54 protein-coding genes (1 of these 54 running past the window's edge) are annotated in these 57671 nt (G+C 46.5%); 34 read left to right on the plus strand and 20 right to left on the minus strand.

Going from position 1 to position 57671, the window contains the following annotated elements; genetic code table 11:
• Positions 1–120: 120 nt before the first annotated feature.
• The 3 genes from hemG to R8O11_RS16280 are packed head-to-tail and all read right to left on the minus strand — an operon-like array spanning position 121 to position 2785.
• Positions 121–648: a menaquinone-dependent protoporphyrinogen IX dehydrogenase gene (gene hemG / locus R8O11_RS16270; protein WP_005378894.1), complete on the minus strand. Its 528-nt coding sequence runs from the start codon at positions 646–648 to the stop codon at positions 121–123.
• Positions 649–657: 9 nt separating this feature from the next.
• Positions 658–2115 (minus strand): TrkH family potassium uptake protein, encoded by a 1458-nt coding sequence (locus R8O11_RS16275; RefSeq protein WP_005378893.1) that lies wholly within the window; start codon positions 2113–2115, stop codon positions 658–660.
• 46 nt (positions 2116–2161) lie between these two features.
• Positions 2162–2785: a YigZ family protein gene (locus R8O11_RS16280; protein WP_005378891.1), complete on the minus strand. Its 624-nt coding sequence runs from the start codon at positions 2783–2785 to the stop codon at positions 2162–2164.
• A 261-nt stretch (positions 2786–3046) separates the two neighbouring features.
• Here R8O11_RS16280 and fadB point away from each other — a divergent pair, with 261 nt between their 5' ends.
• The 3 genes from fadB (at position 3047) to R8O11_RS16295 (ending at position 7641) form a co-directional block, all read left to right on the plus strand.
• On the plus strand, positions 3047–5218 hold the full coding sequence (fadB, locus tag R8O11_RS16285; protein ID WP_053304063.1) for a fatty acid oxidation complex subunit alpha FadB: 2172 nt from the start codon (positions 3047–3049) through the stop codon (positions 5216–5218).
• A gap of 14 nt (positions 5219–5232) precedes the next feature.
• Entirely contained in the window at positions 5233–6408 is a 1176-nt protein-coding gene (gene fadA / locus R8O11_RS16290) for an acetyl-CoA C-acyltransferase FadA (RefSeq protein WP_006743176.1), read from the plus strand.
• 252 nt (positions 6409–6660) lie between these two features.
• Positions 6661–7641, plus strand: a complete 981-nt coding sequence (locus tag R8O11_RS16295) for an MDR family oxidoreductase (RefSeq protein WP_054730021.1) — start codon at positions 6661–6663, stop codon at positions 7639–7641.
• Between the two features lie 52 nt (positions 7642–7693).
• Here R8O11_RS16295 and R8O11_RS16300 read toward each other — a convergent pair whose 3' ends face one another.
• Both R8O11_RS16300 and R8O11_RS16305 read right to left on the minus strand, forming a co-directional pair.
• Positions 7694–8638: a LysR family transcriptional regulator gene (locus R8O11_RS16300; RefSeq protein WP_318194280.1), complete on the minus strand. Its 945-nt coding sequence runs from the start codon at positions 8636–8638 to the stop codon at positions 7694–7696.
• A gap of 167 nt (positions 8639–8805) precedes the next feature.
• A complete protein-coding gene (locus tag R8O11_RS16305) occupies positions 8806–8988 on the minus strand; it encodes a hypothetical protein (RefSeq protein ID WP_005378880.1) in 183 nt (60 codons plus the stop codon).
• Between the two features lie 133 nt (positions 8989–9121).
• On the opposite strand from R8O11_RS16305, the gene tusA reads away from it, so the two are divergent.
• Entirely contained in the window at positions 9122–9370 is a 249-nt protein-coding gene (gene tusA, locus R8O11_RS16310; RefSeq protein ID WP_005378879.1) for a sulfurtransferase TusA, read from the plus strand.
• A gap of 44 nt (positions 9371–9414) precedes the next feature.
• Here the strand turns inward: tusA and R8O11_RS16315 are convergent, their stop codons facing one another.
• Together R8O11_RS16315 and R8O11_RS16320 are read right to left on the minus strand one after the other, a co-directional pair.
• Positions 9415–9675 carry a hypothetical protein gene (locus tag R8O11_RS16315; RefSeq protein WP_005378878.1) on the minus strand — a complete coding sequence of 87 codons (261 nt, stop codon included), beginning with the start codon at positions 9673–9675 and terminating at the stop codon, positions 9415–9417.
• Between the two features lie 160 nt (positions 9676–9835).
• The gene (locus tag R8O11_RS16320; protein WP_005378877.1) at positions 9836–10390 is read right to left on the minus strand and encodes a TMEM165/GDT1 family protein; all 555 of its coding nucleotides are present in this window, start codon (positions 10388–10390) and stop codon (positions 9836–9838) included.
• Between the two features lie 484 nt (positions 10391–10874).
• On the opposite strand from R8O11_RS16320, the gene glyQ reads away from it, so the two are divergent.
• The 4 genes from glyQ to R8O11_RS16340 all read left to right on the plus strand — a co-directional run bounded on the left by glyQ (position 10875) and on the right by R8O11_RS16340 (position 17657).
• Positions 10875–11792 (plus strand): glycine--tRNA ligase subunit alpha, encoded by a 918-nt coding sequence (gene glyQ / locus R8O11_RS16325; protein ID WP_005451074.1) that lies wholly within the window; start codon positions 10875–10877, stop codon positions 11790–11792.
• A 13-nt stretch (positions 11793–11805) separates the two neighbouring features.
• Positions 11806–13872, plus strand: coding sequence for a glycine--tRNA ligase subunit beta (glyS, locus tag R8O11_RS16330; RefSeq protein WP_005378875.1), 2067 nt, complete (start codon positions 11806–11808; stop codon positions 13870–13872).
• Positions 13873–14089: 217 nt separating this feature from the next.
• Entirely contained in the window at positions 14090–16174 is a 2085-nt protein-coding gene (locus R8O11_RS16335; protein ID WP_262592709.1) for an alpha-amylase, read from the plus strand.
• Between the two features lie 229 nt (positions 16175–16403).
• Positions 16404–17657, plus strand: a complete 1254-nt coding sequence (locus R8O11_RS16340; RefSeq protein WP_213986832.1) for a valine--pyruvate transaminase — start codon at positions 16404–16406, stop codon at positions 17655–17657.
• 127 nt (positions 17658–17784) lie between these two features.
• On the opposite strand, the gene R8O11_RS16345 is transcribed toward R8O11_RS16340, so the two are convergent.
• The 6 genes from R8O11_RS16345 to dnaA all read right to left on the minus strand — a co-directional run bounded on the left by R8O11_RS16345 (position 17785) and on the right by dnaA (position 25606).
• Positions 17785–18222, minus strand: a complete 438-nt coding sequence (locus tag R8O11_RS16345; RefSeq protein ID WP_005378857.1) for an Hsp20 family protein — start codon at positions 18220–18222, stop codon at positions 17785–17787.
• A 533-nt stretch (positions 18223–18755) separates the two neighbouring features.
• Complete coding sequence (locus R8O11_RS16350) at positions 18756–19172, minus strand: GreA/GreB family elongation factor (RefSeq protein WP_017635594.1); 417 nt, start codon at positions 19170–19172, stop codon at positions 18756–18758.
• A 343-nt stretch (positions 19173–19515) separates the two neighbouring features.
• Positions 19516–21933: a DNA topoisomerase (ATP-hydrolyzing) subunit B gene (gene gyrB, locus R8O11_RS16355; protein WP_005378841.1), complete on the minus strand. Its 2418-nt coding sequence runs from the start codon at positions 21931–21933 to the stop codon at positions 19516–19518.
• A gap of 13 nt (positions 21934–21946) precedes the next feature.
• Positions 21947–23026 (minus strand): DNA replication/repair protein RecF, encoded by a 1080-nt coding sequence (recF, locus tag R8O11_RS16360; protein ID WP_005378839.1) that lies wholly within the window; start codon positions 23024–23026, stop codon positions 21947–21949.
• Between the two features lie 9 nt (positions 23027–23035).
• The gene (gene dnaN / locus R8O11_RS16365) at positions 23036–24136 is read right to left on the minus strand and encodes a DNA polymerase III subunit beta (protein ID WP_005394106.1); all 1101 of its coding nucleotides are present in this window, start codon (positions 24134–24136) and stop codon (positions 23036–23038) included.
• Between the two features lie 63 nt (positions 24137–24199).
• Positions 24200–25606 carry a chromosomal replication initiator protein DnaA gene (gene dnaA / locus R8O11_RS16370; RefSeq protein ID WP_005378835.1) on the minus strand — a complete coding sequence of 469 codons (1407 nt, stop codon included), beginning with the start codon at positions 25604–25606 and terminating at the stop codon, positions 24200–24202.
• A 412-nt stretch (positions 25607–26018) separates the two neighbouring features.
• Between dnaA and R8O11_RS16375 the strand changes: the two genes are divergently transcribed.
• From R8O11_RS16375 to glmU, 23 genes are all read left to right on the plus strand, one after another.
• The gene (locus tag R8O11_RS16375; protein ID WP_005378831.1) at positions 26019–26765 is read left to right on the plus strand and encodes an amino acid ABC transporter substrate-binding protein; all 747 of its coding nucleotides are present in this window, start codon (positions 26019–26021) and stop codon (positions 26763–26765) included.
• A 114-nt stretch (positions 26766–26879) separates the two neighbouring features.
• Positions 26880–27551: an amino acid ABC transporter permease gene (locus R8O11_RS16380; protein WP_005378829.1), complete on the plus strand. Its 672-nt coding sequence runs from the start codon at positions 26880–26882 to the stop codon at positions 27549–27551.
• Positions 27548–28285, plus strand: coding sequence for an amino acid ABC transporter ATP-binding protein (locus R8O11_RS16385; RefSeq protein ID WP_005378827.1), 738 nt, complete (start codon positions 27548–27550; stop codon positions 28283–28285). The genes R8O11_RS16380 and R8O11_RS16385 overlap by 4 nt, the downstream gene beginning before the upstream one ends.
• 242 nt (positions 28286–28527) lie before the next feature.
• Positions 28528–28662 carry a 50S ribosomal protein L34 gene (gene rpmH / locus R8O11_RS16390; protein WP_005378825.1) on the plus strand — a complete coding sequence of 45 codons (135 nt, stop codon included), beginning with the start codon at positions 28528–28530 and terminating at the stop codon, positions 28660–28662.
• Between the two features lie 46 nt (positions 28663–28708).
• Entirely contained in the window at positions 28709–29032 is a 324-nt protein-coding gene (gene rnpA, locus R8O11_RS16395) for a ribonuclease P protein component (RefSeq protein ID WP_005394102.1), read from the plus strand.
• A complete protein-coding gene (gene yidD, locus R8O11_RS16400) occupies positions 28999–29256 on the plus strand; it encodes a membrane protein insertion efficiency factor YidD (RefSeq protein ID WP_005378822.1) in 258 nt (85 codons plus the stop codon). The genes rnpA and yidD overlap by 34 nt, the downstream gene beginning before the upstream one ends.
• Before the next feature lie 2 nt (positions 29257–29258).
• Positions 29259–30881, plus strand: coding sequence for a membrane protein insertase YidC (gene yidC / locus R8O11_RS16405; RefSeq protein WP_005383834.1), 1623 nt, complete (start codon positions 29259–29261; stop codon positions 30879–30881).
• 130 nt (positions 30882–31011) lie between these two features.
• Positions 31012–32373 carry a tRNA uridine-5-carboxymethylaminomethyl(34) synthesis GTPase MnmE gene (gene mnmE, locus R8O11_RS16410; RefSeq protein WP_005383836.1) on the plus strand — a complete coding sequence of 454 codons (1362 nt, stop codon included), beginning with the start codon at positions 31012–31014 and terminating at the stop codon, positions 32371–32373.
• Between the two features lie 100 nt (positions 32374–32473).
• Positions 32474–32908, plus strand: a complete 435-nt coding sequence (gene mioC / locus R8O11_RS16415; protein WP_005378900.1) for an FMN-binding protein MioC — start codon at positions 32474–32476, stop codon at positions 32906–32908.
• 477 nt (positions 32909–33385) lie between these two features.
• A complete protein-coding gene (mnmG, locus tag R8O11_RS16420) occupies positions 33386–35281 on the plus strand; it encodes a tRNA uridine-5-carboxymethylaminomethyl(34) synthesis enzyme MnmG (RefSeq protein ID WP_005378901.1) in 1896 nt (631 codons plus the stop codon).
• Positions 35281–35916 (plus strand): 16S rRNA (guanine(527)-N(7))-methyltransferase RsmG, encoded by a 636-nt coding sequence (gene rsmG / locus R8O11_RS16425; RefSeq protein WP_005378902.1) that lies wholly within the window; start codon positions 35281–35283, stop codon positions 35914–35916. Before mnmG ends, rsmG begins: the two co-directional genes overlap by 1 nt.
• A 10-nt stretch (positions 35917–35926) precedes the next feature.
• Complete coding sequence (locus R8O11_RS16430; protein ID WP_005383838.1) at positions 35927–36700, plus strand: ParA family protein; 774 nt, start codon at positions 35927–35929, stop codon at positions 36698–36700.
• Positions 36701–36724: 24 nt separating this feature from the next.
• A complete protein-coding gene (locus R8O11_RS16435; protein WP_005383840.1) occupies positions 36725–37606 on the plus strand; it encodes a ParB/RepB/Spo0J family partition protein in 882 nt (293 codons plus the stop codon).
• A 189-nt stretch (positions 37607–37795) separates the two neighbouring features.
• Positions 37796–38185, plus strand: coding sequence for a F0F1 ATP synthase subunit I (locus R8O11_RS16440; RefSeq protein WP_005378921.1), 390 nt, complete (start codon positions 37796–37798; stop codon positions 38183–38185).
• A gap of 8 nt (positions 38186–38193) precedes the next feature.
• Entirely contained in the window at positions 38194–39006 is an 813-nt protein-coding gene (gene atpB, locus R8O11_RS16445; RefSeq protein ID WP_005378922.1) for a F0F1 ATP synthase subunit A, read from the plus strand.
• Between the two features lie 57 nt (positions 39007–39063).
• Positions 39064–39321, plus strand: coding sequence for a F0F1 ATP synthase subunit C (gene atpE, locus R8O11_RS16450; protein WP_005372317.1), 258 nt, complete (start codon positions 39064–39066; stop codon positions 39319–39321).
• 56 nt (positions 39322–39377) lie between these two features.
• Positions 39378–39848: a F0F1 ATP synthase subunit B gene (atpF, locus tag R8O11_RS16455; protein WP_005378929.1), complete on the plus strand. Its 471-nt coding sequence runs from the start codon at positions 39378–39380 to the stop codon at positions 39846–39848.
• Positions 39849–39862: 14 nt separating this feature from the next.
• Entirely contained in the window at positions 39863–40396 is a 534-nt protein-coding gene (gene atpH / locus R8O11_RS16460; RefSeq protein ID WP_017635596.1) for a F0F1 ATP synthase subunit delta, read from the plus strand.
• Between the two features lie 13 nt (positions 40397–40409).
• Positions 40410–41951, plus strand: coding sequence for a F0F1 ATP synthase subunit alpha (gene atpA, locus R8O11_RS16465; RefSeq protein WP_005378931.1), 1542 nt, complete (start codon positions 40410–40412; stop codon positions 41949–41951).
• A gap of 44 nt (positions 41952–41995) precedes the next feature.
• Entirely contained in the window at positions 41996–42862 is an 867-nt protein-coding gene (gene atpG / locus R8O11_RS16470) for a F0F1 ATP synthase subunit gamma (protein WP_005378932.1), read from the plus strand.
• 35 nt (positions 42863–42897) lie between these two features.
• Complete coding sequence (gene atpD, locus R8O11_RS16475; RefSeq protein ID WP_005383849.1) at positions 42898–44301, plus strand: F0F1 ATP synthase subunit beta; 1404 nt, start codon at positions 42898–42900, stop codon at positions 44299–44301.
• Positions 44302–44319: 18 nt separating this feature from the next.
• Positions 44320–44742, plus strand: coding sequence for a F0F1 ATP synthase subunit epsilon (locus R8O11_RS16480; protein ID WP_005378937.1), 423 nt, complete (start codon positions 44320–44322; stop codon positions 44740–44742).
• A gap of 149 nt (positions 44743–44891) precedes the next feature.
• Positions 44892–46253, plus strand: a complete 1362-nt coding sequence (gene glmU, locus R8O11_RS16485; protein WP_318194281.1) for a bifunctional UDP-N-acetylglucosamine diphosphorylase/glucosamine-1-phosphate N-acetyltransferase GlmU — start codon at positions 44892–44894, stop codon at positions 46251–46253.
• 84 nt (positions 46254–46337) lie between these two features.
• Here the strand turns inward: glmU and R8O11_RS16490 are convergent, their stop codons facing one another.
• Positions 46338–47078, minus strand: coding sequence for an amino acid ABC transporter permease (locus R8O11_RS16490; protein WP_005383852.1), 741 nt, complete (start codon positions 47076–47078; stop codon positions 46338–46340).
• A 115-nt stretch (positions 47079–47193) separates the two neighbouring features.
• On the opposite strand from R8O11_RS16490, the gene R8O11_RS16495 reads away from it, so the two are divergent.
• On the plus strand, positions 47194–47970 hold the full coding sequence (locus R8O11_RS16495; protein WP_054579442.1) for a transporter substrate-binding domain-containing protein: 777 nt from the start codon (positions 47194–47196) through the stop codon (positions 47968–47970).
• A 44-nt stretch (positions 47971–48014) separates the two neighbouring features.
• On the opposite strand, the gene punC is transcribed toward R8O11_RS16495, so the two are convergent.
• On the minus strand, positions 48015–49220 hold the full coding sequence (gene punC / locus R8O11_RS16500) for a purine nucleoside transporter PunC (RefSeq protein ID WP_054579443.1): 1206 nt from the start codon (positions 49218–49220) through the stop codon (positions 48015–48017).
• 152 nt (positions 49221–49372) lie between these two features.
• On the opposite strand from punC, the gene punR reads away from it, so the two are divergent.
• Entirely contained in the window at positions 49373–50275 is a 903-nt protein-coding gene (gene punR, locus R8O11_RS16505) for a DNA-binding transcriptional activator PunR (RefSeq protein ID WP_213872076.1), read from the plus strand.
• Positions 50276–50329: 54 nt separating this feature from the next.
• Here punR and ilvA read toward each other — a convergent pair whose 3' ends face one another.
• From ilvA to ilvG, 5 genes are read right to left on the minus strand one after another with little or no spacing between them, the layout of a single operon-like run.
• The gene (gene ilvA / locus R8O11_RS16510) at positions 50330–51877 is read right to left on the minus strand and encodes a threonine ammonia-lyase, biosynthetic (RefSeq protein ID WP_318194282.1); all 1548 of its coding nucleotides are present in this window, start codon (positions 51875–51877) and stop codon (positions 50330–50332) included.
• Positions 51878–51879: 2 nt separating this feature from the next.
• Entirely contained in the window at positions 51880–53721 is a 1842-nt protein-coding gene (gene ilvD / locus R8O11_RS16515; protein ID WP_005383859.1) for a dihydroxy-acid dehydratase, read from the minus strand.
• A gap of 13 nt (positions 53722–53734) precedes the next feature.
• Entirely contained in the window at positions 53735–54673 is a 939-nt protein-coding gene (gene ilvE / locus R8O11_RS16520) for a branched-chain-amino-acid transaminase (protein ID WP_005378953.1), read from the minus strand.
• A 12-nt stretch (positions 54674–54685) separates the two neighbouring features.
• On the minus strand, positions 54686–54970 hold the full coding sequence (gene ilvM / locus R8O11_RS16525) for an acetolactate synthase 2 small subunit (protein WP_005378958.1): 285 nt from the start codon (positions 54968–54970) through the stop codon (positions 54686–54688).
• Positions 54971–54981: 11 nt separating this feature from the next.
• Entirely contained in the window at positions 54982–56628 is a 1647-nt protein-coding gene (ilvG, locus tag R8O11_RS16530) for an acetolactate synthase 2 catalytic subunit (RefSeq protein ID WP_005378960.1), read from the minus strand.
• A gap of 465 nt (positions 56629–57093) precedes the next feature.
• Here ilvG and R8O11_RS16535 point away from each other — a divergent pair, with 465 nt between their 5' ends.
• Positions 57094–57671, plus strand: partial view of a YifB family Mg chelatase-like AAA ATPase gene (locus tag R8O11_RS16535; protein ID WP_005383862.1) — the beginning only. It continues 946 nt past the right edge of the window; the window shows 578 of its 1524 coding nt (coding positions 1–578); its start codon is at positions 57094–57096; its stop codon lies off the right edge, out of view.

The following is a 57671-nucleotide window of genomic DNA, read 5'->3' on the forward strand; positions in this document are numbered from 1 at the left end:
TCAGCGAGGTGGCATTATAGAGATTGCGATCACATTGGCAAGCCCTTTTTCTCGTTTTTTTTGATTTTTTTATCGTTCGGATAAATTTGCATCAAAAGCGGTCAAAAGAGCACGTTATTTCTACAGTTCTCTAAATTTATCTGCGAAAAGAGCCACTTTTTCCCAATTGGTGTACTCCACCTCTTTGGTCGTATCGGTTTCGCCACCCGTCATCGACATAATGAACCTAATCATAGTTCTGTCGAACCAGCTATAACGTGGGTAATAAAGTGCACCAGCAAAAACACCGATTAGCGTTGGTTTCCAAGGCGACTTAATTAGGAACTTGCGAATGTAGGCACTACCTTCAGGTGTATCCTTTCCTTGGTCCTCTTTACGAGCGGTTAGGTTTACGCAGAAAAATGCCACTTTATTTTGCTCCAATTGATTGAGGTTTCGCTCAATAAACTGGTATAGCTTTTTATTAAGATGGCCATAGCGAATAGAGGCGCCTATCAATACTCTGTCGTATTGGCTGAAGTCAATCGTCTCGACATTATGTAAATCCACCAGCTCACAATCGAAATCTGGAAGTTGTTCATCTATATAGTGGAGAATTTTTTTAGTCTGCCCTTCGCGGGAAGAGTATAGAAATAATGCTTTTGCCACGATTTCCCCTTAGCTACGCCAAAACGTCGGCGTAAGTAGAATAAGTAAGGTAAAGATTTCCAAACGACCAAACAGCATAGAAACTATTAATACCCATTTTGCTTTGTCGTTAACATCACCAAAGTGAAGCGCCACTTCTCCCAAGCCAGGACCGAGGTTGTTCAGAGTCGCAGCCACCGCCGAGAACGCACTGAGCTCATCCATTCCTGTTGCAATCAACCCCAACATACAAACCACAAATACCAATGCGTATGCGGAGAAGAAACCCCAAACCGCATCGACAACACGTTGCGGTAGGGCACTGCCACCTACTTTGATGGTGTAAACCGCGCGTGGATGGACTAAACGTTTTAGTTCACGCGCACCTTGTAAGGTAAGAAGCAGGATACGGATCACTTTCATGCCGCCGCCTGTTGAACCAGCACAACCACCTATAAAGGAAGAGAACAATAACAGCACAGGTAAGAAGAGCGGCCAATCCGCAAAACCTGTTGTCGTAAAGCCCGCTGTTGTGGATATTGATACGGTTTGGAACAGAGCCTGATCGAAAGCATCGTATGTCGATGTGTAAGAGTGATGTTTCAGTAATAATAGAAAGCAAATGATAAATAGCAGCACTTGAATAAACAAGAAGGCACGAAACTCAGGATCTTTCCAGTAATACTTGGGATGTACGCCACCTGATGCAAATGCAGCAAAGTGCAGCGTGTAGTTACATGCAGATATAAGCAGAAAAACCACAGTAATCAGGTTAATCGCGTAACTATCAAAATATCCGATGCTGGCATCGTGGGTAGAGAAGCCGCCAATAGCAATGGTGGAAAAGCTGTGACTGATGGCGTCAAATGGCGTCATACCAGCTAACCAAAAAGCCGAAGCACAGGCGATAGTCAGGCTCAGATAGATGTACCAAAGCGCCTTAGCAGTTTCTGCTATGCGCGGCGTCACTTTAGTGTCCTTGACTGGACCAGGGATCTCGGCGCGGTAAAGCTGCATACCACCAATACCAAGTACTGGCAAAATCGCCACCGCTAATACGATGATTCCCATACCGCCGAACCACTGCAGTAACTGTCGATAGAATAGAATCGCTTTAGGTAACTCATCCAAACCAACAATAACGGTCGCCCCGGTCGTCGTGAGAGCAGAAAACGATTCAAAAAACGCATCTGTCACTGAGACGTTCGGGTTGTCAGCAATGAGAAAGGGGATCGAGCCTGCACTGCCAAGTACTGTCCAGAATAAGACGACAATAAGAAAGCCATCTCGAGCTTTAAGCTCGTGCTTATACCTGCGGTTTGGGTACCAACAAACGGCCCCACAAAACAGCAGAACAAAAAATGTCGTGACAAAAGGCACACCAGCACCATCTCGATAGATCAGCGCAACGAGTGCTGGCGCAAGCATAGTGACACTAAAGAGTGCGAGCAGTAGCCCGACGATTCGAATAATTGAACGAAATTGCATGGATAAATTGACTAGCGAAGCTGTCCCTGTTGCTTCCTGTTTTTCATTATTGTCCGTCTAGCGGAGTGACAATTGCCTTTGCCCCGCTTTTATTGATGATTGCTTGGGTAAACGCGCTCACTTCTCGAAGCTCAATTTCCACCACTAATACGACCTGATCGCTGTATTCAGCCTCGACTTCTATCGCACCAAATTGCGGCATGATTGATTGTGCGATAGGCATAAACCCATAGTCTAACGTTAGTCTGAGCTTTGTGGTTATTTTTTTCTCAATAGTTTGAAGCAGCTTGAGCGCTTGTTGAACCCCACCCCCATACGCTTTAACCAAGCCGCCTGTACCTAACTTGATTCCACCAGAGTATCGCGTGACCACAGCCGTGATCTCCCCCACCCCAGATCCAGACAGCTGCGCCAGGATTGGTTTGCCTGCCGTCCCTGAAGGTTCTCCATCATCACTAAAGCCCCACTTCATCGAATCTTCTGGTCGACCAGCAACAAAGCCCCAACAGTTATGTCTAGCATCAGCGTGTTTAGCTTTGATTTGATCAACAAATGCTTTTGCAGCTTCGATACTTGGCGTGTGTGCCAAATAAGTAATGAAGACGCTCTTTTTAATTTCTTCTTCAAATTGAGCGGGCTCTGCTGGAATCAGATAAGGCTTGTCATTCATAGGATTATGGATTCATGTCTATTTGCCTGAAGTCTATCACGAGTATGATTTACCCGTCGCATAAGATCTGCCACAGCGCACAATGTTAAACACTTGTTTAAAAAATGTATTGAAATTAAACAATCCACGATCCAAACTAACTTTACTGGTCAAACCAGAACAAAAATAAAACGACTTCCTCGATACCTATTTGCCGAGGTACACGGCGTCGTTGAAATAGGTATACAGACAATCCACGATTGTATGTCATGGAGATAGACAATGATTTACCAAGCCGAAACCCTACAGGTAAAGGAAATACAAGATGGTATTGCAGAGCTAAGCTTCTGCTCTCCAAAATCCGTCAACAAACTCGACCTAGCGACATTAGAATCGCTAGATAAAGCTCTTGATGCGCTCATTGCCCATCAAGGCCTCAAGGGGTTGTTGCTCACTTCAGATAAAGACGCATTCATTGTAGGCGCAGACATTACCGAGTTTTTAGGTCTGTTTGCTAAAACGGATGCCGAGCTCGACCAATGGCTGCAATTTGCTAATAGCATCTTTAACAAATTAGAAGACTTACCCGTTCCGACCATCTCAGTGATCAAAGGCCACGCTCTTGGTGGCGGTTGTGAATGTGTGCTAGCAACAGACATGCGTATTGGTGACAAAACCACCAGCATCGGCCTACCAGAAACGAAACTGGGAATCATGCCTGGCTTTGGTGGTTGTGTACGCTTGCCTCGCGTTATTGGCGCAGACAGCGCAATGGAAATCATCACCCAAGGTAAAGCATGCCGAGCTGATGAAGCATTGAAAATTGGCTTACTCGATGCTGTTGTAGAGACTGATGCTTTATACGAATCAGCACTACAAACTCTTAACTCTGCAATTAACGAGAAACTTGACTGGCAAGCACGCCGAGCACAGAAAACATCTCCGCTAACGCTGAGTAAGCTTGAATCAATGATGAGCTTCACCATGGCGAAGGGTCTGGTGGCACAAAAAGCAGGTCCTCACTACCCTGCCCCAATGACAGCCGTTATCACGATTGAAGAAGGTGCTCGCTTTGCACGTAATGAAGCGTTAGACATTGAACGTAAGCACTTCGTGAAATTGGCTAAATCGGAAGAAGCAAAATCACTCGTTGGCCTATTCCTTAATGATCAATACATCAAAGGCATTGCGAAAAAAGCAGCGAAGTCAGCAAGTAAAGACACGCAACGTGCAGCCGTATTAGGTGCAGGTATCATGGGTGGCGGCATTGCTTACCAATCAGCGCTAAAAGGTGTGCCAGTCTTGATGAAAGACATCGCACAAGCGTCGCTCGACCTAGGCATGACTGAAGCATCTAAGCTGCTGAATAAACGCTTATCTCGCGGTCGCATTGATGGCTTTAAGATGGCGGGTATTTTAGCGTCAATCACACCGAGCTTACATTACGCAGGTATTGAAAACTCTGATGTGGTTGTTGAAGCTGTCGTTGAAAACCCGAAAGTAAAAGCAGCAGTTTTAAGTGAAGTTGAATCCCATGTCGGTGACGACACCGTTATCACCTCAAACACCTCGACGATTCCTATCAACCTATTGGCAAAATCACTAAAACGCCCAGAAAACTTCTGTGGTATGCACTTCTTCAACCCAGTGCATCGTATGCCTCTTGTTGAGATCATCCGTGGTGAGCACACCTCTGATGAAACCATCAATCGTGTTGTGGCGTATGCTGCAAAAATGGGCAAATCACCAATTGTCGTTAATGACTGCCCAGGGTTCTTCGTTAACCGCGTATTGTTCCCATACTTTGGCGGCTTCAGCATGCTACTTCGTGATGGTGCTGACTTTACGAAAATCGACAAAGTCATGGAGCGTAAGTTTGGCTGGCCGATGGGACCGGCGTACTTGCTTGACGTAGTCGGCATTGATACCGCGCACCACGCACAAGCTGTGATGGCTGACGGTTTCCCTGAGCGTATGGGTAAACAAGGTCGTGATGCGATTGATGCACTATTCGAAGCAGACAAATATGGTCAGAAAAATGGTAATGGCTTCTACAGCTACACCATAGATAAAAAAGGTAAGCCGAAGAAAACCTTCTCCGAAGCGATCTTACCGGTACTTGCTGACGTTTGTGCCGATAAGCAGGACTTTGACGATCAGACCATCATTCAACGTATGATGATTCCAATGATCAACGAAGTGGTGCTGTGCCTACAAGAAGGCATCATCGCGACTCCGCAGGAAGCAGATATGGCATTGGTTTATGGTCTTGGTTTCCCTCCATTCCGCGGTGGCGTATTCCGCTATCTAGACAGCGTGGGTATTGCTGAATACGTTGAAATGGCAAAACAACACGCCGAGCTAGGTGCGATGTACCAAGTACCGCAAATGCTGATTGATATGGCGGCGAAAGGTGAAAGCTTTTACGGTGCACAACAGCAAGGTTCTATCTAAGGAGGGATTCTAAAATGACTAATCAAACAAGAAATGTTGTCGTAGTCGATTGTCTACGTACTCCAATGGGTCGCTCTAAAGGTGGTGCTTTCCGTCATACACGAGCAGAAGATCTATCTGCGCGCCTAATGAAAGGCATTCTTGCGCGTAACCCACAAGTGAACCCAAGCGAGATTGAAGACATCTACTGGGGCTGTGTACAGCAAACACTAGAGCAAGGCTTTAACGTTGCACGTAATGCCGCGCTACTCGCGGGCCTGCCGATTGAAATTGGCGCCGTGACGGTGAACCGCTTGTGTGGTTCATCAATGCAAGCGCTTCACGACGGTACACGTGCCATCATGACTGGCGATGCTGAAATCTGCCTAATTGGTGGCGTTGAGCACATGGGGCATGTGCCAATGAACCACGGTGTAGACTTTCACCCAGGTATGTCAAAGAACGTAGCAAAAGCTGCGGGCATGATGGGCTTAACGGCTGAAATGCTTGGTAAATTACATGGCATTAGCCGTGAGCAACAAGACGAGTTTGCCGCTCGCTCTCACGCTCGTGCGCACGCAGCAACCGTAGAGGGTCGTTTTAAAAACGAAATTCTACCAATTGAAGGCCACGCCGCTGACGGCACCCTGTTCACTCTAGATTACGATGAAGTGATTCGCCCTGAAACATCCGTTGAAGGTCTATCTCAACTTCGCCCAGTGTTCGACCCTGCAAACGGTACAGTAACAGCCGGTACATCATCGGCTCTGTCCGATGGTGCATCAGCGATGTTGATCATGAGTGAAGAGAAAGCTAATGAACTTGGCTTGAAGATTCGTGCACGTATTAAAGGCATGGCCATTGCGGGCTGCGATCCTTCTATTATGGGTTACGGTCCTGTACCTGCGACGAAAAAAGCGCTCAAGCGTGCCGGTCTTTCAATTGAAGACATGGATGTGGTTGAGCTAAACGAAGCATTTGCCGCGCAGTCTCTGCCGTGTGCTAAAGACTTAGGCCTGCTTGATGTTATGGATGAGAAGGTCAACCTTAACGGTGGTGCGATAGCATTGGGTCATCCACTAGGCTGTTCTGGTTCACGTATCTCAACAACGTTGATCAACCTAATGGAAGCGAAAGACGCGAAATACGGTCTGGCCACCATGTGTATCGGTTTGGGTCAGGGCATTGCGACAGTATTTGAACGACCATAACAGTTCAAGACGTTGTTGTAGTGATCGAGCCAACAATCATAAGCAAATGAACTAGTACTAAAATTTTTAGTATTACACTTAAGGGCGACAATTGATGTCGCCCTTTTTGTTTTACATCAAACATGCATGAAGAGCATACATTAAATGCTCAAGTTTCATTTTATTCATAGACAAAGAAGACATACACTTAGACCAGTTAATATCTTGCTGCATGTGACCCAGAGTCATGCTACCGCACAATCGGAGAACCTTATGTTTAATGCTCTAGTTCTAAATCAAGAAGACAAACGTACTATCGCTAACATCGAGCAAATCGATGAAACACAACTGCCTGAAGGCGACGTTCTGATTGACGTTGATTACTCATCGTTAAACTACAAAGACGGCCTTGCGATCACAGGTAAAGGTAAAATCATCCGTAACTTCCCGATGGTGCCAGGTATTGACTTAGCAGGTACGGTAGTAAGCTCAGAAGACGACCGCTACCAAGCTGGTGACAAAGTTGTCCTTACTGGCTGGGGCGTGGGTGAAAACCACTGGGGTGGTATGTCTCAGCGTGCTCGTCTAAAAGCAGATTGGCTAGTACCACTACCAAAAGGTCTAGACAGCAAGAAAGCAATGATGGTTGGTACTGCTGGCTTCACTGGCATGCTATGTGTTCAAGCACTGCTTGATGCAGGCATCAAACCTGAAAATGGTGAAATCCTTGTAACTGGCGCAAGTGGCGGTGTAGGCTCAGTCGCAGTAACGCTTCTAGCACAGCTTGGCTACAAAGTTGCTGCAGTGACAGGTCGTGTAGAAAAAAATGGCCCGCTACTTGAAAAACTAGGTGCTAGCCGCATCATCGACCGTACTGAATTTGAAGAACCAGCACGTCCACTTGAAAAGCAAGTATGGGCAGGTGCGGTTGATACTGTAGGCAGCAAAGTACTGGCTAAAGTATTGGCGCAAATGGATTACAACAGTGCAGTTGCAGCTTGTGGTCTTGCAGGTGGTTTTGATCTACCAACCACAGTGATGCCGTTCATCCTACGTAATGTTCGCCTACAAGGTGTGGACTCAGTAATGTGCCCAACAGAGAAACGTATCGCAGCATGGGAAAAGCTGGTCGAGCTACTACCAGACAGCTACTTCGAGCAAGCGTGTACTGAAGTTGCTCTTACTGAAGCACCGAAATATGCAGAAGACATCACCAACGGTCAAGTAACGGGTCGTGTGGTTATCAAGCTATAAACACTGACTCAGTGTAAACAGACGAAGAGCCGGCATTGCTGGCTCTTTTTTGTTAGCAGTTCAGTCCCATATCTTCGATACGTTTAGCTATCAGACGGCTACACTCTTCACGCACAATCGTTCTTAACCATTCTTGAGCGGGAGAATGCTCGCAACGCGCATGCCAAATCATCGAGTATTCAAACGGCGTGAATTGGAATGGTAACGGTTTCACCACCAAGTCATAACGCTCGGCAACCAGATACGCCAAGTCCGCTGGCACTGTGATGATAATTGGCAAGGTATCCATGATCGCCAATGCGGCTTCTAAATGATAAGCCCGCAGAACCATTTTACGCTTAGGTTTCTCCATCAAAGCTTGTTCGATCAGTGCCTTAACACCATCACTGATGGCGATCATGGCATGTGGATGACTCAGATAATCATCCAAGCTCATTTCTTTATTCGCTAATGGATGCTGTTTTGAAAGCATACACAGCACCCCCACTCGCCCCAACACTTCACTGCGTAGAGGCTCCACCGGGCCTGTCGGGCGACAAATCGCTAAGTCTGCACCTTCATAAGTGAGCTGATCTGATAAACGGTCGTGTTGCAGTGGTAAGAAGTTGAAAGACACATTTGGTGCTTCTTGGTAAATTCTCGGCAAAGCGAACGGTAATATCGTTTGCATGGCATAATCGGTGGTCACGATGTTGAAAGTCTGTACGCATTGCAATGGGTCAAACTCAACCGGAGATAACAACTGACGTAAAGACTCTAATGGCTCGCCCAATGAGCGATCGATCTCTAACGCTTTCTGAGTTGGGATCAAATGCTGTCCCTGACGAGTAAACAGCGGGTCTCCCAATAAGTCGCGTAGACGACCAAGCACACGACTCATTGCCGATTGACTCAAGTTCAGACGTGTTGCCGCCTTACTGGCACTGTTTTCTTCTATCAGTACTCGCAACGCAACCAGTAAATTTAAATCTCGGCGATAGATGTCTTCCAGTTCCACAAATTAGCCACTTATTTTGTATGTGTTTGGGTAAATTGTACTCTTTAGGCAAAAAAAATCCCGCCTTTCAGCGGGGAAGCCCAAGAAAAATGGGGATAGTGTCGGAATGAAGTGTCGGTAAAAATAGGTGAGCGTTATTAAAAGCATTCTGATCCAAGCAAGAAGCGCTAATTTTCTTGCTCAGATGCGCCAGACCATCTGCGCATCTCGATCCAAATCCCAATAATAGTGGCAACCATGCCTACTAGAGGCGTCAAAGAGGTGTCAGCTGGCGTCCTGAGTACCAATGCACAAAACGAGATAAAACACAGCACTGAGTAAATCGTAAGTCTGTCTAACGCTGTTAACATTGCCTCTCCCCTGCCAGTTGTTACCAAATTGTTAATTTAAGGTAAAACAAAAAATTCGGTTTGCCAAGTGGTTATTGAATATTTTTTCAACGAAAGTAAAATTCAACGCTCAGTTAGTTACGAGAATCACACTATGAGCTTTAATCCTGAACTGGCAAACAAGACATTAGAGGCGGAAGGACTGCGCTGCCCAGAGCCAGTGATGATGGTCAGGAAGACAATTCGCAACATGCAAGATGGTGAGATTTTGCTGGTCAAAGCAGACGATCCATCCACAACTCGAGACATTCCGAGTTTCTGCCGCTTTATGGACCATCAATTAGTTGCGGCACAAACGGAGCAAGTTCCGTATCAGTACCTGATCAAGAAAGGATTGGAATAATCTGGTCGAACTAAAAACGGCAGCCTATATTGGCTGCCGTTTGTTTATTCGTCGTATTCGAGTGTGCGAACTTCTGATTGGAGCTTGTTAAGTTGTTTCTTCATTGCCCGCATCTCTTCATGCATAGGAATGATGTGAGCGACACGAATCCACGCTTCTACTGTCAATCCAGTAAGAACGAACGATCCTGCTACAATCGGTAACCACATATCAGTTAGCACCATCGCTAGTAAACACAGCGCTAAACCAAAAGTGAATAAATAACTCTGACTCTTCGGGGACATCCCCATGTAACGTGTAAGCATAAACTTGCCCTCTCGCTATCATTCACACCATTAAACTACCATGACAAGTATGACACTTATATGTCATCCGTCACGCAACGGAACGATTTTGAGTCAGAGTTTGAACTCGCGCAGCACGCCACTAATGATTGATAACTCACATCATTTCACGTGCAAAAAATCAGAACAGTGCAGCCCCTATTGCCAAAGCAATAAACAAAAATGCGGTGATTTTACGGATCAGCCCTAAAGGCATCTTGTCGGCCGACAATTTACCAATCAGGACCACAGGAACATTCGCCAGCAGCATACCGATTGTGGTACCGATAATCACCAAACTTAACGCATCCGCGTATTGCGCCCCTAAGATGGAAGTGGCGATCTGAGTTTTATCGCCTATCTCCGCAACGAAGAACGCGATAAAACTGGCAATAAATGGGCCTCGATTAGAAATCTGCTCGTCATCATCCAGTTTATCCGGGATCAGAACCCAAGCCGCCATCGCGACAAAACTGACCACCAGCACCCACTTTAAAATCTCAGGTGATAGATAGTCTGCGACAACCACACCTAACCATGCAGCCAAAGCGTGGTTGGCAATAGTTGCCAAAAAGATTGCTGCAATAATTGGGATTGGTTTTCGGTAACGACTTGCGAGTAATAGAGATAGCAATTGGGTCTTATCGCCAATTTCTGCTAACGCTACAGTAGTAATTGAAATAGCTAAAACGCTCACGACATGCTCATTGGGGCAGGGATTATTATTTTTAACCGAAGACAAACCTCACGCCCCTACCCCGGTTCGTGATGATTTGTCTAAGGTCTTGCTAAACTTGAAAGGCTTCAAGTCTCGAACGCCATGGTGATTTTGCACCAATTATGTTGACGGACGAACCAGATGAAACAGAAACTTCATCAGGTAAGCTACTCCCCAAAGACAGGCGCAATTCTAGCCACCTTTGTTGCGCTTCTCAAGAGCCAAAGCAGGCAAAAACTCCCTTTTAGGAAAAATACAGCAGATAACGCGGTAAAAATTCATTAAAGGAGAAAATCGCCCACGAATTAATCAAGATTAGCTCTACTCCCATGCTCAATATCTGGTTATACTAGATTGTTAATTTATTCAACCGTAATTACTCTTTATCGCCGTTGTTAGAGTTGAAAAACTCGGCATAGATGACGAATTAACGAGTAACAAGAGAATCGCGCGAACCTGACTTATGCAAAAATACGATATCAAAACCTTCCAGGGAATGATCCTCGCGCTGCAGGATTATTGGGCTCAAAATGGTTGTACCATTGTTCAACCGCTAGATATGGAAGTGGGTGCGGGTACCTCTCACCCAATGACCTGTCTACGAGCGCTTGGCCCAGAGCCAATGTCGACAGCTTACGTACAACCTTCACGTCGTCCTACTGATGGCCGTTACGGTGAAAACCCTAACCGTCTTCAGCACTACTACCAATTCCAAGTAGCGCTAAAACCATCGCCTGACAATATTCAAGAGTTGTACCTTGGCTCCCTTGAAGTTCTTGGTATTGACCCTCTTGTACACGACATCCGTTTCGTAGAAGACAACTGGGAAAACCCAACACTAGGCGCATGGGGTCTGGGCTGGGAAGTTTGGCTAAACGGCATGGAAGTGACTCAGTTTACTTACTTCCAGCAAGTTGGTGGTCTTGAGTGTAAGCCAGTAACTGGTGAGATCACTTACGGTATTGAACGTCTAGCAATGTACATCCAAGAAGTAGACTCTGTTTACGACCTAGTTTGGAACATCGCGCCAGACGGCAGCAAAGTGACTTACGGTGACATCTTCCACCAAAACGAAGTAGAGCAATCAACTTACAACTTCGAGCACGCAGACGTTGATTTCCTATTTGGTTTCTTCGAACAGTGTGAGAAAGAGTGTAAAGAGCTGCTTGAGCTTGAAAAGCCACTGCCACTACCTGCTTACGAGCGCATTCTAAAAGCTGGTCACGCATTCAACCTACTAGACGCGCGTAAAGCGATCTCAGTAACTGAACGCCAACGTTACATCCTACGCATCCGCAACCTGACGAAAGCAGTTGCAGAAGCATACTACGCATCGCGTGAAGCTCTTGGCTTCCCAATGTGTAAGAAAGAACAAGCGTAAGGGGTAGAGTAACATGGCAAAAGAATTTCTAATCGAGCTAGGTACAGAAGAGCTACCACCAACGCAACTTCGCACTCTAGCTGAAGCATTCGCAGCAAACTTCGAAGCAGAACTAAAAGGCGCTGAGCTTGCTCACGAAGGCGTGAAATGGTTCGCGGCGCCTCGTCGTCTTGCACTTAAAGTCGCTGCACTAGCAGACAGCCAGTCTGACAAAGTGGTTGAAAAACGTGGTCCTGCGGTTTCTGCAGCATTTGACGCAGAAGGCAACCCAACAAAAGCGGCTCAAGGCTGGGCACGCGGTTGTGGCATCACGGTTGACCAAGCAGAGCGCATGGTTACAGACAAAGGTGAATGGCTACTGTTCAAACAAGAAGTGAAAGGTCAGCCAACGTCTGAGATCGTCGTTGAACTTGCAGCGAAAGCACTAGCAAACCTACCTATCGCAAAACCAATGCGCTGGGGTAACAAAACGACTCAATTTATCCGTCCAGTTAAGACGCTAACCATGCTAATGGGCAGCGACCTAATCGAAGGCGAGATCCTTGGTGTCGCTTCAGACCGCACTATCCGTGGTCACCGCTTCATGGGTGAGCAAGAGTTCACTATCGATTCTGCTGAGCAATACCCTGCGATTCTAGAAGAGCGCGGTAAAGTAATGGCAGATTACGAAGCGCGTAAAGCAATCATCCTAGCTGACGCACAAAAAGCGGCAGCAGCGGTTGGCGGTATCGCTGACCTAGAAGATGACCTAGTAGAAGAAGTAACGTCTCTGGTTGAATGGCCAGTGGTACTAACAGCGAAGTTTGAAGAAGAGTTCCTAAAAGTGCCTTCTGAAGCGTTGGTATACACCATGAAAGGTGACCAAAAATACTTCCCTGTTTACGATGAAAACAAGAAGCTACTACCTAACTTCATCTTCGTATCGAACATCGAATCAAAAGAGCCTCGTTACGTAATCGAAGGTAACGAGAAAGTAGTTCGCCCTCGTCTTGCTGACGCAGAGTTCTTCTTCAACACAGACCGTAAGCGTCCGCTTATCGACCGTCTACCTGAACTAGAGCAAGCGATCTTCCAAAAGCAACTGGGTACGATCAAAGACAAAACAGACCGCATCACAGAACTTGCTGGCTACATTGCTGAGCAAATCGGTGCTGACGTTGAGAAATCAAAGCGTGCTGGTCTACTAGCAAAATGTGACCTAATGACCTCAATGGTATTCGAATTCACGGATACTCAAGGTGTTATGGGTATGCACTATGCTCGCCACGACGGTGAAGCAGAAGAAGTTGCAGTCGCACTGAACGAGCAATACATGCCTCGTTTCGCAGGTGATGAACTACCATCTAACGGCGTTTCAACTGCAGTTGCAATGGCAGACAAGCTAGACACTATCGTAGGTATCTTCGGTATTGGTCAAGCGCCTAAAGGCAGCGATCCATTCGCACTACGCCGCGCATCTCTAGGTGTACTACGTATCATCGTTGAATACGGCTACAACCTAGATCTTGTTGACCTAGTAGCGAAAGCGAAGTCACTGTTCGGCGACCGCCTAACCAACGACAACGTTGAACAAGACGTTATCGAGTTTATGCTTGGTCGTTTCCGTGCTTGGTACCAAGACGAAGGCTTCAGCGTAGACATCATTCAAGCGGTTCTAGCTCGTCGTCCGACGAAACCAGCAGACTTCGACCAACGAGTTAAAGCGGTTTCTCACTTCCGTGAACTAGAAGCAGCAGAGTCTCTAGCAGCAGCGAACAAACGTGTAGGTAATATCCTAGCGAAATTCGACGGCGAACTAGCAGCAGACATCGACCTAGCACTTCTACAAGAAGACGCAGAGAAAGCACTAGCAGAAAGCGTTGAAGTAATGACTGAAGCGCTAGAGCCAGCATTTGCTACAGGTAACTACCAAGAAGCCCTAAGCAAGCTAGCTGACCTACGTGAACCAGTTGATGCGTTCTTTGATAACGTAATGGTAATGGCAGACGACGAAGCACTTAAGAAGAACCGTCTGACACTACTGAACAACCTGCGTAACCTGTTCCTACAGATCGCAGACATTTCTTTGCTTCAAAAGTAATTCATTACTCTTCGAAGTGATTAAGAAATAACTAAAAGGGAAGCAGATGCTTCCCTTTTTTGTTGCCTTCAAACCGATGAAGGTGACGCTTATTATTCATTTTGTGAACAAGACTAAAATTTGTAGGGTGAGACGCGTTTAACTTGTTGGTGTAGAGCTCGGATTGTAGAGGCACAGTTTTGCTATAACTGGGCTGTTTATTCGGGGGAAGGACACAATGAAAAAAACAATTCTCGCACTCTCTATCGGTCTACTGGGCGCCTGCAGCCAGATTCCAGAAAATGCCATCGTATTAAGCGTTGGTGATGACACCGCTGTTTTTGAGGAAAACTCACAAGGCTTACTTGTCGCCGAGCAAAAACTCGAAAAAGGCAGTTACACGTTTACCATTGCTGACAGCAAGCAAAGCTGTGGCAGTAGCTTTGCCCTAGCAGAAGAAGATCGCATCAAGTTCAATCGTCCATTAAAAATGGATAACTGCGCCACTGATGCACAAATGCCGCTGCGCATCTTCAAAGCCAATACCTATCAATTTACGCTCAATCCAACCACCAATGAGCTATCTGTAAAAATCAAACCAAAACAGAGTCAGGACATCACCTACTCTTGCCCTGTCGCAACTGACGCGCCAAAAACCATCAATGTTGCTCAAACCTTTAATGATGGCACTGTCGTTCGCGATGCCTTAACCGGACAAGAAGCCACAGTCGCCAATGGCAGCGTCACCATGCAGCCGGGTCCTATGAGCCAAGGTCTATTGCTGCTAGAAGAAGTTGAACAGCAAGCCGATAAACCATTCAGCTGGGATAACGCGACGGTGTACTTCGTCATGACCGACCGCTTCTACAACGGTAACCCAGACAACGACAACAGCTACGGTCGCAGCAAAGACGGAAAATATGAGATTGGCACCTTCCACGGTGGTGACTTGGCGGGTCTGACGAAAAAACTCGATTACATCGAATCACTTGGTGTGAATGCTATCTGGATAACCTCGCCACTGGAACAAATCCACGGCTGGGTTGGCGGCGGCGATAAAGGCGACTTTAAGCACTACGGCTACCACGGCTACTACCACCAAGATTGGACCAAGCTTGATGCCAACATGGGTACCGAAGATGAACTCAGAACCTTCGTCGATACCGCCCACAAGAAAGGCATCCGCGTGATTTGGGATGTGGTCATGAACCACACAGGTTATGCGACATTAGCAGACATGCAGGAATTTGGCTTTGGTCAGCTTTACCTAGATGACCAAGAAGCCAAACAAGTCCTTGGTGAAAAATGGACCGACTGGCAGCCAAAATCAGGACAAAGCTGGCACAGCTTCAACGATTACATCAAATACGGTGATAGCGAAGCGTGGGATAAATGGTGGGGCAAAGATTGGATCCGCACCGACATTGGTGACTACGATGCTCCGGGCTACAACGATATCACCATGTCTTTGAACTACCTACCGGATCTCAAAACCGAATCGACTAAGAAAACCGGATTACCAAACTTCTTCCGCAATAAAGACACCAATGCGCAAGATGAGCTGCAAACCCCACGTGAACACCTGATTACCTGGTTATCCGATTGGGTACGTGACTACGGCATTGACGGCTTCCGTGTCGACACGGCCAAACACGTTGAAATGGAAGCGTGGGCAGAGTTGAAAGCCAGCACCACTCAAGCGCTTGCCCAGTGGAAGCAAAACAATCCAGACAAAGCACTAGATGACCTGCCATTTTGGATGACAGGTGAAGTGTGGGCTCACAGCGTAGTGAAGAGCCCGTATTTCGATAACGGCTTCGATTCCATCATCAACTTCGAGTTCCAATCTGATGTGGCACCAAAAGCGCTGAAGTGTTTCGCTCAACTTGATAATGATTACCGCCGCTATGCAGAGCGCATCAATACCGATCCTGAGTTCAATGTGTTGAGCTACCTGTCTTCACACGATACACAACTGTTTTGGTCAGCTCGCAGCCGCAGCTTTGATGACCAAGCACGTGCGGCAAATGCTCTGATGCTGGCTCCGGGTGCAGTACAGATCTATTACGGTGATGAGATAGCTCGTGATTTTGGCATTACTGGTTCAGACGCCCACCAAGGCACACGCTCAGATATGCCATGGGATAAGATTCATGGCGAGCGTGAAGATCTGCTGCAACATTGGCAAAAGTTGGGCGAATTCCGTAAACGCCACCCGGCGGTAGCTCAAGGTAAGCACATCACTCGCAACCAAGAAGGTTACTACGCGTTCGAACGCCAATACCAAGACGACAAGGTGCTGATTGTTTACACCGGTGAGTAAATCACACTCTCTCCACCAGCAAGGGAAGCATAAGCTTCCCTTTTTTATTGTTCTTTTTGCCCTTTTGTCTCGTTCCTCTGGTCTGATGACGCACTTTTTTCTTTCTCGGCTTAATTCACACTTTGCGTTAATTACACATTGAGGTAAGGTCAAGGATTACTCGATAAGCCGATAAAACATCGGCATAAACATACACAAAGCAATCACAATGAATTAGGTATAAGTCAGCATGCAGTTCTCAAAGTTTGGTGAAAAATTTAATCAGTATTCAGGTATTACGCAGTTAATGGACGATTTGAATGATGGTCTGCGCACACCAGGTGCCATCATGCTCGGTGGAGGTAATCCTGCCGCCATTCCTGCCATGCTCGATTACTTTCACCAAGCCAGTGAGGAAATGCTCGCCAGTGGGGAGCTCGTCGCCGCCCTCGCCAACTACGATGGCCCGCAGGGTAAAGACGCGTTCGTCAAAGCGCTAGCTCAGTTATTCCGTGAAACTTACGGCTGGGATATTTCCGAAAAAAACATCAGCCTAACTAACGGTAGCCAAAGTGGCTTTTTCTACTTGTTCAACTTGTTGGCTGGTAAACAGCCAGACGGTTCGCACAAGAAAGTGCTACTGCCTATCGCGCCTGAATACATCGGTTATGGTGATGCTGGCATTGATGAAGATATCTTTATCTCTTACCACCCAGAAATCGAGCTGTTAGATAACGGCCTGTTTAAATACCACGTCGATTTTGAGCAACTCGCCGTCGACGACTCTGTTGCGGCAATCTGCGCGTCTCGCCCAACTAACCCAACGGGTAATGTACTGACAGATGAAGAAGTACGTAAGCTGGACAAGCTAGCACGTGAGAACAACATCCCACTGATCATCGATAACGCCTACGGTCTACCTTTCCCGAACATCATCTTTGAAGATGTCGAACCGTTCTGGAATGAAAACACCATCCTATGCATGAGCCTATCTAAGCTTGGTTTACCGGGCGTGCGTTGTGGCATTGTGATTGCGAGTGAAGAAATCACGCAAGCATTAACCAATATGAACGGCATCATCAGCCTAGCGCCGGGCAGTGTTGGTCCAGCGCTGGCAAACCACATCATTGGCAAAGGCGATCTGCTTAAACTAAGCTCAGAGGTCATTAAGCCGTTCTACAAACAGAAGTCACAACGTGCAGTTGAACTACTCCAAGAAGCGATTACCGATGAGCGCTTCCGCATCCACAAGCCAGAAGGCGCTATCTTCTTGTGGTTATGGTTTGATGAACTGCCAATCACAACAATGGAACTGTACCAACGCTTGAAAGCGCGTGGCGTATTGATTGTCCCTGGTGAATATTTCTTTATTGGTCAGCAAGACGAGTGGGATCACGCGCACCAATGCCTGCGTATGAACTACGTTCAAGATGATGAGATGATGCAAAAAGGCATTGCGATTATCGCTGAAGAAGTGGAAAAGGCTTACCGCGAAGGTAAATAGACGGATTGAACTCAGCCGTTCTTCTCTTTGAAATTACGGCTTTGAAATAGCGGATTTGAAAACCCCCAAACTAAAAAGAGCGCCCATATGGCGCTCTTTCTCATTCTATAACCGGGTGGTTAACTGATTAGTTGTTCTCAATCAGGTTGTTGCCACCGATAGCAATCTTACGTGGTTGCATGGCTTCAGGGATTTCACGAACTAAATCGATATGAAGCAGACCGTTTTCCATTGATGCACCCACGACTTTTACGTAATCCGCTAGCTGGAATTTACGTTCAAAATCACGTTCTGCAATACCTTGGTAAACGTAGTTTTTGCCTTCTTCTGCTTTACGTTCGCCCTTCACAATCAACATGTTTTCGTTTTGAGTCAGATCGAGCTGTTCTTCAGCAAAGCCAGCAACGGCCATAGTAATACGGTAGTTGTGCTCGTCTTTTTGCTCAATGTTGTATGGAGGGTAACCGCCAGAAGTATTTTTCGCTGTATTCGCTTCCATCAGGTTTAGCAGACGATCAAAGCCAATTGCATTACGGTATAGTGGTGAGAAATCTACATTACGCATAAATCTATCCTCTTAATTAAGCAATAGTCTTAGTTCAGATGAGTTCCATCCTACTGGCGTGTTTATGCAAAAACCAACGCCGAACTAAGAGATTCTTATCATTCCACTGGCCTTGGTTTGGCTCGGAGACATGATATTAAATCTAAAGGTTTAAGTTGTGTGCCAAAACGCCATATCCTCTTCTGAGCGATCTCGTTTTAGCGATTTCAGAGGGCAGGTCTTCTAGTCTCTAGCAAGCCAGTCACCCTCTTCACAACTAGATATAAGGTCGTCAAAAATGACTTTCAAGTGAAAAAATAAAAAATTTTTAAAGCATCCACTATCCCCTTGAACAGCTTAGTTCCTCATCACTTCGCGATCTGTGATAAAAAGCCCGCCGTTCTGGGGGGCTCAATCTACACTTTACTTGCGGGAGGATTTACGCGCTTTTACAACGTCCTTTTCTGCCGCCTTTTCCTGCTTTAGTTTGCGCTTTTCTTTTAGACTCAACTGCGGTTGTTTCTTTTCTTTCTTACTCATGACTTCACCTCTATTTATTGGCACAACAGACAACCACACAGCATTTTCTGAGCTGGTGGCTGCGATTGATGAACAATTTCAGTAATCACAAAGCAGCGTCGCTGATTAAAAATTTCCACTTCGAGCGCATCATTTTTAGCTCGACCTAACAGTCGAGACCCCAAATAAGAATCGACCGCGAGCATACCTGTCATGGGTTGCCCCTTACGCGAGCTGACCAATGTCATGCGATATTGATAGGCGCGTTCAACATCCACTAAGCGAACCGTGTCCCCAACCGCAATACGAGCTCGGTTACGGCAATGGGCTTGTTGCTCGCAGATTTCAAATAGCGATAACAACCTTAGTGGTGATTGATAGGTTAAAAAGCGACTGGTTAACCACCAAGTTCGCAGCGCCAAGCAGTACGCTGAGAACCAGCGTTCAAACATGATTATTTCCTTCTTAATGCCTTGTCTTACAAATAAATTCAGTGCATTGAACCGGAAGTGCATCACTTCCGGCTTAGTTCAGGAAAGTCATCACCATTTTCTTAGTCTCCTTATTCATCAGCTCTTCAGCACTATAGCGAGCAGAAAAAAGAAAGCAAAAACGCTCAAGCGAACAAAATGGCGAGAAAAAAAGAAAACAGAAATAAAATGGCAGGCTTGATCGGGTTGTTGGCAGTTAGTACCAGAAAAACATCCGCTTTAGCAGAAAGTGGCGATTTTAGCTGGTGGTACAACAAAAAAAGCAGCGATTTCTCGCTGCTTTTTACTATCACGAACAGTGTCGTTATACGTCTAGGTTCGCTACTTTCAGTGCGTTCTCTTCGATGAAGTTACGACGAGGTTCTACTTGGTCACCCATTAGCGTAGTGAACAGTTGATCTGCACCTACCGCATCTTCAATCGTTACCTGCATCATACGACGAGTTTCTGGGTCCATGGTGGTTTCCCAAAGTTGGTCTGGGTTCATCTCACCTAGACCTTTGTAGCGCTGACGGCTTAAGCCACGCATTGACTCTTTCACTAACCAGTCAAGCGCTTCTGCAAAGTTTGCCACTGGCATAGTACGCTCACCACGTTTGATGTACGCGCCTTCTTCCAGAAGTCCATCAAGTGCTTCTGATAGATCAGCCAACTTGCCGTACTCTTTCGAGTTTAGGAAGTCGATGCTAATTGCATGTTCGTGCGTCACACCGTGAGTACGAACCACAATCTTAGGCAAGTTTAAGCCTAGCTCTTCGTGCTGCTCAACTTCGTAGCTGTACTGGCTTGCACCCACTTCTTTCGCATTCAGCTGTTCAATAAGCTGCTTCGTCCAAGCTTCCACAACTGATGCGTCATGGCATTGCTCTGGCGTTAGGCGAGGAGTGTAAATCAACTCGTTTACCAAAGCACTTGGGTAGCGACGGCTCATACGTTCCGCCAGTTTAATACCCGCATTGTACTGTTGAACAAGCTTCTCTAGTGCTTCACCTGCCAGTGCAGGTGCTTCTGCGTTTACGTGTAGCGATGCATTGTCCAGAGCCAATGATACTTGGTATTGGTTCATCGCTTCTTCATCTTTGATGTACTGCTCTTGTTTGCCTTTTTTCACTTTGTATAGTGGTGGCTGAGCGATGTACACATAGCCACGCTCGATAAGCTCTGGCATTTGACGGTAGAAGAAGGTCAACAGTAGCGTACGGATGTGCGAACCATCGACATCGGCATCGGTCATGATGATGATGTTGTGGTAACGAAGCTTGTCCGGGTTGTACTCGTCACGACCGATACCACAACCTAGTGCGGTGATCAGTGTTGCTACTTCTTGAGAAGATAGCATCTTGTCGAAACGTGCTTTTTCTACGTTAAGAATCTTACCTTTTAGCGGTAGGATCGCTTGGTTCTTACGGTTACGGCCTTGTTTTGCGGAGCCGCCTGCCGAATCACCCTCCACTATGTATAGTTCAGAGAGTGCCGGATCTTTTTCCTGACAGTCTGCAAGTTTACCTGGAAGGCCAGCTAGGTCTAGTGCACCTTTACGGCGCGTCATTTCACGAGCTTTACGCGCTGCTTCACGAGCACGTGCTGCATCGATGATTTTCGAACAAACCATCTTCGCTTCTGTCGGGTTCTCAATCAGGAACTCAGACAGTTTTTCACCCATTGCAGACTCAACAGCTGATTTCACTTCAGAAGAAACCAGTTTGTCTTTTGTTTGGCTTGAGAACTTAGGATCAGGCACTTTCACCGAAACAACCGCAGTTAGACCTTCACGCGCATCGTCGCCTGAAGTCGCTGTTTTCGCTTTCTTCGAGAAACCTTCTTTATCCATAAAGCTGTTCAATGTACGTGTTAGCGCAGCACGGAAACCAGCAAGGTGAGTACCACCATCACGCTGTGGGATATTGTTGGTAAAGCAGAAGATGTTCTCTTGGAAACCATCGTTCCATTGCATCGCCACTTCAACTGAAATGCCGTCTTCACGCTCAGAGTTAAAGTGGAAGATTTTTTCGATGATTGGCGTTTTGTTGGTGTTTAGGTGATCAACGAACGCTTGAATACCACCTTCATACATGAAGTGATCATGTTTGTCTGCTTCACGTTCATCAACCAATTTGATCGACACACCAGAGTTCAGGAATGACAGTTCACGCAGGCGCTTCGCCAGAATGTCATAGTGGAACTCTGTGTTAGAGAACGTCTCGGCACTTGGCCAGAAACGAATTTGTGTACCGGTTTTATCCGTATCACCCACAACGGCTAGTGGCGCTTGAGGCTCACCATGGCGGTAGGTTTGCGTATGGATATGGCCACCACGATGAATCGTTAGCTCAACTTTCTCTGATAGTGCGTTTACTACTGAAACACCTACCCCGTGAAGACCACCCGATACTTTGTATGAGTTATCGTCGAACTTACCACCCGCGTGAAGAACCGTCATGATTACTTCTGCTGCAGAGACATTTTCCTCTGAGTGGATTTCTGTTGGAATGCCACGACCATCATCGCTAACGGAAACCGAGTTATCCTCATGAATTGTCACAACGATGTCTTTACAGTGACCTGCCAACGCTTCATCAATTGAGTTATCCACCACCTCGAAAACCATGTGGTGAAGGCCGGTGCCGTCGTCCGTATCGCCGATGTACATTCCTGGACGCTTACGTACCGCATCCAGACCCTTCAGTACCTTAATACTCGATGAATCGTAATTTTCAGACATGAGTTTCTCTCTTCTAGTTTGACTCTATCCTGCCATGTTCCACATGAAACAATTTACCGTTATCGTCCAACATATCGGCGATTTGGCTTTCAGTGATAGAGCTTACAAATACTTGTGCGCCCGTCTCTTTTAAGCAGTCAGCAAGACGCTTGCGACGTTGGCTATCTAATTCCGACGCGAAGTCATCAATTAGGTAAATGCATTGTTTACCGGCCATCTCTGTCAGGTGTTGCCCTTGCGCTACACGCAATGCACACACCATGAGTTTTAATTGACCGCGTGACAGAACATCTTCAACGGGCGTTCCGTTCACTTTAATGCGCAAATCAGCTTTGTTTGGGCCACTAAAGGTGTATCCCAAAGCCTGATCACGCTCAAAATTCTTTTCTAGTATCTCGTGGTATGGAGTGTCTTTATCCCAGCCACGATAATACTTCAATTGGATCTCAAATTCTGGCAAAAATGTCTGACAGATAGTTTCTGCGACGGTTTTCATCTGCTCGATGTAACTTGCTCGCCATTGGCTGATGTTTTCAGCCAATCCTGCCATTTCCTGATCCCAATAACTGAGCTCACGATAACTATTGGCGGTTTTCAACAACGCGTTGCGCTGCTTGTTCAGGCGCTTGAACCTTCCCCATGCTTGATAAAAAGCGGGCTCGGTATGAAACACGCCCCAATCAATAAACGCACGACGATGTTTAGGGCCATCTGTCAGTAAATCAAACCCTTCTGGGTGTATCAACTGCAGAGGCAGAACTTGTGCCAACTGCGCTAATTTTTGTCCAGATTGACCGCCTATTTTAACCTCTGTTGAGCCATCACGCTGCTTATTAATGCCGATAGGTAGCTCAAATTGATCCGAGTTCAAAAAACGACCATGAACAAACAGTTCGTCACACTCATTTTGTATCACTCGTCCGGTGAGAGAGCTCTTGAATGAGCGGCCATGCCCGAGCAGATAAACCGCTTCTAAGACACTGGTTTTACCGCTGCCGTTCGGCCCGATAAGAAAGTTAAAGCCTGCTGATAACTCAATATCACAGGCTTTAATGTTTCGAAACTGCTGAATGATGAGACGAGAAAGAGGCATTCAGTTGGCTTATAGACGAATTGGCATCACCACGTACATGGCACTGTCATCGTCGGCATTTTCAATCAACGCGCTAGCGTTAGCATCCGACATCGACACACGTACATTTTCACAACGCAACGTATTCAGAACATCAAGCACATAGCTTACGTTAAAGCCGATTTCGATGGCGTCACCTTCAAAGGTTACATCAAGCATCTCTTCCGCTTCTTCTTGTTCTGGGTTATTCGCGGTTATGCGCATTTCAGTATCAGCCAGATTCACTCGCACGCCACGGAATTTTTCGTTGGAAAGAATCGCAGCACGAGAGAAGGCTTGGCGCAACTCGTCACAACTTGCTATTAGGGTCTTATTGGTGCTCTGAGGCAATACACGGCGGTAGTCAGGGAAACGACCATCAACCAACTTAGAGGTAAAAGTAAAGTTATTCACCTCAGCACGAACATTGGAGCTACCGATCTGAAGTACTACAGGCTGCTCTGGCGCATCCATCAACTTTACTAATTCTTGCACACCTTTGCGTGGCACGATGATTTGCTTCTGCGCAAAGTCCGCACCTAGCTGAGTTTGCGATACCGCCATACGGTGGCCGTCCGTCGCCACGCTGCGTAGCGTGGTGCCGTCAATTTCAAACAACATGCCGTTGAGGTAGTAACGAACGTCTTGATTCGCCATCGAGAACTGAGTTTTGTCGATCAGCGTACGTAAATCAGCTTGGCTCAGTGATACTTCCACTTCACTTTGCCAGTCTTCAATATTAGGGAAATCGTTCGCAGGAAGCGTTGCCAATGAGAAACGGCTGCGACCAGAGCGAACTTGTACGCGATCACCTTCTAATACAAATGTGATGATCGCATCGTCCGGTAAACCACGGCAGATATCGAGAAACTTACGCGAAGGAACGGTAATGCTGCCCGCTTCAAAATCACCTTCTAGCGTCACTTTGCTTACTAACTCTACTTCAAGATCGGTTGCCGTCATCGACAATACGTTCTCTTCTACTTTAAGAAGTAGGTTACCCAGGATTGGCAGAGTTGGTCGGCCACCTAAAGCGCCCGAAACCTGCTGTAGCGGTTTGATTAAATGACTACGTTCAATGGTAAATTTCATGCTTGGCTCTTTACGCTGTCAGCTCAATAAATGATTTGCTTAGAATACCGTTATTCTAACCGATTACGAAGACAGGGTGCGAATCAAGTTAGAGTAATCTTCTTTAATGTCGTGGCTCTCTTCACGCAGCTGCTCAATCTTGCGACAAGCATGAAGTACGGTCGTATGATCGCGGCCCCCAAACGCATCGCCAATTTCAGGCAAGCTATGGTTGGTTAGTTCTTTTGCTAACGCCATGGCCAGCTGACGAGGACGCGCAACAGAACGAGAGCGACGTTTAGACAGCAAGTCCGCTACTTTAATCTTGTAGTATTCCGCCACTGTCTTTTGAATGTTATCGATCGTCACCAGCTTCTCTTGTAGAGCAAGCAGATCGCGCAGCGCTTCACGAACAAAATCAATCGTAATTGGACGACCAGTAAAGTTCGCGTTCGCGATAACACGGTTCAGTGCACCTTCGAGCTCACGAACGTTCGAACGCAGACGCTTGGCAATGAAGAATGCCACTTCATCAGCAAGGTGGATTTGGTGATCTTCAGCTTTTTTCATCAAGATCGCCACACGCGTTTCAAGCTCAGGTGGCTCGATCGCAACAGTAAGACCCCAACCAAAGCGAGATTTAAGACGATCTTCAACGCCATTAATTTCTTTAGGATAACGGTCAGACGTTAGAATGATCTGCTGATTACCTTCCAATAGTGCGTTGAAGGTATGGAAGAATTCTTCTTGTGAACGTTCTTTATTAGCAAAGAATTGGATGTCATCGATAAGGAGCGCATCCACGCTGCGGTAGTAGCGTTTGAATTCTTCAATCGCATTGTTTTGCAACGCTTTTACCATGTCTTGCACAAAACGTTCTGAGTGCATGTAGACCACTTTTGCGTTCGGGTTGTTATCCACAATCGCGTTGCCCACCGCATGCAACAAGTGCGTTTTACCCAAGCCCGTGCCGCCGTATAGGAACAGCGGGTTGTATGCTGCACCAGGATTATCCGATACCTGACGCGCCGCAGCCAAACCCAGTTGGTTCGACTTACCTTCAACAAAGTTGTCGAACTTGTGTTTTGGGTTCATGTTTGAGCGGTGATTGATAGCCGCAATCGCTTGAGCGTCGTCATCCCAGGTTTTGTGTACTGGCTTACGCGCCTGTAATTGCGCAGGCGCAGATGACTCCGCAGCCACATCTGCAGGCGTACGTGTCGGCGCTGGTTTTGGAGCAGAGACAGGTCGGCTCCCCACTTCAAAGCGTAAGTTAGGAATGTCGCCACCACAGTATTCCTGCAGTAAGCGAGTAATATTGTTCAGATACTTATCACGCACCCAGTCCAACACGAAGCGGTTTGGCGCGAATAGAGTGAGAGTATTGTCATTGAGCTCCGCTTGTAGCGGACGAACCCACATGCTGAATTCTGTAGCTGGTAGCTCTTCTTGAAGCTGCTGCAAACATTGCAGCCAAAGCGAAGATGACACGGTGCCCCCACTGAGTAATTGAATTATCGGAAAAGACTGGCAATTTTACCTGTTGATAACCAAGATCGCCAGCGATTGATCGACGATCCAGTGAATAAGATCCAAGTTATTCACAATTATTTCTGCAAACTTGATGAGATCAACACACCTTGCCCCAAATTTGCCCACACAACGATCCACAATTGGGCAAAATTCACAAGATCGAGCGATTGGTGATAAGTCTGTGTATTATTTTATTCCCAATGCTGATTTTGTCGATCATTTCGCTAGGTTCAGTTCGCATTTTCGTCACATTTAACATTCTTCTTCTATTATCTAATAACTCACAGGTCTAGGTTATTGCTCTTGGTTATTTATTTAATTGAGCTAACTAACAGTAGTATTTCCAACCATAAAATTATGGAGATGTATTATGAAAAACTGGATTAAGGTTGCCGTTGCAGCCATTGCACTGTCGGCAGCAACCGTACAAGCCGCTACTGAAGTCAAAGTTGGTATGTCAGGTCGCTACTTCCCGTTTACTTTTGTAAAGCAAGACAAGCTACAAGGCTTTGAAGTCGACATGTGGGATGAAATCGGTAAACGTAACGATTACAAAATCGAATACGTAACAGCCAACTTCTCTGGTTTATTTGGTCTTTTAGAAACTGGTCGTATCGATACGATCTCCAACCAAATCACCATGACTGATGAGCGTAAAGCTAAATACCTATTTGCTGACCCTTACGTTGTAGATGGCGCACAAATTACCGTGCGTAAAGGCAACGACAGCATCAAAGGTGTTGACGATCTTGCGGGCAAAACCGTTGCGGTGAACCTAGGCTCTAACTTTGAGCAACTGCTGCGTCAATACGACAAAGACGGCAAGATCAACATTAAAACGTACGACACAGGTATCGAACATGACGTGGCGCTCGGTCGTGCAGACGCGTTTGTAATGGATCGTCTTTCTGCGTTAGAGCTGATTAAGAAAACAGGTCTTCCTTTGGAATTGGCAGGCGAACCGTTTGAGACCATTCAAAACGCATGGCCTTTCGTGGACAACGAGAAAGGTCGTAAGCTGCAAGAAGAAGTAAACAAAGCACTGGCTGAGATGCGCGCAGATGGTACAGTAGAGAAAATTTCCGTGAAGTGGTTTGGCGCTGACATCACGAAATAAGAACTCTTTGTACTTTAGGCCGCAAAGTGGTATCACTCTAGGACTAAAATAAACTTACGTAAAGGTGGAACTTGTTTTCCACCTTTTCTTTTCTCTAGCCTTTAGGTAAGCCGTATGGGATTTGACTTTAATTACATGTTGGAACTGTTGCCGATATTGCTGAAATATCTTGGCACAACCATGGAAATGGCGACATGGGGATTGGTGTTTTCGCTGATTTTATCCGTCATTTTAGCCAATATTCGCGTATTTAAACTGCCAGTTTTGGATCAATTAAGCCAACTGTACATCAGCTTCTTCCGTGGCACCCCACTGTTGGTTCAGCTTTTCCTGCTTTATTACGGCTTACCGCAAATTTTTCCATTGATGGTCGGTATCGACGCCTTTTCAGCAGCGGTTATCGGTTTAACGCTGCACTTTGCCGCTTATATGGCGGAAAGTATTCGTGCCGCCATTATTGGCATTGATCGCAGCCAAATGGAAGCGAGCTTATCGGTCGGTATGACGACATCCCAAGCAATGCGCCGAGTGATTTTACCTCAAGCAACGCGTGTCGCACTGCCTTCATTGATGAACTATTTCATCGATATGATCAAGTCAACGTCTCTCGCTTTCACGCTTGGTGTGGCCGAAATCATGGCGAAAGCACAGATGGAAGCCTCATCAAGTTTCCGTTTCTTTGAAGCTTTCCTTGCGGTTGCTCTTATTTACTGGGGCGTGGTGGTGATTCTGACTCGCGTACAAATCTGGGCAGAAGCAAAACTGAATAAGGCGTACGTACGATGATTAAGTTAGAAAATATTCACAAACGTTTTGGTGAGACTGAAGTGCTGAAAGGCATCGACCTCGATATTAAGCAAGGTGAGATCATCGTGATTATCGGCTCAAGTGGTACGGGTAAATCAACCTTGCTGCGTACGGTGAACTTTCTAGAACAAGCAGATGAAGGTCGTATCACGATAGATGACATCTCCGTTGATACTCAAAAACACACTAAAGCCGAAGTATTAGCGCTGCGTCGTCGAACTGGCTTTGTGTTCCAAAACTATGCCCTGTTTGCCCATATGAATGCGCGCCAGAACATTGCCGAAGGTCTAGTGACCGTTCGAGGTTGGAAAAAAGCCGATGCTCTCAAACGAGCGCAACAAATTCTGGATGACATCGGCCTTGGGGATAAAGGCGATAGTTATCCAGCGGCATTATCTGGCGGCCAACAACAACGCGTGGGTATCGGCCGAGCGATGGCGCTGCAACCAGAACTGCTGTTGTTTGACGAACCAACTTCTGCGCTGGATCCTGAATGGGTCGGTGAAGTTCTCTCATTAATGAAGAAGTTAGCTAATCAGCATCAAACCATGCTGGTGGTGACGCACGAGATGCAATTCGCGAAAGAAGTCGCTGATAGAGTGATCTTCATGGCGGAAGGCAATATCGTTGAGCAAGGTTCTCCACAGGATATCTTCGATAATCCACAAGATCCTCGTTTGAAAAAATTCCTTAACCAAGTAGGAATAGAGTAACGATCAAGCATCAGGATCGATTGATCCTTGAGATTTTACTCACACTACGTATAATCGCCCGGCCGGAATTTCGTACTCATTGAGTCATTGACACATTATGTGAGTGTGATTACAATTCCGCCTCTTTGTTGAGAGGCGTCGGTTGTCCTTCTCTATATAAAGAGCTTCTTTATATAAGAAAGCAAATACCCACGCCGGGTTTAACAAGAACCTAAAACTACTGATCAGTAAAGGTAATTATCATGAAACGCACTTTTCAACCTACAGTTCTAAAGCGCAAGCGTACTCACGGCTTCCGTGCTCGCATGGCAACTAAGAACGGTCGTAAAGTTATCAACGCACGTCGTGCAAAAGGCCGTGCGCGCCTATCAAAATAATCGCTAGTTTATTTTGAACACGTACGCGTTTAATCGGGAGTTACGTTTGTTAACTCCCGAGCATTATCAAAACGTCTTCCAGCAAGCTCATCGAGCTGGCTCGCCTCATTTCACCATCATTGCTCGCAATAACAAACTTTCTCACCCACGATTAGGTTTAGCGGTTCCCAAAAAGCAAATCAAAACGGCTGTCGGTCGTAACCGATTTAAGCGTTTGGCTCGTGAAAGCTTTCGTAACAATCAACATCAGCTTCCAAACAAAGATTTTGTTGTGATTGCGAAGAAAAGCGCGCAAGATTTAAGCAATGAGGAAATTTTTAAGTTGTTTGATAAGCTATGGCAACGCCTGTCTCGCCCTTCACGTGGATAGCCATTGGGCTCGTTTATCTGTATCGCTGGTTTATCAGCCCTTTGATTGGTCCTCGTTGCCGGTTCACACCAACCTGTTCCACTTACGCGCTAGAAGCTTTGAGAGCTCACGGTTTTGTAAAAGGATGTTGGTTATCAGGCAAACGTCTATTAAAATGCCACCCTTTGAATGAAGGGGGGTATGACCCCGTTCCACCAGTCCAAAAACAAGACAGAGATAACTAACGATGGATTCTCAACGTAATATCCTGCTCATCGGTTTGGCCCTGGTTTCTTTTTTGCTGTTTCAACAATGGCAAGTTGCAAAGAATCCAGAACCTCAAGCAGTTGAACAGGCTCAATCAAGCAGCACTCTACCTGCACCATCTTTTGCTGATGAACTTGACCCAGTTCCCGGTCAACAGCAAGCTTCTGCAAAAACTATCACAGTAACGACTGATGTTTTAACTCTGTCGATCGACACCGTTGGTGGCGATGTGGTACATGCCAACCTTAACGAATACTCTGCTGAGTTAGATTCATCAGATTCCTTTGTTCTGCTTAAAGACGCTCAAGGTCACCAATTTATCGCTCAAAGCGGTCTAGTGGGTCCTCAAGGTATCGACTTGAGCAGCACAAATCGCCCTCACTACAACGTAAGTGCAGACAGCTTCACAATGGCTGACGGTCAAGATGAACTTCGCGTTCCGATGACATTCACTGCAAACGGCATCGAATACACCAAAACTTACATCTTTAAACGCGGCAGCTACGCGCTTAATGTTGAATACGATGTAGTGAACAACTCAGGCAACAACGCAACATTTGGTATGTACGCTCACCTACGTCAAAACCTAATGGACGATGGTGGTAGCATCACAATGCCTACTTACCGTGGTGGCGCATACTCAACAGAAGATACGCGTTACAAGAAGTACAGCTTTGATGATATGCAGGATCGCAACCTGTCTCTTAACCTAGCCGATGGCCAAGGTTGGGCAGCAATGATTCAGCACTACTTTGCCGCAGCTTGGATCCCACGTAACGAACCAGGTACTAACCTATACACTCGTGTAATTGGCAACCTCGGCGACATCGGCGTTCGTATGCCGAACAAAACTATCGCAACAGGCGATCAGGCTAAGTTTGAAGCAACACTTTGGGTTGGTCCAAAACTGCAAGATGAAATGGCAGAAGTGGCACCTAACCTAGACCTAGTAGTGGACTACGGCTGGTTATGGTTCATTGCGAAGCCTCTTCATATGTTGCTTTCATTCATCCAGAGCTTTGTTGGCAACTGGGGTGTGGCAATCATCTGTCTGACCTTCATCGTTCGTGGTGCAATGTACCCACTAACAAAAGCGCAATACACGTCTATGGCGAAAATGCGCATGCTACAGCCTAAGCTGCAAGCAATGCGTGAGCGTATCGGTGATGACCGTCAGCGCATGAGCCAAGAAATGATGGAACTGTACAAGAAAGAGAAAGTGAACCCACTAGGTGGCTGTTTACCTCTTATCCTACAGATGCCTATCTTCATCGCGCTTTACTGGGCACTAATGGAATCGGTTGAGCTACGTCACTCTCCATTCTTCGGTTGGATTCATGACCTTTCAGCGCAGGACCCTTACTACATCCTGCCGCTATTGATGGGTGCGTCTATGTTCCTAATCCAGAAGATGAGCCCGACAACGGTAACGGATCCAATGCAGCAGAAGATCATGACCTTTATGCCGGTTATGTTTACCTTCTTCTTCTTGTTCTTCCCATCAGGTCTCGTTCTATACTGGTTGGTGTCGAACATCGTAACGCTTATCCAGCAAACTCTGATCTACAAAGGATTAGAGAAAAAAGGCTTACACAGCAAGTAACCTTTTAGGAAATGATTGAGAAAGGCGGCCAAAAGGTCGCCTTTTTGTTTTTGGCTGATTACAATTCAGCTAATTAATTGTGATGGCTCCCTAGGTATCTTCCCTATAGCCCAGCTCAAAAGGCAAAATTATGACTACAGATACGATTGTCGCTCAAGCGACCGCGCCTGGTCGTGGCGGTGTCGGTATTATTCGAGTTTCTGGCCCTAAAGCCAACCAAGTGGCGTTAGAAGTCACTGGCAAAACACTAAAGCCCCGCTACGCAGAGTACCTGCCGTTTAAGTCAGAAGATGGCACTGTGCTTGATCAGGGCATCGCACTGTACTTCCCTAACCCGCATTCATTTACCGGTGAAGACGTACTTGAGCTGCAAGGCCATGGCGGCCCTGTCGTGATGGATATGCTGATAAAACGCATTCTAGGTATAGATGGTATTCGAGCTGCTCGCCCTGGTGAGTTCTCTGAACGCGCATTTCTGAACGATAAACTCGACCTCGCTCAAGCCGAGGCGATCGCAGACCTCATTGATGCCAGTTCTGAAGAAGCAGCAAAATCGGCACTGCAATCCTTACAGGGCGCATTTTCAGGCCGCATTAATACCTTAGTTGAGTCGCTGATTCATTTGCGTATCTATGTTGAAGCAGCCATCGACTTCCCTGAAGAAGAGATCGACTTTTTGGCCGACGGTAAAGTGGCTGGTGACCTACAAGCCATCATCGACAACCTAGATGCGGTGCGCAAAGAAGCTAACCAAGGCGCTATTATGCGTGAAGGGATGAAAGTCGTGATTGCGGGTCGTCCAAATGCGGGCAAATCAAGCCTACTGAACGCGCTATCGGGTAAAGAATCTGCAATCGTAACCGACATCGCAGGAACCACGCGTGATGTACTGCGTGAGCATATCCATATTGATGGCATGCCACTACACATCATTGATACAGCAGGTTTGCGTGATGCTTCCGATGAAGTAGAGAAAATCGGTATCGAACGCGCGTGGGATGAAATAGCCCAAGCAGACCGCGTGTTGTTCATGGTGGATGGCACGACAACCGATGCCACCGATCCGAAAGATATCTGGCCAGATTTTGTGGATCGCCTACCAGACAACATTGGCATAACTGTGATCCGTAATAAAGCGGATCAAACGGGTGAAGATATGGGGATCTGCCACGTCAATAACCCTACTCTTATCCGTTTGTCAGCGAAGACTGGTGCAGGGGTTGAAGCTCTGCGCGATCATCTCAAGGAGTGTATGGGCTTCTCTGGCAACAGTGAAGGTGGGTTTATGGCTCGTCGTCGTCATCTCGATGCATTAGAACGTGCCGCACAGCACCTTCAAATAGGCCAGGAGCAGCTTGAAGGCTATATGGCCGGTGAAATATTGGCTGAAGAGCTACGTATCACCCAACAACATCTCAATGAGATTACCGGTGAGTTCAGTTCTGACGACTTACTGGGACGAATCTTCTCTTCATTCTGTATAGGGAAGTAAATAATCGAACGCGCGGTGCTGAGCTTAACTCACACCGCGTTTCTTTTTGTACGGCAAGCCATCCATGAGCTTTAGCCGTCGCATTCAATAAGGAAGAAGTATGATCCACATTATTACAGGCAGCACGTTAGGTGGCGCAGAATACGTAGGGGATCACCTGAGTGATCTACTCAACGAGAATGGATTTGAAACAACGATCCACAACCAGCCTTCCCTCAGTGATATCGAAAATCAAGGTACGTGGTTGGTGATCACCTCTACACATGGAGCTGGTGAGTATCCTGATAATATCCAACCTTTTATCGCAGCATTACAAAATACACCGCCAAAAATGACTGATGTAAAATTTGCGGTGATTGCGATTGGTGACTCTAGCTACGATACGTTCTGTGCCGCTGGTCAACACGCTTATGATTTATTAGAGGATATTGGTGCAACCCCTCTCGCAGATTGCTTTAAAATCGATGTACTGAGCCATGATGTGCCAGAAGACGCCGCAGAGATGTGGTTAAAAGAGAATATCGAACGTTTTTAAACTCACGACTTTCCCTTCAACAGAGTCGAAATTCGGCTCTGTTTTCTCCCATGTGAATAACTCCCACCAAATTATTTTGTTTAACCGCTCAAAAACTAACCAAACAGACTGTGGATAACTACAATAAGATCCAGTGATTTTCCTTTAGTTATCCCAATAACAACTTTGATCAATTTTACCTCCTGTGTATAACTACCACTTTTGATCCCAGGTAATCCTCGATCTGATCCAATCATGATCACAAGATATGATCCAAAGAAGATCCATGATCTTGTTGATCATTTTTAGGTTATCCACAGAAACGGTCGATCCTAATAGTAGATCTAATAAAAGATCATATATATAGATCTTATATATATTTATCTTGAAGCTTAAAACGGATAAAACGAGAAAACGTTTTTCTCTCTGGCATAAAGCAGGTAAAATACGGCTCCTTTATCTGTCCATTAAATCCCTTTGAATACCTGAGGTCAGTTCATGCTTTATCACGAAAACTTTGACGTCATTGTTGTCGGTGGCGGACACGCAGGAACGGAAGCCGCGCTCGCATCTGCACGCACAGGACAAAAAACGCTTCTCCTTACCCATAACATCGATACATTAGGCCAGATGTCTTGTAATCCGGCGATCGGTGGTATTGGTAAAGGTCACTTAGTAAAAGAAGTAGATGCTATGGGCGGTTTGATGGCTGAAGCCATCGACCATGCAGGTATTCAGTTTCGTACACTAAATGCCTCCAAAGGTCCTGCAGTACGAGCAACTCGAGCTCAAGCCGATCGCGCTCTGTACAAAGCGTACGTTCGTAATGCATTAGAAAATGCGCCTAACTTAACGTTGTTCCAGCAATCAGTTGATGATCTGATTGTTGAACAAGATCGCGCAGTTGGTGTGGTAACTCAAATGGGACTTCGCTTCCATGCGAAAGCCGTTGTGCTAACCGTGGGTACCTTCCTTGGTGGTAAGATCCACATAGGTATGGAAAGCTCGTCTGGTGGTCGTGCCGGGGATCCACCATCGATCGCATTAGCGGATCGACTGCGTGAACTGCCGTTCCGTGTGGATCGTTTAAAAACAGGTACTCCACCGCGCATTGATGCTCGTACTGTTGATTTTTCAGTGCTAGAAGCTCAGCATGGTGATAACCCAACGCCTGTATTCTCGTTCATGGGCAAACGTGAACAGCATCCGCGTCAGATTCCATGTTTCATCACCCACACCAATGAACAAACTCACGATGTGATCCGTAGTAACTTGGATCGCAGTCCAATGTACGCAGGTGTGATTGAAGGTATTGGTCCGCGTTACTGTCCGTCTATTGAAGACAAAGTGATGCGTTTCGCTGACAAAAACAGCCACCAAATCTTCATTGAGCCAGAAGGCCTAACCACGCACGAGTTATACCCTAATGGTATCTCGACCAGCTTGCCATTTGATGTGCAAGTACAAATCGTGCGCTCAATGAAAGGGTTTGAAAATGCACACATCGTTCGCCCAGGTTATGCGATTGAATACGATTTCTTCGATCCACGTGATTTGAAGCAAACGTACGAGACGAAGTTCATCCATGGTTTGTTCTTTGCTGGCCAGATTAATGGTACGACTGGCTACGAAGAAGCCGCAGCGCAAGGCTTGATGGCGGGCCTAAACGCAAGCTTGTTTAGCCAAGACAAAGAAGGCTGGAGCCCACGTCGTGACCAAGCTTACATGGGCGTGTTGATTGATGACTTATCGACCATGGGTACCAAAGAGCCGTACCGAATGTTCACTTCTCGTGCGGAATACCGCCTGCTACTTCGTGAAGATAACGCCGATTTACGTTTAACGGAAAAAGCGCGCGAGCTAGGCTTGATTGATGATGTTCGTTGGGCTCGCTTTAACGAGAAAATCAACAATATGGAAACGGAGCGTCAGCGTTTGAAAGCAACGTGGATGAATCCGAAGTCAGAGGGTGTTGATGAGCTGAACAAGCTGCTGAAAACCCCAATGGCCCGTGAAGCGAGTGGTGAGGATCTTCTGCGTCGTCCTGAGATCACTTATTCGCAACTGACGCAACTTGAAGCGTTTGCTCCTGCACTTGAAGATCAGCAAGCGGCTGAGCAAGTTGAAATTCAAGTGAAATATGATGGTTACATCAAGCGTCAGCAGGAAGAGATCGAAAAATCACTGCGTCACGAAAATACCAAGTTACCTGCTGATTTGGATTACCGCGATGTAAAAGGTTTATCAAACGAAGTCGTTGCTAAACTGAGCGAGGCCAAACCAGAGAGCATCGGTATTGCATCACGCATTTCTGGTATTACGCCTGCTGCAATTTCTATTCTACTTGTTCACTTGAAAAAGCATGGTTTGCTGAAGAAAGGTGAGGAAGAATAATGAGTGCATTGCGAACAAAGCTGGATTCACTGATCGCGAAAACCGATTTGGAAGTGTCAGAACAGCAACGAGAGCAGTTAGTTGGTTATGTCGAACTGCTCGACAAATGGAACAAAGCGTACAATTTAACATCGGTACGTGATCCGCTTGATATGTTAGTGAAACATATTCTTGATAGTATCGTTGTAAGCGCACACCTGCCCGGTGAGCGCTTCATTGATGTTGGTACTGGTCCGGGGTTACCGGGCATCCCTTTGGCAATCATGAACCCTGAGAAAACCTTCTTTTTGCTCGACAGTCTTGGCAAACGCATCCGTTTTATCAAGCAAGTCGTGCACACATTAGGGCTGAAAAACGTGACACCAATTCAAAGTCGCGTCGAAGAATTCCAACCTGAAGAAAAATTTGATGGCGTTTTGAGTCGAGCTTTTGCTTCAATGACAGACATGGTGGAATGGTGCCACCATTTGCCGAAACAAGAGCACGGGGTGTTTCTAGCGCTGAAAGGGCAGCACCCTAAAGATGAAATGGATCAGCTTCCTGAATGGTGCAGTGTGACAGAGATCATATCTTTGGCTGTTCCTGAGTTGGAAGGTGATCGTCATCTAGTAATCTTATCGCGCAAGGAAAATTAGCGAGGTAATCGTGGGTAAAATTGTAGCAATCGCCAACCAGAAAGGTGGGGTCGGCAAAACAACAACGTGCATTAACTTAGCGGCTTCGATGGCGGCAACAAAGCGCAAGGTTTTGGTGATCGATCTCGACCCGCAAGGCAATGCTACGATGGCCAGTGGCGTGGATAAGTATATGGTCGACGCCACCGCATACGATCTTTTGGTTGAAGATACACCGTTCGATCAAGTCGTTTGTACCCAAACAACAGGGAAGTATGATTTGATCGCGGCGAACGGAGACGTGACCGCGGCAGAAATCAAATTGATGGAAGTTTTCGCTCGTGAAGTGCGTCTAAAAAATGCATTGTCGTCAGTTCGCGATAACTATGATTTCATCTTTATTGATTGTCCTCCTTCTCTAAACCTTCTTACAATCAATGCGATGGCGGCAGCTGACTCTGTGCTGGTGCCGATGCAATGTGAATACTTTGCGTTAGAAGGTTTAACTGCTCTTATGGATACAATCAGCAAGTTAGCGGCTGTTGTGAATGAAAACCTAAAAATCGAAGGTTTATTGCGTACCATGTACGACCCACGCAACCGCTTATCGAATGAAGTATCCGATCAACTTAAAAAACACTTTGGGAATAAAGTTTACCGTACTGTCATTCCGCGTAATGTTCGTTTGGCTGAAGCGCCAAGTCACGGTAAGCCAGCAATGTACTACGATAAGTACTCCGCAGGTGCCAAAGCGTATCTTGCTTTAGCGGGCGAAATGCTCCGCCGCGAAGAAATCCCAGTTTAACTCTAACCTAAGGAATTCAATCCCATGTCTAAGCGTGGTCTCGGAAAAGGACTGGATGCGTTATTGTCGACCAGTTCGTTTGCTCGTGAAAAACAGCATATTGCATCGCATAGCCAAGAATTATCGGCAGACGGTGAGTTAACCGATTTAGCGATTGGTCAATTGCAGCCGGGCGTATACCAACCGCGTAAAGATATGGCGCCTGAAGCGCTAGAAGAACTAGCGGCTTCGATTCAATCACAAGGCATTATTCAACCAATCGTGGTTCGCCAGGTCGAAAATGGTCAGTTTGAGATCATCGCAGGTGAGCGCCGCTGGCGTGCTGCAAGGCAGGCGGGTTTAAAACGCGTGCCGTGTTTGGTGAAAAAAGTTGAAGATCGTGCCGCCATCGCAATGGCGTTGATTGAAAACATTCAACGTGAAGACTTGAATGTGATTGAGGAAGCCCAAGCGCTTGAACGTCTACAAGATGAATTCACGCTGACACATCAGCAAGTGGCCGATGTGATTGGTAAATCAAGAACGACGGTGAGTAACCTATTACGTCTGAATCAGTTGGAAGTTGATGTAAAAGGTCTGGTTGCAGATAAAAAATTGGAAATGGGTCATGCTCGAGCTCTGTTAGCGTTAGAAGGCGAACAGCAAGTCGAAGTAGCTCAACAAGTGGCTAAGAAGCAAATGACTGTTCGCCAAACCGAACAGTTAGTAAAAAAGTGCTTAGCCCCACAAAATGAGCAAAAAGGGCAACAAGAGGATACCGAAGCCGAGCAAATGTCGCATAAATTGAGTCAGCTGCTTGATGCAAAAGTTTCTCTTACCCGTTCTGCAAACGGAAAAGCGAAATTGACGATAAGTCTTGATGAGCCTCACAAATTGGACCAACTAATTGCCAAGCTTGAGGCCTAGATGAGATAATTGATTTAGGTCAATTAATCTAATTAATCGAATTTTGTGCGAAAGTTGTCGTTTTGTAAACAAAACTGTAAGTTTTTGATGCAATCGAATTGCTTTACGTTGAACTGAACGTATAATTTTCGCCAATTTCCCAGCACAGAGAGTTAAGTGCGAAGTGGATATTACTAGAGGTACGAATACATGGTAGCTGCGTTAGCTAGACCAGGACGAGAGCTCGCAAGGCAATTGTTAATGATCCAGTCTGGCGCGGTTATTTTTGTGGCAGCAGGAATGGCGGTAGCCATAAATCCTGACTGGGGATTTTCAGCGCTGATTGGCGGAGGCATTTTTGTTGTTGCCAATGCAGTATTCGCGCTGTGTGCTTTCATGTTTAGTGGAGCTCGCGCTGCCAAGCGCATCGCTGCTTCCTTCTATACGGGTGAAGTACTGAAAATTCTCATCACGGTTGCACTGTTCTATGTTGCCTACATGTATATGCAGGTGGAACTTGTTCCCCTCAAACTAACCTATTTGCTGGTACTAGGTATTAATATCTGTGCACCAGTGCTATTCATTAACAACAAAAAATAGGATGAGTTATGGCTGCGCCAGGTGAAGCGCTAACATCGTCCGGTTACATTGCCCACCACCTTTCTAACCTATCGCTATACAAGTTGGGTTTAGTAGGGTCGGAGACAAGTTTCTGGAACGTACATATCGATAGCCTGTTTTTTTCTTGGTTTACTGGTTTAATCTTCCTCGGAATTTTTTACAAAGTAGCAAAGAGAACAACAGCGGGTGTACCGGGTAAGCTTCAGTGTGCTGTAGAAATGATCGTTGAATTTGTCGCCGATAACGTCAAAGACACGTTCCATGGACGCAACCCACTGATCGCGCCTTTAGCACTGACTATCTTTTGTTGGGTATTTTTGATGAACGTGATGGACTTAGTTCCTATCGACTTCTTACCATACCCAGCAGAGCATTGGCTAGGTATTCCTTACCTTAAGGTTGTACCGTCTGCTGATGTGAATATCACCATGGCTATGGCTCTAGGCGTTTTTGCATTGATGATTTACTACAGCATCAAAGTAAAAGGTCTAGGTGGATTCGCAAAAGAACTTGCACTACATCCATTCAATCACCCACTGATGATTCCGTTTAACCTACTAATTGAAGTGGTATCGCTATTAGCGAAACCTCTATCACTTGGTATGCGTCTATTCGGTAACATGTTCGCGGGTGAGGTTGTATTCATTCTTTGTGCGGCAATGCTACCATGGTACTTACAATGGATGGGTTCACTACCGTGGGCAATCTTCCATATCTTGGTTATTACGATTCAAGCCTTCGTATTCATGATGTTGACAATTGTTTACCTGTCAATGGCACACGAAGATCCTGATCATTAATTTTTTTAAAGCTTTTTATTTGGGCACTAAGCCAACAACTATAAATTGGAGATAGTAATGGAAACTTTACTGAGCTTTTCTGCAATCGCCGTAGGTATTATCGTCGGTCTTGCTTCTCTTGGTACAGCGATTGGTTTCGCACTGCTAGGTGGTAAATTCCTAGAAGGTGCTGCACGTCAACCAGAAATGGCTCCTATGCTACAAGTTAAGATGTTCATCATCGCGGGTCTACTTGATGCGGTTCCAATGATCGGTATCGTAATCGCGCTACTATTCACTTTCGCAAACCCATTTGTGGGTCAACTAGCAGGCTAATTAACAACTCTGTTAATTGTATTTTTGTAGTTGATTCTTAAAAGGGAGTAGCTGTTGTGAACATAAACGCAACTCTGCTAGGTCAAGCAATCTCGTTCGCACTATTTGTGTGGTTCTGCATGAAGTATGTATGGCCACCATTGATGCAAGCGATCGAAGAGCGTCAGAAGAAAATTGCTGATGGTCTTCAAGCAGCAGAACGTGCTGCGAAAGACTTGGATCTAGCACAAGCCAACGCTTCTGATCAATTGAAAGAAGCGAAGCGCACAGCAACTGAGATCATCGAACAAGCGAACAAGCGTAAGTCTCAAATTCTTGATGAAGCTCGCGAGGAAGCTCAGGCAGAACGCCAGAAAATCCTAGCGCAAGCAGAAGCAGAACTTGAAGCTGAACGCAATCGTGCACGCGATGAGCTGCGCAAACAAGTTGCTACTCTGGCTGTAGCTGGTGCTGAGAAAATCCTTGAGCGTTCTATCGATAAAGATGCGCAAAAAGATATTCTCGACAACATTACTGCAAAACTTTAAGTCTGGGGGCGCATATGTCTGATTTGACTACTATCGCACGCCCCTATGCTAAAGCAGCCTTCGACTTTGCTTTAGAGAAAGACCAGTTGGACCAATGGGGCCAAATGTTATCTTTTGCTGCTGAAGTGGCCAAAAACGAACAAATGAACGAACTACTAACGGGTTCGGTTTCTGCTGACAAAATGGCAGAAATTTTTGTTGCAGTTTGCGGCGAACAAGTTGATGCGCACGGTCAAAACCTTTTGAAGGTAATGGCTGAGAATGGTCGTTTAGCGGCCCTTCCTGATGTTTGCACGGAGTTTTTTACTCTGAAAAAAGAACATGAGAAAGAAATTGATGTTGAAGTAATTTCAGCAACAGAGCTTTCTGATGAACAACTTGCAAACATTGGCAGCAAACTTGAAAAGCGTCTTGAACGCAAAGTGAAGCTGAATTGCAGTGTAGATGAGACCCTACTTGGTGGGGTTATTATTCGAGCCGGAGACCTAGTCATCGATGACTCAGCGCGTGGTCGTTTGAACCGCCTGAGCGATGCATTGCAGTCTTAATGGGGATTGGAGCATGCAACTTAATTCCACGGAAATTAGCGATCTGATCAAACAACGTATCGAATCTTTCGAAGTTGTTAGTGAAGCTCGCAACGAGGGTACTATCGTATCGGTAAGCGATGGTATCATCCGCATCCACGGCCTAGCGGACGTGATGCAAGGTGAAATGATTGAATTACCGGGTGGCCGTTATGCACTGGCACTTAACCTTGAGCGTGACTCGGTTGGTGCGGTTGTAATGGGCCCATATGCTGACCTTAAGGAAGGCATGAAAGTTACAGGTACTGGCCGCATTCTTGAAGTGCCAGTTGGTCCAGAACTACTAGGCCGCGTAGTAAATACGCTGGGTGAGCCTATCGATGGTAAAGGTCCAATCGAAGCGAAAATGACTTCGCCTGTAGAAGTGATCGCACCAGGTGTAATCGACCGTAAATCGGTAGACCAACCTGTGCAAACTGGTTATAAGTCAGTTGACTCAATGATCCCAATCGGTCGTGGTCAGCGTGAGCTTATCATCGGTGACCGTCAGATTGGTAAAACAGCACTGGCGATCGACGCGATCATCAACCAGAAAGACTCTGGTATTTTCTCTATCTACGTAGCAATCGGTCAGAAAGCATCGACTATCGCTAACGTTGTTCGCAAACTAGAAGAGCACGGCGCACTACAAAATACTATCGTTGTAGTTGCATCAGCTTCTGAATCTGCAGCGCTTCAATACCTAGCGCCTTACGCAGGTTGTGCGATGGGTGAATACTTCCGCGATCGCGGTGAAGACGCACTGATTGTTTACGATGATCTATCTAAGCAAGCGGTAGCTTACCGTCAGATCTCTCTACTACTTAAACGTCCACCAGGCCGTGAGGCATTCCCAGGTGACGTATTCTACTTACACTCGCGTCTACTAGAGCGTGCAGCTCGTGTAAACGAAGAGTACGTAGAGCGTTTCACTAACGGTGAAGTGAAAGGTAAGACTGGTTCTTTGACTGCTCTTCCTATCATCGAAACTCAAGCAGGTGACGTTTCAGCATTCGTACCGACTAACGTAATCTCGATTACCGATGGTCAGATCTTCCTACAAACTGAGCTATTCAACGCTGGTGTTCGTCCTGCTGTTGACCCTGGTATCTCAGTATCTCGTGTAGGTGGTTCAGCTCAGACGAAAATCATCAAGAAACTATCAGGTGGTATCCGTACAGCACTAGCTGCATACCGTGAACTAGCGGCATTTGCTCAGTTCTCTTCTGACCTTGATGACGCAACGAAGAAACAGCTAGACCATGGTCAAAAAGTTACAGAACTAATGAAGCAGAAGCAGTACGCTCCAATGTCTGTATTTGACCAAGCTCTAACTATCTTCGCGGCAGAGCGCGGTTACCTTGATGATGTAGAACTTAACAAAGTTCTAGATTTCGAGGCGGCTCTACTATCGTACGCTCGCGGTCAATACGCTGAACTAGCAGCTGAGATCGACAAGTCTGGCGCTTACAACGATGAAATCGAAGCTCAGTTGAAGAAACTGACTGACGACTTCAAAGCAACCCAAACTTGGTAATTAGGTCGGTGGCAGTTTCTGCCACCAACTAACGGAGAGTAACGATGGCCGGCGCAAAAGAGATACGTAATAAAATCGGTAGTGTTAAAAGCACTCAGAAAATTACGAAAGCGATGGAAATGGTAGCAGCTTCAAAAATGCGTCGTTCTCAAGATGCAATGGAAGCTTCTCGTCCATACGCTGAAACAATGCGTAAAGTGATCGGTCATGTGGCTAACGCAAACCTAGAGTACCGTCATCCGTACCTAGAAGAGCGTGAAGCTAAACGTGTTGGTTACATCATCGTTTCGACAGACCGTGGTCTGTGTGGTGGTTTGAACATTAACGTGTTCAAAAAAGCCGTTACAGACATGCAAGCATGGAGAGAGAAAGGTGCTGAGATTGAGCTAGCCGTTGTTGGCTCAAAAGCAACAGCTTTCTTTAAACATGGTGGCGCAAAAGTTGCGGCACAGGTTTCTGGTCTTGGAGATAATCCAAGCCTACAAGACCTAATCGGCTCTGTTGGCGTAATGCTGAAGAAATACGATGAAGGTGAACTGGACCGTCTATATGTAGTATTCAACAAGTTTGTTAATACTATGGTTCAGCAACCAACGATCGATCAATTGCTACCTTTGCCTAAATCGGACAGCGAAGAGATGCAGCGTGAGCATTCATGGGACTACATCTATGAGCCTGAACCAAAACCTCTACTGGATACGCTATTAGTGCGTTACGTAGAGTCTCAGGTATACCAAGGTGTGGTTGAGAACCTTGCTTGTGAGCAAGCGGCTCGAATGATTGCGATGAAGGCTGCAACGGATAACGCAACCAGTTTGATTGACGATTTGGAACTTGTGTACAACAAAGCCCGTCAGGCTGCGATTACACAAGAACTATCAGAAATCGTTGGTGGTGCAGCTGCGGTTTAAGCTTAGGTAAAACGAAATAGTTTAGAGGATTAACGATGGCTACAGGTAAGATCGTACAGATCATCGGTGCGGTAGTCGACGTAGAGTTCCCACAGAGCAATGTACCTAGTGTATATGACGCTCTAAACGTAACGGACTCAAAAGAGCGTCTAGTTCTTGAAGTTCAACAACAGCTAGGCGGTGGCGTAGTTCGTTGTATCGTAATGGGTAGCTCTGATGGTTTACGTCGTGGAGTAGAAGTGGTTAACACTGGCGCTCCAATTTCAGTACCAGTAGGTACTAAAACTCTAGGTCGTATCATGAACGTCCTAGGTGACGCGATTGACGAGCGTGGTGAAGTGGGTGCGGAAGAGGTTTACTCTATCCACCGTAGTGCACCAAGCTACGAAGAGCAATCAAACGAAATTGCACTTCTAGAAACGGGCGTTAAAGTAATCGACCTAATTTGTCCATTCGCTAAGGGTGGTAAAATCGGTCTATTCGGTGGTGCAGGTGTAGGTAAGACCGTTAACATGATGGAACTTATCAACAACATCGCACTACAGCACTCAGGTCTATCAGTATTTGCTGGTGTTGGTGAGCGTACTCGTGAAGGTAACGATTTCTACTACGAGATGCAGGAAGCGGGCGTTGTAAACGTTGAGAAGCCTGAAGAATCAAAAGTAGCGATGGTTTACGGTCAGATGAACGAGCCACCAGGTAACCGTCTACGTGTTGCACTGACTGGTCTAACAATGGCAGAGCGTTTCCGTGACGAAGGTCGTGACGTACTACTGTTCATTGATAACATCTACCGTTACACACTTGCAGGTACAGAGGTATCAGCACTACTAGGTCGTATGCCTTCTGCGGTAGGTTACCAGCCAACTCTTGCAGAAGAGATGGGTGTACTTCAGGAGCGTATCACGTCAACGAAATCAGGTTCTATCACGTCTGTACAGGCGGTATACGTACCAGCGGATGACTTGACTGACCCGTCTCCAGCAACAACGTTCGCGCACTTGGATGCAACGGTTGTACTTAACCGTAACATCGCTGCAATGGGTCTATACCCTGCGATCGACCCGCTAGATTCAACATCTCGTATGCTTGATCCACTAGTCGTTGGTCAAGATCACTACGAAGTTGCTCGTGGTGTTCAGCAGACTCTTCAGCGCTACAAAGAGCTGAAAGATATCATTGCTATCCTAGGTATGGACGAGCTATCTGAAGAAGATAAGCAAGTTGTATCTCGTGCACGTAAGATTGAGCGTTTCCTAACTCAGCCTTACCACGTAGCAGAAGTATTTACAGGTGACCCTGGTATTTACGTACCTCTAAAAGAGACTCTACGTGGCTTTAAAGGTCTACTAGCTGGTGAATACGACGACATTCCTGAGCAGGCATTTATGTACTGCGGTAGCATCGACGATGCTATTGAGAATGCGAAGAAGCTATAAGGCTAACTAGGAGGCGATATGGCAGCAATAACCTTTCACCTAGACGTAGTAAGCGCTGAGAAGAAAATCTTCTCTGGTCGTGTTGAAACGTTTCAGGTGACCGGTAGCGAAGGTGAACTTGGTATTTTCCATGGTCACACACCGCTGCTGACCGCTATCAAGCCTGGTATGGTGCGTATTGTGAAACAGCACGGCCACGAAGAAATTATTTATGTTTCTGGTGGTATGGTAGAGATTCAGCCTGGTACAGCGACTGTACTAGCTGATACAGCTATCCGTGGTGAAGAGCTAGACGCAGCGAAGGCAGAAGAAGCCAAACGCCGCGCTGAGGAGCAAATCCAGAATCAGCATGGTGACATGGACTTCGCACAAGCGGCCAGTGAACTGGCTAAAGCCATTGCTCAGCTACGAGTTATCGAGCTGACAAAAAAGCGTCGCTAAGCTCAATTAGCAACGTTGCATGAAAAAAGGCGGCCAATTGGTCGCCTTTTTGATTAATTTTAGTTGGAAATTTACCTTACTCCATTAACTATTTTAAAAGAGCTGTTTAAAATAACGGCCAATTAACATAAAACGTCAATAGGTTATCAATGAAATTCAGTGCTGTGATTCTTGCAGCGGGTAAAGGTACCCGTATGCATTCGAACATGCCTAAAGTGCTACACACTTTGGCAGGCAAGCCAATGGCAAAACATGTTATCGATACATGTACAGGTCTTGGCGCACAAAACATCCACTTGGTCTTTGGTCACGGTGGTGATCAAATGCAAACCACTCTTGCAGAAGAGCCTGTAAATTGGGTGCTTCAAGCGGAGCAGTTAGGGACAGGTCATGCGGTTGATCAAGCGTCTCCGAAGTTTGAAGACGATGAAAAAGTACTGGTGCTTTACGGTGATGTTCCACTGATTTCATCTGAAACGATTGAAAACCTATTAGATGCACAGCCAACTGGCGGTATTGCACTACTAACAGTGATTCTAGATAACCCGACAGGCTATGGTCGTATTATCCGTAAGAATGGTCCTGTTGTGGCGATCGTTGAGCAAAAAGATGCAACAGAAGAACAAAAACAAATTAAAGAGATCAACACTGGCGTGATGGTTGCGACTGGTGGGGATCTTAAGCGTTGGTTGTCTGGCTTAAACAACAACAACGCACAAGGCGAATACTACCTAACTGACGTTATTGCAGCTGCACACGATGAAGGTCGTGCCGTTGAGGCAGTACACCCAGTCAATGCCATTGAGGTGGAAGGGGTCAACGACCGCGCACAGCTTGCTCGTCTAGAGCGTGCTTTCCAGTCAATGCAAGCTCAGAAGCTACTAGAGCAAGGTGTCATGCTACGCGATCCAGCACGCTTTGATTTGCGTGGTGAGTTACAGTGCGGTATGGACTGTGAAATCGACGTGAATGTTATCGTCGAAGGTAAAGTTTCACTGGGTGATAACGTGGTTATCGGTGCGGGTTGTGTACTGAAAGATTGTGAAATCGACGACAACACCATCGTTCGCCCTTACAGTGTGATTGAAGGTGCAACGGTTGGTGAAGAATGTACGGTTGGTCCATTTACTCGCCTTCGTCCTGGTGCTGAAATGCGTAACGATTCCCATGTGGGTAACTTCGTTGAAGTGAAAAATGCGCGCATCGGAGAAGGTTCAAAAGCGAACCACCTAACTTACTTAGGTGATGCAGAGATCGGTCAACGTACTAACATCGGCGCAGGTACTATCACTTGTAACTACGATGGTGCGAACAAGTTTAAAACCATCATCGGTAATGATGTATTTGTTGGTTCTGATAGCCAGCTGGTGGCGCCTGTCACTATCGCTGATGGCGCAACCATAGGTGCAGGCACGACACTAACAAAAGATGTTGAAGAAGGTGAGTTAGTAATTACTCGCGTCAAAGAGCGCAAAATTACTGGCTGGCAGCGTCCTGTAAAACAGAAATAAACATTACCTGCACTCACTCTATCGCTATACTGTCAAAGCCGCTCAACAAGAGCGGCTTTGTTGTTTCTAGCTCAGGCTTCATCGTTAGTAGCTAGGAATAGCAATACGTTTTTCGAGCCAACGAACGGCTTGAGATACAAATAGGATGAGCAACAAGTACTCCAAAACGAGGAAGGTATAAATCTCTAAGGGTAAGTACTCATTCACCACCAGCTCATTAGCACGGCGAGTGAGATCGCTTAAACCAATCACGCTGACTAAAGAACTCATCTTGAGAATGTAGACAAATTGATTGCCCAGTGGAGGGAGGATTTGTCGAAATGCTTGGGGAAGAATTACCAAGCGCATCTTTTGCCAATAGCTTAAGCCCAAAGATTCAGCCGCTTCATGCTGGCCACGGCTGATAGCTTGTATTCCACCGCGAAATACTTCCGCCATAAACGCGCTCTCAGCGATAGTCAGTGCAATAACACCCGCCCAAAAGTGATTGAGTGAGACATCCAATAGCGTAGGCATGCCGTAATACACCCAAAGTAGTAAGACTAAAACTGGCACTGAACGGATCACCTCGACATAAATACGGTTTATCCACTTCAGAGAGGCTGAGTCCGACAGAGCGGGTAACGCAACGATCAGACCCAAGCTCATCGCAAATAACATACTGAGGAGTGATACCTGAATGGTGTCATTAAACCCAGCGATTAAAAACTTTAGATTGGTGAGCCCTTGATCCGTCGAAGGGTCAAGTACATACCAGCCCCATTGATAATCTGAACAACCAGTGAGTAATAGCAGTGAAAACAGCCATAGAGTTCGAAACGTCACATTTACTCCCTGAATTAACTAAAAAACTTCCTTTGTTGCTGCTATGTTATCAGTAGAGCTCTAATAAAGGTTAATTATTAAACCGTATAAGGTCATTATTTTTAAGGGAATAAAAATGAGAAAGATTTTACTAGTGCTAGGAATGTGTTTGCTTGCTGCGACTCAAGTCGCTCACGCTGAAAGCCGTCTTCAATCCATTTTAGACAATGGCGTACTCCGAGTTGGAACGACGGGAGATTGGAATCCGATGACGATGAAAGACCCCGCGACAAACAGTTATCGTGGCTTCGATATCGATGTAACAACAGAACTTGCTAAAGATCTCGGTGTAAAAGTGGAGTATGTGCCCACGGATTGGAAGACGCTAGTTAATGGCATTACCGCCAACAAATACGATATTACTGGCAGCGCATCTCTGAACATGTCTCGCGCGAAAGTAGCTGGATATAGCCAGCCATATTTCTACCTTTCCTTTGTACCTGTGGTGCAAAAGAAAGATCTCGCCAAATTCTCTGATTGGGCGGATTTTAATAAACCAGAAGTAAAAGTCGCGGCGACGTTAGGTACGGTACAAGAAAAAATGGTGAAAGAGTTCTTCCCGTCTGCTCAGCATATTGTTATTGAAGCGCCAGCGCGCGACTTCCAAGAACTACTAGCTCGCAGGGCCGATGTATCGGTGACGTCCAATGTGGAAGCAGCGACGTTGGTGGATAAGTTTAAACAGTTGGCGATAGTGCCAGTGACCGCACCGCGTAAACCAACCCCAATTGCTATGTTGTTGCCGCAAGACGATCAAGTATGGATTAATTACATCAATCACTGGGTAGAGTTGAAAAAGACTCAAGGCTTTTTTAAGCAGACTGCCAAGAAATGGGGGTTGAAAAGCTTATAAACAGAAAGAGCCGCATTGCGCGGCTCTTTTTATTATCTGAACGATTAAAGTTCGTCTTCACTCACGACTCGGGCGTTGTCAGGAGTCGTAAAGTGCTTGGATAATTCGCGATTCGACAGAATGTATCCCATCCACAGCCCACCCATACAGATGATGATTGCGATGCCAGTAACCATCTGAGCTTGGCTTGCCATTGCGGCTACCAATGCACTTGAGAAGCTACTTACACAGATTTGCAGGCTGTTTTGCAGACCTGCTGCTGTTGCAGGGCTCTGTTGTGCGCTGGCCAGTGCACGGTTTACCACGATTGGGTACAGCGCGCCGTTAGCAACGGCAATCAAACAGAATGGCGCAAGAATAGGCCAAATCGATGACAGATCCCACTGTGAAGCAATGAAAATCATTAATGCCGCGACACTAAATAGGCCAATCAGTTGGCGCAGAACCTTTTCATCACCAAATTTTCGAACGCCTACTTTACCTAAGTAGCCACCAGCCATAAACGCGATGGTTTGTGGGATAAAGCTCAAACCAATATCTTTTGCTTCGTAGCCCAGTTGCGCCATGATTTCTGGCATCCCAGTTAGGTAAGCAAAGAATGCAGCTGAAGCCGTCGCAAACATAAACACGTTGCCAAGGTATTTTTTAGAACTCAGCAGCGCTTTGATGTCGGCAGACATACTGGTTTGTTTGATTTCTGCTTTCTCGTCTTTTTGTGCCATGGTCGCAAAGACCAAAAAGACACCAACCAGTGTTAGCGTAATAAAGATACTGTGCCAGCCGAAGTTATCTGCCAACACAACCCCTAATTGAGGTGCTAGTGCTGGTGATAGCGCGACGAGTGGCATGATTGTCGCAAAAATTTGTTGGCTACTGCTTGAGTAGCGCTTAATGACCATAGCCTGCCAGATCACGGCTGGTGCACACACACCGATAGCTTGGATAAAGCGCAGTGTGAGTAGTTGCCATACTTGATCACAGAAAGCCAAACCGAATGACGCGATAGTAAATAACACCAACCCGGCTGCGAGTGTATTACGATGGCCAAATTTATCGGATGCCAATCCCCACATTAGTTGGCCAATCGCCATACCAACGAGGAATACCGTTAAAGAGAGCGCAATTTGCTCAGGGCCTGTTGCAAAGTCGATTTCCATCGCTTTGAATGCTGGCAGATACATATCGGTAGCAACGAAGCCAAGCATCGATAATGCTGCCAGATAAATGAGCTGTAGTTTTGAGATTTTCATGATTCAACCAGTCAAATTATTTAATCATTTTTTAATCAACATCAGTTGGCGCCAACCCTGATTTATTTACCTTATTATTCTATTTTTCGATTTTGAGAAAATAAAACGCTAAAATTGTTGGTTATCAATCAAATTTTTTGAAAGGTTAAATCATGTTCTCTAAAGCGTCTTTGGAAATGCTGGATACGGTTGCCCGTTTAGGCAGTTTCACCGCTGCGGCTGAGGTATTGCATAAAGTCCCCTCAGCCATCAGCTATGGAGTAAGGCAGGTCGAGCAAGATCTAGATGTGGTGCTGTTTCGACGTTTACCAAGGAAAGTCGAGCTAACTCCAGCGGGTGAACTTTTTATGGCCGAGGCGCGCTCTTTGCTGCGTCAAATGGAAGAGGTGAAAGCACAAACGCGGCGAGCGGCTCAAGGATGGAAAAGCACGTTAAAGCTGACCTTAGATAACGTGGTGAAGTTAGAAAAACTCAAACCTTTAGTGGAAGATTTTTATCGCGAGTTTGAATTTGCTGAATTGCAGATCAATATGGAGGTCTTCAATGGTTCTTGGGAAGCCATAGCACAAGGTCGAGCCGACATTGTCGTTGGCGCGACATCTGCGGTTCCCGTTGGGGGAGATTTTGAAGTCAAAGATATGGGCGTATTAGATTGGGCATTTGTAATGTCACCCGCTCATCCTTGCGTTCGACAACAAGTGCTTACTGAAGAGTTTGTGAGTCAATTTCCGGCGATCTGTCTTGATGATACTTCGAATGTGCTGCCAAAACGCCATACTGGCCATTATTCGCAACAGCGCCGATTATTATTGCCCAATTGGTATAGTGCGATTGAATGTTTAAAAAATGGGGTGGGCGTGGGTTACATGCCACGTCATATTGCAACACCCTTAATCAATGATGGTGTGCTGGTGGAGAAGGTCATGCCGGATGATAAACCGCTCAGTCACTGCTGCTTAGTATGGCGCAAAGATGATAATCATAAATTGATCCAGTGGATGGTGGACTATCTTGGGTCGCCTAATCAGCTACATAAAGATTGGTTACAGTCATAAAAAACACCTCGCATTAGCGAGGTGTTTTCATTGATATGTTTAAAATGTGGCGTTTTATGACAAGAAAAACTTATACGATGGGTTGTCTGTCTCGTCTTTGCATTGATAGCCAAGTTCACGTAAATGTGCAGAAAACTGAGCTAAATCGCTTTCATCTAACTCGAAACCACATAAAACGCGTCCGTAGTCAGCGCCGTGGTTACGGTAGTTGAACAAGCTGATATTCCAATGAGTACCGAGTGTGCTTAAGAACTTAAGTAGCGCCCCAGGATACTCTGGGAATTCAAAGCTGTAGAGGCGCTCTTTAAGCGGCTTAGACGGCTTACCACCAATCATGTAGCGCACGTGCAGCTTCGCCATTTCATCATCAGACAAATCAACCACTGGGTAGCCACCATCACGTAAGTCGCGAATGATATGTTCTAGCTCTTCCTGACCGCCTTGCAAACGCACACCGACAAAGATATTTGCCAATGCGTCATCGTTGTAGCGGTAGTTAAACTCTGTCACGGCACGGCCGCCAATGAGATTACAGAACTCAAAGAAAGCACCTTGACGCTCAGGGATGGTGACGGCAAGCAGACCTTCACGTTTTTCACCAAGCTCGCAGCGTTCAGAAACATAACGCAGACCGTGAAAGTTGGTGTTTGCGCCAGACAATACCGTACCTAGGTTTTTGTCTTTCAGCTTGTTCTGTTCAGCAAACTTCTTCAAACCTGCCAGAGCAAGTGCGCCCGAAGGCTCAGCAATGGCGCGAGTGTCTTCAAAGATGTCTTTTACGGCTGCGCAGATTTCATCGCTAGAGACGGCAATATGGCCATCAATGTACTTTTGGCATAGACGGAAAGTCTCTTCGCCAATGCGTTTTACAGCGACGCCATCGGCAAACATGCTGACCTGGTCTAATACTACTGGTTCACCTGCATCCAATGCCGCTTTGAGGCATGAAGAATCTTCTGGCTCGACCGCAATCACTTTGATTTCTGGCATTAGCTGCTTCACGAGTACCGCAACACCGGCAGCCAAACCGCCACCACCGACAGGGACGAAGATGTAATCAAGGTGACCATTTTGCTGCAGCATTTCCATGCCTATGGTGCCTTGACCTGCAATCACCAGTGGGTGATCGAAAGGAGGGACAAATGTGTACCCATGCAGATCAGAAAGGCGTTCCGCTTCCGCTTTTGCCTCATCAAAGTTGCTGCCGTGCAGCACTACATTGCCACCGAAGCTACGTACCGCATCGACTTTGATGTCTGGTGTGGTTTTGGGCATCACGATGGTGGTCTTGATGCCTAGCTTAGTACCAGAGAGCGCCATGCCTTGAGCGTGGTTACCTGCCGATGCTGCAATGACACCAGCGGCTTTTTGTGCTTCAGATAAACTCGCCACCATGTTGTATGCACCGCGCAATTTGAACGAGTGTACGGGTTGGCGATCTTCACGCTTGATCTGCACGTTATTCCCGATACGTGCAGATAAACGAGGCATTTCTTGCAGTGGCGTCACTGTTGCTACTTCATAAACAGGTGCGCGAAGGATTTGGCGCAGATAATCTGCGCCAGTTTGGTTCACTTGTTTTTCGGGTTGAGCTTCCATCATTGCTAGCCCTCTAGCTTCGACTTGTCTCGTACTGCACCCTTGTCAGCACTGGTTGCCATACTCGCGTACGCTTTGAGTGCAAAGGAAACTTCACGTTGGCGGTCAACTGGTTTCCAGCCTAGTTCGTCTTGTTTTGCACGGCGCTCAGCAAGTTCTTGTTCAGACACTTGGAGTGAAATTGAACGGTTTGGAATATCAATTGCGATCATATCGCCTTCTTTTACCAGGCCAATTGCACCGCCGTTTGCTGCTTCAGGAGAGGCGTGACCGATTGACAGACCTGATGTGCCGCCAGAGAAACGGCCGTCAGTCAGAAGTGCACACTCTTTGCCAAGGCCCATCGATTTTAGATAAGTGGTTGGGTAAAGCATTTCTTGCATGCCCGGACCACCTTTAGGGCCTTCGTAACGGATAACAACCACGTCGCCTGCTTTTACTTTGCCACCCAAGATGCCTTCTACGGCGTCTTCTTGGCTTTCGAAAACTACGGCTGGGCCAGTGAATTTATGAATGCTCTCATCCACACCAGCAGTCTTAACGATACAACCATCTAATGCGATGTTGCCTGATAGAACGGCTAGACCACCTTCTTGGCTAAAGGCATGATCGATAGTACGAATACAACCTTCCGCACGGTCGTCATCAAGGCGATCCCAGCGGCAATCTTGTGAGAACGCTTGAGTAGTACGAATACCCGCGGGACCTGCGCGGTAGAACTTAAGTACTTCTTCGTCTTCAGTTTGGATGATGTCGTATTTCGCCAGCTGCTCTTTCATCGAAAGGCCAAGCACGGTGCGCGCATCATTGTGTAGAAGACCTGCACGATCTAACTCACCAAGAATTGCCATGACGCCACCAGCGCGGTGTACGTCTTCCATGTGATATTTCTGGGTAGATGGTGCCACTTTACATAGGTGTGGTACTTGGCGTGATAGGCGATCGATATCTTCCATATCGAAATCCACTTCACCTTCTTGCGCTGCAGCCAACAGGTGCAAAATGGTGTTGGTTGAGCCACCCATTGCAATATCCAGTGCCATCGCATTTTCGAACGCATCAAACGTAGCGATGTTGCGTGGCAGTGCTGATTCGTCATCTTGCTCGTAGTAACGACGAGTCAGTTCAACGATGCGACGACCTGCATTAAGGAACAGCTGTTCACGGTCTGCGTGCGTTGCCAGCATAGAACCGTTACCTGGTTGAGAAAGACCCAGTGCTTCCGTTAGACAGTTCATTGAGTTTGCAGTGAACATGCCTGAACACGATCCACACGTTGGACATGCGCTGCGTTCGATCTGCTCGCTTTGCTCATCAGACACTTTTGGATCCGCGCCTTGGATCATCGCATCTACAAGGTCTAGTTTGATGATCTGATCAGAAAGCTTGGTTTTACCCGCTTCCATTGGACCACCAGAAACAAAGATAACAGGGATGTTAAGACGCATAGATGCCATCAACATTCCTGGAGTGATTTTGTCACAGTTAGAGATACATACCATGGCATCGGCACAGTGCGCGTTGACCATGTATTCTACTGAGTCTGCGATCAGTTCGCGTGAAGGCAGTGAGTACAGCATGCCGCCGTGACCCATTGCGATACCATCATCAACCGCGATGGTGTTGAATTCTTTCGCAATACCGCCAGCTTTTTCGATTTCGCGTGCTACAAGCTGACCCATGTCTTTCAGGTGTACGTGACCCGGAACAAATTGAGTAAACGAGTTTACAACGGCGATGATTGGTTTACCGAAGTCTTCTTCTTTCACACCCGTTGCACGCCACAGTGCTCGTGCACCCGCCATGTTACGACCATGTGTGGTGGTAGCTGATCTATATTTTGGCATTTCCTAATCCTTCTTACTTCTGTTCTGGGTACACATAGTCTAACCAGCCCCACTTATCTTCCGTGGTGCCGTCAAATAGGCCAAAGTAGGCTGCTTGTAGTTCTTTAGTGATAGGGCCGCGCTTACCAGTGCCCACTTCAATCTTGTCGATGGTTGCCACTGGTACAATCTCAGCCGCAGTACCTGTCATGAAGACTTCATCGGCAAGGTAAAGGGCTTCACGAGCAATGTTCGCTTCACGTACTTCGTAGCCTTTATCGCGTGCAATTGTCATGATCGAGTCACGAGTGATGCCCGGTAGAATCGCGCTAGTTGCTGGTGGTGTGGTGATTACGCCATCTTTGATAACGAAGATGTTTTCACCAGCCCCTTCCGATAGGTAACCATCTACGCTTAGCGCAATACCTTCGTCGTAACCGTGACGACGCGCTTCACCACCAACCAGTAGTGAAGATAGGTAGTTACCGCCTGCTTTAGCCGCAGTTGGGATGGTGTTTGGCGCAGCGCGATTCCAGCTTGAAATCATCGCATCGACACCTTTTTCTAGCGCTTCTTCGCCTAAGTAAGAGCCCCAAGGAAATGCTGCAATGATTAGATCCATCTCAGTGCCAACTGGTGGACATACGCCTAAGCCAACATTACCGACAAAACCCAATGGACGAATGTAAGCGCTGTCGAGTTTGTTTTGGCGCAGTGTTTCGCGGGTCGCTTCCATGATTTCTTCTACAGAGAAAGGGATCGGAAAGCGGTAAATCTTGGCAGAATCTTTTAGACGTTGTGCATGCTCACGGTGACGGAAGACAATTGGGCCTTTTGGTGTGTTGTAACAGCGCACTCCTTCAAACACGGATGTACCATAGTGCATTGCGTGAGTCAGAACGTGAACGTTCGCCTCTGCCCATGGAACCATCTCACCATTAAACCAAATGAAATCTGCAGTTTTCGTTGCCATTTGTTGCCTTCCTTATGCACTTACGTGTTGTTGTAAGTTGTGATTTGGCAGTTCATCGTTGCGGATTTTTAGCACCTCAACCTTACGAACGTCCCACAACTTCTCTATTTGATTGATCAAAAACGAGATTGGTCGATCGCTGTCGACGATGATCTCGACGCTGGCTACTTTGCTTTCGTGGTTTTGCGTAGCAGCGACTTGTTTGATCACGAAGCCTCGGTGACGAATCACACGTAGAACGCGCTCCAACAGTACCGGTTTGTCATCGGCTTTGATGTCGAGTAAATATCTGTCCATGCGATTGTCTCCTATGTATTTTCCAACATATCACTGTTTGATGCGCCAGGTGGCACCAATGGCCACACGTTTTCTTCTTCATCAATCAAAACGTGAAGCATGTAAGAAGTTTCACTCGCTAGCATCTCTTTGAGAGCAGGTTCGACTTCTTCTTTCTTGGTGATGGTTTTGCCCGGGATATCGAACGCTTTTGCTAACATCACGAAATCTGGGTTGTCATCAAGAATGGTTTCACTGTGGCGACCGTCAAAGAACAATGACTGCCATTGGCGAACCATGCCAAGACGTTGGTTATTAAGAAGGACAATCTTCACTGGAATCTGACGACGCTTCAGCGTGCCCAATTCCTGAACGTTCATCATAAATGAACCGTCACCTGTAATAAGGATAGACTGATCATCAGGACGTGCGACTGCAGCACCCATCGCCGCTGGCAAGCCAAAGCCCATGGTGCCAAGGCCAGCAGAAGTGATGAAATTTTGTGGTTCGCGTGGCTGGATATGTTGCGCTGCCCACATCTGGTGCTGACCGACGTCGGTCGAGACAATTGAGCTATCTGGCATCATGTCAGACAGCTGTTTAAGCAATAGCGGTGCGTAGATTAACTCGCCCGGGTGGTCGTAACGCCACTTAAAGCCGCTGCGCAGACTTTCACTGTGATGAACCCACGGTGAGATATCTTGAGTCAGTTCTAGCTGAGGGAGAATGGTGTTGATGTCGCCACGTAATGGTGCGTTGGCGTGGCGCAGTTTATGAATCTCCGCAGCATCAATGTCGATGTGAATCACTTTCGCATTTGGTGCAAACGTATCGAGCTTACCCGTCACACGGTCATCAAAACGCGCGCCAACCACAATCAATAGATCGGCTTCTTGAACCACTAGGTTAGCGGCTTTGGTGCCATGCATACCCAACATACCAAGATAGTGGGGATCATGGCGTTCAATGGTACCGAGGCCTTTTAATGTGCTAACTGCAGGCATTGGGTTTAAGCGAAGAAATTCGCGTACTGCATCGGTTGCTTTCGCAAGTTGCACGCCACCACCAACATACAACACTGGGCGAGTAGATGCTGCCAGCACATCTTGCGCACGTTTGATATCTTCAGCGCTGACATCTTCGATTGCTGGTGCTATGTATGGAGGAAGAAGGTCTGTGGGTGCTTGAGCGAGTTGAACGTCTTTGGCGATATCGACAATGACTGGACCCGGACGACCGGTTTTTGCGACCTCAAAGGCTTCGGCAAGTGTCGGAGCTAGATCTTCAATTTCGGTCACGAGATAGCTGTGCTTAGTACAGGCTAGGGACATTCCGATCACATCCATTTCTTGGAATGCATCGGTACCGATATGAGAGCTAGCAACCTGGCCTGTGATGGCAACTAGAGGTACGGAGTCAAGGAAAGCGTCGGCAAGGCCGGTAACAAGGTTAGTGGCTCCTGGGCCAGAAGTTGCCATGCACACAGCAACGTCTTGAGTGGAACGAGCCATCCCGATAGCTGCCATAGCGGCCCCTTGCTCGTGACGGCATAGGATGTGTTCCACCCCACCGTCATACAAAGCATCATAGATTGGCATGATGGCCCCGCCGGGGTAGCCAAAAACGGTTTCGATGCCTTGCTGTCTTAAAGCGGCTACGACAAGTTGTGCACCAGTCATCGTAAACCTCCTTTGCTACGTTGTGGCTCGTAGCGATTGCCATATTTATTGCACTTCATGTGCACTCCCATTCTTCCCGTTAAACTGTCCGAGGGTTAGACAGATGACAACTTGTAGTTGTAAAAAAACCCCCGGACTTTTCAGTGCGGGGGTTTTTTGTAATTTGTGGTTACCTTTCGCCCACAATACCCCGCGCGGTGCCAATAATGACCACGATAATCAGGGCTAGCAGTGCGTTGATATGAGCGAAAAGGTTCATCTGTCTGTCGTTCTTTTTTCGTTAAAAAATGTTGTGTAATGTTCTACGAAATTGTTTGCGTCATTAGTGGTATCACACAATTCCGCTGCATGACAAGCAAAAAGTCATTCTTTTTTCACATTAACTCTCAATTGGGACGCGGTATATAACATAACCAACCAGATAAAACATTTGTTTACAGAGTGTTCAAAAAAATTGAGGAACGTATGGGGCTGGCAATCATTCATAGTCGAGCAAGCGTCGGGGTGCAAGCGCCATCGGTTAGTGTAGAAGTTCATATCAGCAACGGCATGCCAGGGTTTACCTTAGTAGGCTTGCCAGAGACAACGGTAAAAGAGTCCAAAGATCGCGTACGCAGTGCGATCATTAATTCTAACTTTCAATTTCCTGCTAAGCGGATCACCGTGAACTTGGCTCCGGCAGATCTACCCAAGGAGGGAGGACGTTTTGATCTTCCTATTGCATTGGGAATTTTGGCCGCTTCGGAGCAAATCGCGACAGATAAGCTCAAAAACTACGAATTTGTTGGTGAGTTAGCACTATCTGGTGGTCTGAGGCCTGTAAAAGGTGTGCTGCCTGCTGCGCTGGAAGCTAGTAAGATTCAACGCCATTTGGTCGTCCCACATGTGAATGGCGATCAGGCGGCGCTGGTGGGGAAGGAACAACATAAATCGGCCCAATCATTACTGGAAGTATGTGCCGAGCTTTGTGGTCAACATCGACTGAATCTTTTTCAAACGCCTAAGCGAAAAACGATCGAAAAACATGGTCGAGACTTACAAGA

It is taken from the genome of Vibrio sp. 1288 (assembly GCF_033344475.1).

What these genes read in the sequence shown, in the direction of transcription:
- punC (WP_054579443.1), bottom strand. Translation starts at nt 49,220, where the DNA reads ATGAAAATCTCAAAACTACAGCTCATTTATCTGGCAGCATTATCGATG.
- R8O11_RS16440 (WP_005378921.1), top strand. Translation starts at nt 37,796, where the DNA reads ATGGTAGCTGCGTTAGCTAGACCAGGACGAGAGCTCGCAAGGCAATTG.
- R8O11_RS16315 (WP_005378878.1), bottom strand. Translation starts at nt 9,675, where the DNA reads ATGCTTACACGTTACATGGGGATGTCCCCGAAGAGTCAGAGTTATTTA.
- ilvE (WP_005378953.1), bottom strand. Translation starts at nt 54,673, where the DNA reads ATGGCAACGAAAACTGCAGATTTCATTTGGTTTAATGGTGAGATGGTT.
- atpH (WP_017635596.1), top strand. Translation starts at nt 39,863, where the DNA reads ATGTCTGATTTGACTACTATCGCACGCCCCTATGCTAAAGCAGCCTTC.
- fadA (WP_006743176.1), top strand. Translation starts at nt 5,233, where the DNA reads ATGACTAATCAAACAAGAAATGTTGTCGTAGTCGATTGTCTACGTACT.
- mioC (WP_005378900.1), top strand. Translation starts at nt 32,474, where the DNA reads ATGATCCACATTATTACAGGCAGCACGTTAGGTGGCGCAGAATACGTA.
- ilvG (WP_005378960.1), bottom strand. Translation starts at nt 56,628, where the DNA reads ATGACTGGTGCACAACTTGTCGTAGCCGCTTTAAGACAGCAAGGCATC.
- ilvD (WP_005383859.1), bottom strand. Translation starts at nt 53,721, where the DNA reads ATGCCAAAATATAGATCAGCTACCACCACACATGGTCGTAACATGGCG.
- R8O11_RS16380 (WP_005378829.1), top strand. Translation starts at nt 26,880, where the DNA reads ATGGGATTTGACTTTAATTACATGTTGGAACTGTTGCCGATATTGCTG.
- glmU (WP_318194281.1), top strand. Translation starts at nt 44,892, where the DNA reads ATGAAATTCAGTGCTGTGATTCTTGCAGCGGGTAAAGGTACCCGTATG.
- R8O11_RS16375 (WP_005378831.1), top strand. Translation starts at nt 26,019, where the DNA reads ATGAAAAACTGGATTAAGGTTGCCGTTGCAGCCATTGCACTGTCGGCA.
- tusA (WP_005378879.1), top strand. Translation starts at nt 9,122, where the DNA reads ATGAGCTTTAATCCTGAACTGGCAAACAAGACATTAGAGGCGGAAGGA.
- rsmG (WP_005378902.1), top strand. Translation starts at nt 35,281, where the DNA reads ATGAGTGCATTGCGAACAAAGCTGGATTCACTGATCGCGAAAACCGAT.
- atpB (WP_005378922.1), top strand. Translation starts at nt 38,194, where the DNA reads ATGGCTGCGCCAGGTGAAGCGCTAACATCGTCCGGTTACATTGCCCAC.
- R8O11_RS16345 (WP_005378857.1), bottom strand. Translation starts at nt 18,222, where the DNA reads ATGCGTAATGTAGATTTCTCACCACTATACCGTAATGCAATTGGCTTT.
- dnaN (WP_005394106.1), bottom strand. Translation starts at nt 24,136, where the DNA reads ATGAAATTTACCATTGAACGTAGTCATTTAATCAAACCGCTACAGCAG.
- R8O11_RS16340 (WP_213986832.1), top strand. Translation starts at nt 16,404, where the DNA reads ATGCAGTTCTCAAAGTTTGGTGAAAAATTTAATCAGTATTCAGGTATT.
- punR (WP_213872076.1), top strand. Translation starts at nt 49,373, where the DNA reads ATGTTCTCTAAAGCGTCTTTGGAAATGCTGGATACGGTTGCCCGTTTA.
- R8O11_RS16435 (WP_005383840.1), top strand. Translation starts at nt 36,725, where the DNA reads ATGTCTAAGCGTGGTCTCGGAAAAGGACTGGATGCGTTATTGTCGACC.
- ilvM (WP_005378958.1), bottom strand. Translation starts at nt 54,970, where the DNA reads ATGGACAGATATTTACTCGACATCAAAGCCGATGACAAACCGGTACTG.
- rpmH (WP_005378825.1), top strand. Translation starts at nt 28,528, where the DNA reads ATGAAACGCACTTTTCAACCTACAGTTCTAAAGCGCAAGCGTACTCAC.
- R8O11_RS16280 (WP_005378891.1), bottom strand. Translation starts at nt 2,785, where the DNA reads ATGAATGACAAGCCTTATCTGATTCCAGCAGAGCCCGCTCAATTTGAA.
- R8O11_RS16480 (WP_005378937.1), top strand. Translation starts at nt 44,320, where the DNA reads ATGGCAGCAATAACCTTTCACCTAGACGTAGTAAGCGCTGAGAAGAAA.
- R8O11_RS16350 (WP_017635594.1), bottom strand. Translation starts at nt 19,172, where the DNA reads ATGTTTGAACGCTGGTTCTCAGCGTACTGCTTGGCGCTGCGAACTTGG.
- gyrB (WP_005378841.1), bottom strand. Translation starts at nt 21,933, where the DNA reads ATGTCTGAAAATTACGATTCATCGAGTATTAAGGTACTGAAGGGTCTG.
- atpA (WP_005378931.1), top strand. Translation starts at nt 40,410, where the DNA reads ATGCAACTTAATTCCACGGAAATTAGCGATCTGATCAAACAACGTATC.
- R8O11_RS16295 (WP_054730021.1), top strand. Translation starts at nt 6,661, where the DNA reads ATGTTTAATGCTCTAGTTCTAAATCAAGAAGACAAACGTACTATCGCT.
- R8O11_RS16275 (WP_005378893.1), bottom strand. Translation starts at nt 2,115, where the DNA reads ATGCAATTTCGTTCAATTATTCGAATCGTCGGGCTACTGCTCGCACTC.
- yidD (WP_005378822.1), top strand. Translation starts at nt 28,999, where the DNA reads ATGGCAACGCCTGTCTCGCCCTTCACGTGGATAGCCATTGGGCTCGTT.
- ilvA (WP_318194282.1), bottom strand. Translation starts at nt 51,877, where the DNA reads ATGATGGAAGCTCAACCCGAAAAACAAGTGAACCAAACTGGCGCAGAT.
- R8O11_RS16385 (WP_005378827.1), top strand. Translation starts at nt 27,548, where the DNA reads ATGATTAAGTTAGAAAATATTCACAAACGTTTTGGTGAGACTGAAGTG.
- glyS (WP_005378875.1), top strand. Translation starts at nt 11,806, where the DNA reads ATGGCAAAAGAATTTCTAATCGAGCTAGGTACAGAAGAGCTACCACCA.
- recF (WP_005378839.1), bottom strand. Translation starts at nt 23,026, where the DNA reads ATGCCTCTTTCTCGTCTCATCATTCAGCAGTTTCGAAACATTAAAGCC.
- R8O11_RS16495 (WP_054579442.1), top strand. Translation starts at nt 47,194, where the DNA reads ATGAGAAAGATTTTACTAGTGCTAGGAATGTGTTTGCTTGCTGCGACT.
- R8O11_RS16305 (WP_005378880.1), bottom strand. Translation starts at nt 8,988, where the DNA reads ATGTTAACAGCGTTAGACAGACTTACGATTTACTCAGTGCTGTGTTTT.
- fadB (WP_053304063.1), top strand. Translation starts at nt 3,047, where the DNA reads ATGATTTACCAAGCCGAAACCCTACAGGTAAAGGAAATACAAGATGGT.
- atpG (WP_005378932.1), top strand. Translation starts at nt 41,996, where the DNA reads ATGGCCGGCGCAAAAGAGATACGTAATAAAATCGGTAGTGTTAAAAGC.
- atpE (WP_005372317.1), top strand. Translation starts at nt 39,064, where the DNA reads ATGGAAACTTTACTGAGCTTTTCTGCAATCGCCGTAGGTATTATCGTC.
- atpD (WP_005383849.1), top strand. Translation starts at nt 42,898, where the DNA reads ATGGCTACAGGTAAGATCGTACAGATCATCGGTGCGGTAGTCGACGTA.
- R8O11_RS16335 (WP_262592709.1), top strand. Translation starts at nt 14,090, where the DNA reads ATGAAAAAAACAATTCTCGCACTCTCTATCGGTCTACTGGGCGCCTGC.
- mnmG (WP_005378901.1), top strand. Translation starts at nt 33,386, where the DNA reads ATGCTTTATCACGAAAACTTTGACGTCATTGTTGTCGGTGGCGGACAC.
- mnmE (WP_005383836.1), top strand. Translation starts at nt 31,012, where the DNA reads ATGACTACAGATACGATTGTCGCTCAAGCGACCGCGCCTGGTCGTGGC.
- yidC (WP_005383834.1), top strand. Translation starts at nt 29,259, where the DNA reads ATGGATTCTCAACGTAATATCCTGCTCATCGGTTTGGCCCTGGTTTCT.
- glyQ (WP_005451074.1), top strand. Translation starts at nt 10,875, where the DNA reads ATGCAAAAATACGATATCAAAACCTTCCAGGGAATGATCCTCGCGCTG.